The organism is Enterococcus massiliensis (assembly GCF_001050095.1).
Classification (GTDB): Bacteria; Bacillota; Bacilli; order Lactobacillales; family Enterococcaceae; genus Enterococcus_C; species Enterococcus_C songbeiensis.
This window is the reverse complement of sequence record NZ_CVRN01000003.1, coordinates 1-57,671: the sequence shown is the minus strand read 5'-3', so window position 1 is coordinate 57,671 and position 57,671 is coordinate 1. Positions and strand designations below refer to the sequence as shown.

The 57,671-nt window shown below is 40.2% G+C and carries 53 protein-coding genes, 1 rRNA gene and 1 pseudogene (1 of these 55 running past the window's edge); 40 read left to right on the top strand and 15 right to left on the bottom strand.

Translation table 11 applies throughout. From position 1 onward, the window contains the following. The 4 genes from BN1875_RS00790 to yihA form a co-directional block, all read left to right on the top strand. Positions 1 to 657, top strand: the 3' portion of a protein-coding gene (locus BN1875_RS00790) for a hypothetical protein (protein WP_048602976.1). 312 nt of this gene lie to the left of the window's left edge; 657 of the gene's 969 nt are visible here — the last part of the coding sequence; its start codon lies beyond the left edge, outside the window; its stop codon occupies positions 655 to 657. Between the two features lie 117 nt (positions 658 to 774). Then, positions 775 to 2,058 (top strand): trigger factor, encoded by a 1,284-nt coding sequence (gene tig, locus BN1875_RS00785; protein WP_048602975.1) that lies wholly within the window; start codon positions 775 to 777, stop codon positions 2,056 to 2,058. Positions 2,059 to 2,300: 242 nt separating this feature from the next. After that, positions 2,301 to 3,542, top strand: a complete 1,242-nt coding sequence (gene clpX, locus BN1875_RS00780; protein ID WP_048602974.1) for an ATP-dependent Clp protease ATP-binding subunit ClpX — start codon at positions 2,301 to 2,303, stop codon at positions 3,540 to 3,542. Between the two features lie 71 nt (positions 3,543 to 3,613). Beyond that, complete coding sequence (gene yihA / locus BN1875_RS00775; protein ID WP_048602973.1) at positions 3,614 to 4,213, top strand: ribosome biogenesis GTP-binding protein YihA/YsxC; 600 nt, start codon at positions 3,614 to 3,616, stop codon at positions 4,211 to 4,213. A gap of 77 nt (positions 4,214 to 4,290) precedes the next feature. On the opposite strand, the pseudogene BN1875_RS00770 reads toward yihA, so the two are convergent. Both BN1875_RS00770 and BN1875_RS13670 read right to left on the bottom strand, forming a co-directional pair. Continuing rightward, positions 4,291 to 5,606: pseudogene (locus BN1875_RS00770) on the bottom strand (ISL3 family transposase). A 125-nt stretch (positions 5,607 to 5,731) separates the two neighbouring features. After that, positions 5,732 to 5,896: an SPJ_0845 family protein gene (locus tag BN1875_RS13670; protein WP_171000818.1), complete on the bottom strand. Its 165-nt coding sequence runs from the start codon at positions 5,894 to 5,896 to the stop codon at positions 5,732 to 5,734. 143 nt (positions 5,897 to 6,039) lie between these two features. Here BN1875_RS13670 and BN1875_RS00765 point away from each other — a divergent pair, with 143 nt between their 5' ends. Together BN1875_RS00765 and BN1875_RS13590 are read left to right on the top strand one after the other, a co-directional pair. Continuing rightward, complete coding sequence (locus BN1875_RS00765) at positions 6,040 to 7,368, top strand: hypothetical protein (RefSeq protein WP_048602972.1); 1,329 nt, start codon at positions 6,040 to 6,042, stop codon at positions 7,366 to 7,368. Positions 7,369 to 7,372: 4 nt separating this feature from the next. Next, the gene (locus BN1875_RS13590) at positions 7,373 to 7,537 is read left to right on the top strand and encodes a hypothetical protein (protein ID WP_156171195.1); all 165 of its coding nucleotides are present in this window, start codon (positions 7,373 to 7,375) and stop codon (positions 7,535 to 7,537) included. A gap of 39 nt (positions 7,538 to 7,576) precedes the next feature. Here BN1875_RS13590 and BN1875_RS00760 read toward each other — a convergent pair whose 3' ends face one another. From BN1875_RS00760 to BN1875_RS00750, 3 genes are all read right to left on the bottom strand, one after another. Next, positions 7,577 to 9,481: a PTS fructose transporter subunit IIABC gene (locus tag BN1875_RS00760; protein WP_048602971.1), complete on the bottom strand. Its 1,905-nt coding sequence runs from the start codon at positions 9,479 to 9,481 to the stop codon at positions 7,577 to 7,579. A gap of 85 nt (positions 9,482 to 9,566) precedes the next feature. Beyond that, positions 9,567 to 10,481 carry a 1-phosphofructokinase gene (pfkB, locus tag BN1875_RS00755; RefSeq protein WP_048602970.1) on the bottom strand — a complete coding sequence of 305 codons (915 nt, stop codon included), beginning with the start codon at positions 10,479 to 10,481 and terminating at the stop codon, positions 9,567 to 9,569. Continuing rightward, positions 10,478 to 11,233, bottom strand: coding sequence for a DeoR/GlpR family DNA-binding transcription regulator (locus BN1875_RS00750; RefSeq protein ID WP_048602969.1), 756 nt, complete (start codon positions 11,231 to 11,233; stop codon positions 10,478 to 10,480). Before BN1875_RS00750 ends, pfkB begins: the two co-directional genes overlap by 4 nt. Positions 11,234 to 11,464: 231 nt before the next feature. Between BN1875_RS00750 and BN1875_RS00745 the strand changes: the two genes are divergently transcribed. Next, positions 11,465 to 12,934, top strand: coding sequence for an alpha-amylase (locus BN1875_RS00745; RefSeq protein ID WP_048602968.1), 1,470 nt, complete (start codon positions 11,465 to 11,467; stop codon positions 12,932 to 12,934). A 40-nt stretch (positions 12,935 to 12,974) separates the two neighbouring features. Here the strand turns inward: BN1875_RS00745 and BN1875_RS00740 are convergent, their stop codons facing one another. After that, positions 12,975 to 14,522: a ClC family H(+)/Cl(-) exchange transporter gene (locus BN1875_RS00740; RefSeq protein ID WP_187115908.1), complete on the bottom strand. Its 1,548-nt coding sequence runs from the start codon at positions 14,520 to 14,522 to the stop codon at positions 12,975 to 12,977. A 215-nt stretch (positions 14,523 to 14,737) separates the two neighbouring features. On the opposite strand from BN1875_RS00740, the gene pcrA reads away from it, so the two are divergent. The 9 genes from pcrA (at position 14,738) to BN1875_RS13865 (ending at position 26,289) form a co-directional block, all read left to right on the top strand. Continuing rightward, positions 14,738 to 16,972: a DNA helicase PcrA gene (gene pcrA / locus BN1875_RS00735; protein WP_048602966.1), complete on the top strand. Its 2,235-nt coding sequence runs from the start codon at positions 14,738 to 14,740 to the stop codon at positions 16,970 to 16,972. Between the two features lie 15 nt (positions 16,973 to 16,987). Further along, a complete protein-coding gene (gene ligA / locus BN1875_RS00730; protein ID WP_048602965.1) occupies positions 16,988 to 19,021 on the top strand; it encodes an NAD-dependent DNA ligase LigA in 2,034 nt (677 codons plus the stop codon). Then, positions 19,011 to 20,108 (top strand): CamS family sex pheromone protein, encoded by a 1,098-nt coding sequence (locus BN1875_RS00725; RefSeq protein ID WP_048602964.1) that lies wholly within the window; start codon positions 19,011 to 19,013, stop codon positions 20,106 to 20,108. Before ligA ends, BN1875_RS00725 begins: the two co-directional genes overlap by 11 nt. 89 nt (positions 20,109 to 20,197) lie before the next feature. Next, positions 20,198 to 20,503, top strand: coding sequence for an Asp-tRNA(Asn)/Glu-tRNA(Gln) amidotransferase subunit GatC (gene gatC / locus BN1875_RS00720; RefSeq protein WP_048602963.1), 306 nt, complete (start codon positions 20,198 to 20,200; stop codon positions 20,501 to 20,503). Continuing rightward, complete coding sequence (gatA, locus tag BN1875_RS00715) at positions 20,503 to 21,975, top strand: Asp-tRNA(Asn)/Glu-tRNA(Gln) amidotransferase subunit GatA (RefSeq protein ID WP_048602962.1); 1,473 nt, start codon at positions 20,503 to 20,505, stop codon at positions 21,973 to 21,975. Before gatC ends, gatA begins: the two co-directional genes overlap by 1 nt. Continuing rightward, entirely contained in the window at positions 21,972 to 23,402 is a 1,431-nt protein-coding gene (gatB, locus tag BN1875_RS00710; protein WP_048602961.1) for an Asp-tRNA(Asn)/Glu-tRNA(Gln) amidotransferase subunit GatB, read from the top strand. The genes gatA and gatB overlap by 4 nt, the downstream gene beginning before the upstream one ends. An 11-nt stretch (positions 23,403 to 23,413) precedes the next feature. Continuing rightward, positions 23,414 to 24,454 (top strand): diacylglycerol kinase, encoded by a 1,041-nt coding sequence (locus BN1875_RS00705; RefSeq protein ID WP_048602960.1) that lies wholly within the window; start codon positions 23,414 to 23,416, stop codon positions 24,452 to 24,454. Positions 24,455 to 24,539: 85 nt separating this feature from the next. Beyond that, complete coding sequence (gene rlmD, locus BN1875_RS00700) at positions 24,540 to 25,913, top strand: 23S rRNA (uracil(1939)-C(5))-methyltransferase RlmD (protein ID WP_048602959.1); 1,374 nt, start codon at positions 24,540 to 24,542, stop codon at positions 25,911 to 25,913. Between the two features lie 247 nt (positions 25,914 to 26,160). Further along, the gene (locus tag BN1875_RS13865; protein ID WP_048602958.1) at positions 26,161 to 26,289 is read left to right on the top strand and encodes a hypothetical protein; all 129 of its coding nucleotides are present in this window, start codon (positions 26,161 to 26,163) and stop codon (positions 26,287 to 26,289) included. Between the two features lie 54 nt (positions 26,290 to 26,343). Here the strand turns inward: BN1875_RS13865 and BN1875_RS00690 are convergent, their stop codons facing one another. Beyond that, positions 26,344 to 27,684: a metallophosphoesterase gene (locus BN1875_RS00690; RefSeq protein WP_048602957.1), complete on the bottom strand. Its 1,341-nt coding sequence runs from the start codon at positions 27,682 to 27,684 to the stop codon at positions 26,344 to 26,346. 124 nt (positions 27,685 to 27,808) lie between these two features. Here BN1875_RS00690 and BN1875_RS00685 point away from each other — a divergent pair, with 124 nt between their 5' ends. From BN1875_RS00685 to BN1875_RS00675, 3 genes are read left to right on the top strand one after another with little or no spacing between them, the layout of a single operon-like run. Beyond that, on the top strand, positions 27,809 to 28,492 hold the full coding sequence (locus tag BN1875_RS00685; protein WP_048602956.1) for a DUF1538 domain-containing protein: 684 nt from the start codon (positions 27,809 to 27,811) through the stop codon (positions 28,490 to 28,492). Beyond that, entirely contained in the window at positions 28,489 to 29,262 is a 774-nt protein-coding gene (locus BN1875_RS00680; RefSeq protein WP_048602955.1) for a DUF1538 domain-containing protein, read from the top strand. Before BN1875_RS00685 ends, BN1875_RS00680 begins: the two co-directional genes overlap by 4 nt. Continuing rightward, positions 29,259 to 29,639, top strand: a complete 381-nt coding sequence (locus BN1875_RS00675; RefSeq protein ID WP_048602954.1) for a P-II family nitrogen regulator — start codon at positions 29,259 to 29,261, stop codon at positions 29,637 to 29,639. Before BN1875_RS00680 ends, BN1875_RS00675 begins: the two co-directional genes overlap by 4 nt. 43 nt (positions 29,640 to 29,682) lie before the next feature. Here the strand turns inward: BN1875_RS00675 and BN1875_RS00670 are convergent, their stop codons facing one another. Further along, complete coding sequence (locus BN1875_RS00670; protein ID WP_048602953.1) at positions 29,683 to 31,041, bottom strand: MATE family efflux transporter; 1,359 nt, start codon at positions 31,039 to 31,041, stop codon at positions 29,683 to 29,685. A 202-nt stretch (positions 31,042 to 31,243) separates the two neighbouring features. On the opposite strand from BN1875_RS00670, the gene BN1875_RS00665 reads away from it, so the two are divergent. The 8 genes from BN1875_RS00665 (at position 31,244) to holA (ending at position 38,781) form a co-directional block, all read left to right on the top strand. Continuing rightward, the gene (locus tag BN1875_RS00665; protein WP_048602952.1) at positions 31,244 to 31,909 is read left to right on the top strand and encodes a 2,3-bisphosphoglycerate-dependent phosphoglycerate mutase; all 666 of its coding nucleotides are present in this window, start codon (positions 31,244 to 31,246) and stop codon (positions 31,907 to 31,909) included. A gap of 103 nt (positions 31,910 to 32,012) precedes the next feature. Then, on the top strand, positions 32,013 to 32,279 hold the full coding sequence (locus tag BN1875_RS00660) for an ACT domain-containing protein (protein WP_048602951.1): 267 nt from the start codon (positions 32,013 to 32,015) through the stop codon (positions 32,277 to 32,279). Positions 32,280 to 32,293: 14 nt separating this feature from the next. Beyond that, the gene (locus BN1875_RS00655) at positions 32,294 to 33,637 is read left to right on the top strand and encodes a PFL family protein (protein ID WP_048602950.1); all 1,344 of its coding nucleotides are present in this window, start codon (positions 32,294 to 32,296) and stop codon (positions 33,635 to 33,637) included. 9 nt (positions 33,638 to 33,646) lie between these two features. Further along, on the top strand, positions 33,647 to 34,261 hold the full coding sequence (locus BN1875_RS00650) for an HAD-IA family hydrolase (RefSeq protein WP_048602949.1): 615 nt from the start codon (positions 33,647 to 33,649) through the stop codon (positions 34,259 to 34,261). Between the two features lie 85 nt (positions 34,262 to 34,346). Continuing rightward, on the top strand, positions 34,347 to 34,967 hold the full coding sequence (locus tag BN1875_RS00645) for a helix-hairpin-helix domain-containing protein (RefSeq protein ID WP_048602948.1): 621 nt from the start codon (positions 34,347 to 34,349) through the stop codon (positions 34,965 to 34,967). Between the two features lie 27 nt (positions 34,968 to 34,994). After that, the gene (locus tag BN1875_RS00640; RefSeq protein WP_048602947.1) at positions 34,995 to 35,483 is read left to right on the top strand and encodes a ComE operon protein 2; all 489 of its coding nucleotides are present in this window, start codon (positions 34,995 to 34,997) and stop codon (positions 35,481 to 35,483) included. Beyond that, positions 35,464 to 37,704, top strand: coding sequence for a DNA internalization-related competence protein ComEC/Rec2 (locus BN1875_RS00635; RefSeq protein WP_048602946.1), 2,241 nt, complete (start codon positions 35,464 to 35,466; stop codon positions 37,702 to 37,704). The genes BN1875_RS00640 and BN1875_RS00635 overlap by 20 nt, the downstream gene beginning before the upstream one ends. 48 nt (positions 37,705 to 37,752) lie before the next feature. After that, entirely contained in the window at positions 37,753 to 38,781 is a 1,029-nt protein-coding gene (gene holA, locus BN1875_RS00630) for a DNA polymerase III subunit delta (RefSeq protein WP_048602945.1), read from the top strand. 64 nt (positions 38,782 to 38,845) lie between these two features. On the opposite strand, the gene rpsT is transcribed toward holA, so the two are convergent. Beyond that, positions 38,846 to 39,100 (bottom strand): 30S ribosomal protein S20, encoded by a 255-nt coding sequence (gene rpsT / locus BN1875_RS00625; protein ID WP_048602944.1) that lies wholly within the window; start codon positions 39,098 to 39,100, stop codon positions 38,846 to 38,848. Positions 39,101 to 39,430: 330 nt separating this feature from the next. Between rpsT and BN1875_RS00620 the strand changes: the two genes are divergently transcribed. Both BN1875_RS00620 and BN1875_RS00615 read left to right on the top strand, forming a co-directional pair. Next, positions 39,431 to 40,414: an inorganic phosphate transporter gene (locus BN1875_RS00620; RefSeq protein ID WP_082147214.1), complete on the top strand. Its 984-nt coding sequence runs from the start codon at positions 39,431 to 39,433 to the stop codon at positions 40,412 to 40,414. 12 nt (positions 40,415 to 40,426) lie between these two features. After that, positions 40,427 to 41,050: a DUF47 domain-containing protein gene (locus BN1875_RS00615; protein ID WP_048602942.1), complete on the top strand. Its 624-nt coding sequence runs from the start codon at positions 40,427 to 40,429 to the stop codon at positions 41,048 to 41,050. 41 nt (positions 41,051 to 41,091) lie between these two features. On the opposite strand, the gene BN1875_RS00610 is transcribed toward BN1875_RS00615, so the two are convergent. From BN1875_RS00610 to BN1875_RS00595, 4 genes are all read right to left on the bottom strand, one after another. Beyond that, positions 41,092 to 43,017 carry a heavy metal translocating P-type ATPase gene (locus tag BN1875_RS00610; protein WP_069959611.1) on the bottom strand — a complete coding sequence of 642 codons (1,926 nt, stop codon included), beginning with the start codon at positions 43,015 to 43,017 and terminating at the stop codon, positions 41,092 to 41,094. Between the two features lie 134 nt (positions 43,018 to 43,151). After that, entirely contained in the window at positions 43,152 to 43,985 is an 834-nt protein-coding gene (locus tag BN1875_RS00605; protein ID WP_048602941.1) for an undecaprenyl-diphosphate phosphatase, read from the bottom strand. 118 nt (positions 43,986 to 44,103) lie between these two features. After that, entirely contained in the window at positions 44,104 to 44,808 is a 705-nt protein-coding gene (locus BN1875_RS00600; protein WP_048602940.1) for a histidine phosphatase family protein, read from the bottom strand. Positions 44,809 to 44,879: 71 nt separating this feature from the next. Continuing rightward, the gene (locus BN1875_RS00595) at positions 44,880 to 45,503 is read right to left on the bottom strand and encodes an MBL fold metallo-hydrolase (RefSeq protein WP_048602939.1); all 624 of its coding nucleotides are present in this window, start codon (positions 45,501 to 45,503) and stop codon (positions 44,880 to 44,882) included. A 206-nt stretch (positions 45,504 to 45,709) separates the two neighbouring features. Between BN1875_RS00595 and BN1875_RS00590 the strand changes: the two genes are divergently transcribed. The 6 genes from BN1875_RS00590 to BN1875_RS00565 all read left to right on the top strand — a co-directional run bounded on the left by BN1875_RS00590 (position 45,710) and on the right by BN1875_RS00565 (position 51,019). Next, complete coding sequence (locus tag BN1875_RS00590) at positions 45,710 to 46,246, top strand: hypothetical protein (protein WP_048602938.1); 537 nt, start codon at positions 45,710 to 45,712, stop codon at positions 46,244 to 46,246. A gap of 212 nt (positions 46,247 to 46,458) precedes the next feature. Beyond that, a complete protein-coding gene (locus BN1875_RS13585) occupies positions 46,459 to 46,830 on the top strand; it encodes a phage holin family protein (RefSeq protein WP_048602937.1) in 372 nt (123 codons plus the stop codon). Between the two features lie 102 nt (positions 46,831 to 46,932). Further along, positions 46,933 to 49,275 (top strand): ATP-dependent DNA helicase, encoded by a 2,343-nt coding sequence (locus BN1875_RS00580; protein WP_048602936.1) that lies wholly within the window; start codon positions 46,933 to 46,935, stop codon positions 49,273 to 49,275. A 70-nt stretch (positions 49,276 to 49,345) separates the two neighbouring features. Next, positions 49,346 to 49,528, top strand: a complete 183-nt coding sequence (locus tag BN1875_RS00575; RefSeq protein ID WP_048602935.1) for a hypothetical protein — start codon at positions 49,346 to 49,348, stop codon at positions 49,526 to 49,528. Between the two features lie 171 nt (positions 49,529 to 49,699). After that, positions 49,700 to 50,596: a YitT family protein gene (locus BN1875_RS00570; RefSeq protein ID WP_390622574.1), complete on the top strand. Its 897-nt coding sequence runs from the start codon at positions 49,700 to 49,702 to the stop codon at positions 50,594 to 50,596. 87 nt (positions 50,597 to 50,683) lie between these two features. Then, a complete protein-coding gene (locus BN1875_RS00565) occupies positions 50,684 to 51,019 on the top strand; it encodes a metal-sulfur cluster assembly factor (RefSeq protein ID WP_048602933.1) in 336 nt (111 codons plus the stop codon). Positions 51,020 to 51,230: 211 nt separating this feature from the next. Here the strand turns inward: BN1875_RS00565 and BN1875_RS00560 are convergent, their stop codons facing one another. After that, positions 51,231 to 52,037 (bottom strand): hypothetical protein, encoded by an 807-nt coding sequence (locus BN1875_RS00560; protein WP_048602932.1) that lies wholly within the window; start codon positions 52,035 to 52,037, stop codon positions 51,231 to 51,233. Beyond that, on the bottom strand, positions 52,027 to 52,566 hold the full coding sequence (locus BN1875_RS00555) for a sigma-70 family RNA polymerase sigma factor (RefSeq protein ID WP_048602931.1): 540 nt from the start codon (positions 52,564 to 52,566) through the stop codon (positions 52,027 to 52,029). The genes BN1875_RS00560 and BN1875_RS00555 overlap by 11 nt, the downstream gene beginning before the upstream one ends. A 213-nt stretch (positions 52,567 to 52,779) precedes the next feature. Between BN1875_RS00555 and BN1875_RS00550 the strand changes: the two genes are divergently transcribed. From BN1875_RS00550 to BN1875_RS00530, 5 genes are all read left to right on the top strand, one after another. Next, positions 52,780 to 53,724: a dihydroorotate oxidase gene (locus BN1875_RS00550; protein WP_048602930.1), complete on the top strand. Its 945-nt coding sequence runs from the start codon at positions 52,780 to 52,782 to the stop codon at positions 53,722 to 53,724. 31 nt (positions 53,725 to 53,755) lie between these two features. Continuing rightward, a complete protein-coding gene (locus tag BN1875_RS00545; protein WP_048602929.1) occupies positions 53,756 to 54,265 on the top strand; it encodes a GNAT family N-acetyltransferase in 510 nt (169 codons plus the stop codon). Between the two features lie 160 nt (positions 54,266 to 54,425). Then, entirely contained in the window at positions 54,426 to 55,304 is an 879-nt protein-coding gene (locus BN1875_RS00540) for a hypothetical protein (RefSeq protein WP_048602928.1), read from the top strand. 57 nt (positions 55,305 to 55,361) lie between these two features. Next, a complete protein-coding gene (locus BN1875_RS00535; protein ID WP_048602927.1) occupies positions 55,362 to 55,547 on the top strand; it encodes a hypothetical protein in 186 nt (61 codons plus the stop codon). Positions 55,548 to 56,082: 535 nt separating this feature from the next. Continuing rightward, positions 56,083 to 57,642: ribosomal RNA gene (locus BN1875_RS00530) — 16S ribosomal RNA — on the top strand. Positions 57,643 to 57,671 lie beyond the last annotated feature (29 nt).

Sequence of the window (57,671 nt, the reverse complement as noted above, 5' to 3'; positions counted from 1 at the left end):
AAAAAAGCGAAAAAAATAGACAACATGCTGATAGAGGAGCTTTTTCAGCAATTGCAGCAGTTAGAAAATATCCAACAACTGGTGGACCCTGAATCTGTTCCACAAAAACGCAGATTGCTACGGGAATTCGATCAAGCAATCGGTCCGATTTCAAAGAATGACTGGGATGTGTTTACTCAAAACGTGACCTATTTATCATTTCTTTCGCTGATAAAGGAATTTTTACCAATCGCAACGAATCCTTTTGTGCGGCCTCGCTTAGCTGAGGAGTTGGTGAAGCTGGAGTGTAATAAGATTTTTGTTGTCAAAAGCTTGGAAGGCACCTTGCAGGAATTTCAACCCAATTTGCTGACGCTGCCGGAAAAGGCAGAAAGCTTGCAACAAATGATTCGACATGTGGAAGAAACAACGGGACAAGATGATCCTGCCCTATCAGCAGCGATAGTAGCAGAGATTCAGGCGCATTTTGCGCTGGCTTTCCCTTTTCCTCCCCAGGAGCTTCAACCAGAAGCATGGGCGGAAAGTTATGTTTTGGAATACGCAGCCATGTTTGGAAATGAGGACGCCAATCGCGAATTAATGCGTTATCAGGAAATCCAGCAGGAAAAAACCCGATTTCGGGAATTTTTTCAACAATTAATCGAGAAAAATCGCTAGAAAACAAGAAAGTTTCAACCCTAAATATTTACATTTCAAAAGGGTTAGTGTACTATTGAAAAGTATGCATGAAGTTATTTCATATGTAAAATTATTAAAACATTCGGAGGGAAATACATGACTGCAAAATGGGAAAAAACAGGCACCAATGATGGTGTATTGACATTTTCGATTGCACAAGAAGAAATTCAAAAAGGGCTGACTCAAGCTTTCAATAAAGTGAAGGGTAACTTAAATGTCCCTGGATTCCGTAAAGGAAAAGTATCGCGCCAAGTATTTAATCGTATCTATGGCGAAGAAGCATTGTTTGAAGATGCATTGAACGCTGTTTTACCAGAAGCGTATGAAGCTGCTGTTGCAGAAGCTGGTATTGATCCTGTTTCACAACCAAAAATCGATGTTGAAAGCATGAACAAAGGGGAAGACTGGACAATCAAAGCAGAAGTTACAGTTAAACCTGAGGTAAAACTAGGCGAATACAAAAATCTGACGGTTGAAAAACAAGACCGTGAAGTTTCTGAAGACGATGTTGACGCACGCATCAAACGGGAACAAGAACAACAAGCAGATTTAGTAATTAAAGAAGACGAAGCAGCTGAAAACGGCGACACAGTTGTTATTGACTTTGAAGGTTTTGTGAATGATGAAGCCTTTGAAGGCGGAAAAGGTGAAAACCATTCCTTAGAACTTGGATCAGGTTCATTTATTCCTGGGTTTGAAGAACAATTAGTCGGACACAAAGCTGGCGATAATTTAGATGTAACTGTGACTTTCCCAGAAGATTACCAAGCAGAAGATTTAGCTGGTAAAGAAGCAGTCTTTAAAGTGACTGTTCATGAAGTCAAAGCAAAAGAACTTCCTGAATTAGACGATGACTTTGCCAAAGACATCGATGAAGAAGTTAACTCACTTGATGAATTGAAAGAAAAATACCGCAAAGAACTAGCTGAAACAAAAGAAAAAGCAGCAGAAGATGCAAAAGATGAAGCTGCAATTCGTCAAGCAGTTGAAAACGCAGAAATTCTTGACTTACCACATGTAATGGTTCATGACGAAGTTCACCGTTCAATGGACGAATTCCTAAACAACATGCAACGTCAAGGAATCTCAGCAGAAATGTATTACCAATTAACTGGTTCAACAGAAGAAGATTTGCACAAACAATTCGAAGGCGAAGCAGAAATGCGCGTTAAAACAAATCTAGTTATCGAAGCAATCGCTAAAGAAGAAAATCTAGAAGCGTCTGCCGAAGATGTAGCAAAAGAAATCAAAGAACTTTCTGAAGCATACAACATCCCAGAGGACCAAATCAAAAATGTTTTAACAGAAGATATGTTGAAACATGATATCACGATGAAACAAGCAGTTGAACTTGTAACGGGAACAGCTGTAGAAAAATAATCTTCCATCTTTCTTAGGAAGAGTTTGATTGAAAGAAAGTATCGATAGCCTCGATGCTTTCTTTTTCTTCCTTAAAAAAGAGTAAAAAGTTCTAAGAAAATGCAAAATCCCCCATCTATCGATGGATCCAATCGAAAGAACTTTTTCTTTTTTTTAAATTATGTTATGATTATAAAAGACTGAAAAAGTCTGTATCTTATTCCACTCGTTAACGAGCTTGGAAAATTCAAGAGGTGAAAACCATGTACGACAATTCTAACGGTAGTGAAACAGTACGCTGTTCTTTTTGCGGTAAAACACAAGAAGAAGTCAAAAAGATCGTAGCTGGTCCCGGCGTCTACATTTGTAACGAGTGTATTGATTTGTGCAAGGAGATCATTGATGAGGAATTATATGAAGAAGCGGTCCGTGAATTTACGGAAGTGCCGAAACCTCAAGAGATCTTAAGTATTTTAAATGATTATGTTATCGGACAAGACCGTGCGAAAAGAGCATTGGCGGTGGCGGTTTATAACCATTACAAACGCGTAAATGCAGAAGTAACGTCAGAAGACGAAGTAGAATTGCAAAAGAGCAATATTTGTCTAATTGGCCCAACTGGTTCTGGAAAGACCTTTTTAGCGCAAACCTTAGCAAAAACCTTGAACGTGCCTTTTGCGATCGCTGATGCGACAAGTTTGACTGAAGCAGGCTACGTTGGGGAAGACGTTGAAAATATCTTGCTAAAACTATTACAGGCAGCCGATTACAATGTTGATCGCGCAGAAAAAGGCATCATCTATATTGATGAAATTGATAAAATTGCCCGTAAAAGTGAAAATGTATCGATCACTCGGGATGTTTCCGGTGAAGGCGTACAGCAAGCGTTACTGAAAATTTTAGAAGGTACCGAAGCGAGTGTGCCTCCGCAAGGCGGACGCAAACATCCCCATCAAGAAATGATCCAAATCGATACGACAAATATTTTGTTTATCGTAGGTGGCGCCTTTGATGGCATCGAAACCATTGTAAAAAATCGAATGGGTGAAAAAACAATCGGTTTTGGTACCAACAATCGGAAAATCGGTGAAAATGAAAGTGTGATGCAACACATCATTCCGGAAGATTTACTGAAATTTGGGTTGATTCCTGAATTTATCGGACGTTTGCCGGTAATGGCAGCATTGGATAAATTAACCAATGAAGATTTGGTTCGTATTTTGACCGAACCTAAAAATGCTTTGGTTAAGCAATATAAAAAATTGCTGGCACTAGATGAAACGAAGTTAGAATTTGAACCGACAGCGCTAAAAGCGATTGCTGACAAAGCCATCGAACGAAATACAGGCGCTCGAGGCTTGCGTTCGATCATTGAAGATATCATGATGGATGTGATGTTTGATATTCCATCTGAAACAGGGATTGAAAAGGTGATTATCACTGAACTGGCAGCCAAAGGACAGGGCCAACCAGAAATCGTCTACACAGAGAAAAAAGCAGGATAACAAAAGAAAGCCGGTCGACGAAATTCTCGTCCCGGCTCTCTGTTTGTCATTCGTTTGAAAGGAGTAAAAACATGAAAGTTCACTCAGCCGAAATCGTGATCAGTGCAGTTGCACCGAAACAATATCCCGAAAGCCAACTGCCGGAAATTGCCTTGGCAGGTCGCTCCAATGTGGGGAAATCTTCTTTCATCAATACGTTGATTGATCGGCGGAATTTGGCACGAACCTCGTCCAAACCCGGAAAAACCCAGACGTTGAATTTTTATTTAATTGAAGAAAGTTTGTATTTTGTCGATGTCCCAGGATATGGTTATGCAAAAGTTTCAAAAACCGAAAGGGCAAAGTGGGGAAAAATGATTGAAACATATATCACGCAGCGGGAGCAACTAAAAGCGGTCGTCTCCTTAGTTGATATGCGTCATGCCCCCAGTCAAGAAGATATTCAGATGTATCAATTTTTGAGCTATTATCATATACCGATCATCGTTGTCGCCACCAAAGCAGACAAAATTCCCCGGGGAAAATGGAACAAACATGAATCAATGATCAAAAAGGCATTGAATTTTAATCCAAGAGATCAGTTTATTATTTTCTCTTCTGTGACAAAAGAAGGAAAAGAAACTGCTTGGCAGGCTATTGAAGAAGCAATCAAAAACGACCAACACGTTTAATCGGCTCTTTGTCAAATAGTGTTGTTTTGAATTAAATCTGGAAAAGAGAGCATTTCGGTGTTCTCTTTTTTTGTTATTTAAATGATTATACAGAGATTCTGCTGAATAAGAATTCTTATTCGCAGGTGGCGGAAAGTACGAAAACCAAAAGCAATCCGTTTGATCACTTTGATTAAATTATTTTTCCCTTCAAGCTTGCCATTGGAATAAGGGTATTTTAAGGCATTGCAAATCGCTATTCTGTGTTTGTTTAGGTAAAGAATTGCCTTTTTAAACTCCTGATTTAAATACACTGGAAGGGTATCTATTAAGTTGAAAAAGGTCGTGTGGTCCTTATTTTCGAAGGATTCTAAAAGATCTTGGTAAACGTCATAACTTTCTCTTAACTCTGGATTGATTGATAATAGATGGTCTAAAACTTCAGATTCTGTGACATATTTTCTTTGAAACAATGGAAACTGCTTTAAAGAGCTGTAATTGATTCTTTTACTTTTCTTCAAAACAGTCCGCCAGTATTTTTTTAGTTTGCGGTAATCTTTTTGTGCAGTAGAATTATTTTTCTTTAGATGATTCATGGTTTTAATCCGTTGCTTATTGAAGGCACGGGTAATCTGTTGCACGATATGAAAGCGGTCGATTGAAACCTTCGCATTAGGAAACAATTCCTTCGTAATAGTGTTGTATGAAGCGTTCATGTCCATGACGATGTGGGTTACTTTTCTACGTGCCTTTAAGGAGAATCGTTGAAAATAAACGCGTAACTTAAAGTTTCTGCGATCATTTAAAATTTCAAAGATTTTTCCAGTATCTGCATCACTAACAATAAAACACATGGCACCTTCGCAATCGATTGTCCCTTTGAATTCATCAATCAGAAGATGACGGGGTAAGTAATTTGAATTGAATATAGGCTCATCGTAGAAAGAATCTAAGACCCTTTCAACAGTCTTTGACGATACAAAGTATCGTTGAGCTATATCTTTCATCGAAATTTTTTCTTTAAATCAACGGCAACTGAAAATTTTAATGCTTGAGAGATATAACAATTTCCAGCTACATAGTAAGTTTTGGCTGAAAAAGTGTGGTGACATTGTTTACAATAAAAGCGTTGCTTAAATAAGTGTAAATAAGTTGGTACTTCCTGATAGGGAATTAATTGAATCCAACTATCTTTATAGGAATGGCGATTCACTGTTTCAAATCCGCAATATTCGCAGTGGTGTGGTTTGTATGTTAACAGTCCTGTAAATACATTGGCCATTCGGCCATTGACTTTTTTCTTCGTTAAACTATCTTTTGAAAAAGAGATGTTTGGATCTTTAATATTTAAAATTTGTTTGATTAACTTGTCTGTATTTTCATCCTTAAATTTGATATTCTTAGGTATGGGCATTTGGATTCTCCTTCTATAGTTGGTTCAGCGACTTAATTATAGAGGAACCAAATGCTTTTTGTTATAAAAAAATATTTAGTGTCCTTACTCGTTTTGAGTAACAACACTAAATATTATAGAACCGTTTAATCGTCTTGGTCGTTTTTTTTGTCTTTTGTCTTTTTTTCTGGTTTTAGAAAACGTTCAATTGCTTTATTTTCTTCCACTACTTTTTCTTTTTGATCGGGTAAAATGGCGAATTCTTCAAACATTTTATCCAATGAATCTTCACGTTGAAATTTTAAGCCCATGATTGCCACCTCCGCTAGGTCTAGTTTAGCACGAAATGCTTCTTTTTTCATTGCTTTTGCTAGAACCTATTTCTTTTTTTTCTTTTGCGTTTTCGTTATAATTAGATTAGCAAATGATTAAAAAACGAAAGGAGAGGGGAAAAATGCAAAAAACCGAACGTGTGATGACGACGATTCAATATCGTTCTTTATCCAAAAAAATGATTCAGCGGCACACGCAGGATTGGTTTGTTCTGATTCGTTTATTGTATGAACCAATCTATATGAAAATCGCAGAGGAATCCTATACCCAATTTTCCCTGATTCGTTGCCGAGAAACTATTCAGCAATTAGGCACTCATGAAGATTTTTCGATCATTGTTGGAAATGGGACGAATGAGTCCACCTTTTATTTGTTTGAAGGAGAGTTATTAGAAAAGCACATTATTCAAAGGAAGATTTTTGAAGAAAAACGAGAATTATTTCTCAATTACGTAGAAACGCAGGCTCACCAAAAGGGATTGTTTGCGTCGATTCGCTCCTATGATGAATATCTCTATCACAATACAGAAAAGATTGAACAGCGATTACTTTTTGAGACACAAGAAGAAGTAGATGAGTTGCCAAAAAGGAAAAACTTTCGTGGAGAAGTGATTGTAGACTGCAATCAGTTTTCTGGGTACGATGTGAATTATCGTGGATTCTGGCTGACTTCGTGTTGGCGGCTCTATTTTCATACTAGCTACCACCAAATCATTCCTCTGCCTTTATTTGCCGATATTCAGCAGGTGGAACGGGTACAGCAAATCGATGAGCTGGTAATTATTGAATTATACAAAGATCCTTTTCGTTGGGATGAGTCGGCAAATGCGGACTATCAACGGTTGTTTCGTGATCAAATTGGGATCGATCAATTGGCATGGGACAATGGCGTGGGAATTTTTCGGGAACCATTTGTAGAATACGCATTTAATGGCAACATGATTCAAACTGTGCAATACCAAAATGATCGCTTGCAGCCAATCGAAAAGAAAAAAGCTTCCCATTTTGTTACACGGACGTATGATATCGTTCGCCGTCATTATCAGGAAAAGCGAGTGAAGGGCGAACTAAATGCACGAGCTTATTTTCCATGGGTAGATGAACAAGGAATGAAGATGATGAATTACCTTGTGTTAAATCCTGAATATGCCATTGATGAAGGATTTTCGGCGTACATGTATTATATTCGCAACTATTTGGAAATCAATGTTTGTGATGAAAATTATCCTGAATTCAAGGCGATTTTGACGATTTATATTCCGGACGACTATTTAAAAAAAATCCCCTTCAAAAAATTGAAGGAAACCATGACGGATATTCGCTTTAGTCGTTTAAGACAGCGAAAAGGAAAATCCTTCTTTGATTTAAAGAAAGGGAAAAACCATTTACGTGTTGTTTTCATGAATTATTCGACCTTTGAACAACTGGAAACAAGAGGACTAGGAGGCTGATTGAATGGATGATAAATTATTTTTAAAAGTGATGCTGCCGATTGCAGTACTCGCATTTTTCTTATTTTTACTGCCTGACTTTGCTTTGAAAATTCCGATTGGCCTTGTTTCTTTTGTCGATGGTTTGGCACTTTGTTATTATCTTGAAAGAGAAGTGAAAAAAGAATGAGTAACGCCCCGTATCGCTGGAGGATACGGGGCGTTAAAGTTAATTAATTTTTTTCTTCAAAAGTCCAAAGATCACACCGGAAATAAGTGATCCAATCAGAATAAATAAAAGATAAAGCAGCGGATTGCTTAGTAAGAATACCACGAAAATTCCACCGTGAGGAGCTAATAATTTAATTCCTAAAGCACCTACTAATGCTCCTGTTACCGCTGAACCGGCAACAAAACTTGGAATTGCCCGCAATGGGTCAGATGCTGCAAAAGGAATTGAACCTTCTGTTACAAAGGAGAGGCCCATCACGATATTGGTTAAGCCAGCATCCAGTTGGTCTTGGGTAAACTTATTTTTAAAAAGACGAGTAGCCACAAAAATTGCTAATGGAGGTACCATTCCGCCAGCCATGACCGCTGCCATGACAACACTTCCGCCGTCGGCTACGGTACTGGCCAAGGTAGCTGTACCGAAAACATAAGCGGCTTTATTGATCGGTCCGCCAAGGTCGGTCGCCATCATTCCGGCCAGCAAAGCACCTAACAATGCTGCATTGGTTCCACTCATGCCCGTTAAGAAGCTGTTCAAGCCATCATTAATGATTTTCATAGGAATATTGATGACCAACATCATCAGACCAGTGATGATCAAGCCAAACACCGGATAGAAAAGGATTGTTTTGATTCCATCTAACGATTTTGGTAATCCTTTGAAAATCTTTCGTAAAAATAAGACAACGTAGCCGGCCAAAAAGCCGCCAACAAGTGCACCTAAAAATCCGGCACCTCCGGTATTTGCCAGCGCACCGGCTGCAAAACCAACGACTAATCCTGGTCGATCAGCAATACTGGAAGCGATAAATCCAGCAAGAACCGGTAACATGAAACCAAAAGCGGCACTGCCGATTTGATTGAACCAACTGGCAACTTCATTGTAATTTCCTAAATCAGCTAAATTGGCTTGTGGCACACCTAAGGATTGATCAATCAGGAAGGAGAGGGCGATTGCAATCCCACCACCGATTACGAAAGGTAACATATGCGAAACACCATTCATCAAATCTTTATAGATTCGTTGCCCAACAGTTCCATCTGCTTGGTGAGAATCGGCGGCTGCTTGCCCATCTCCATGAAATAAAGGTGCCTTTCCACTGAGGGCTTCATTGATTAATTCTTCTGGTTTACGGATGCCGTCACTTACAGGGCGATTGACTAAAGGTTTGCCATCAAACCGATTCATCTCCACTTTTTTATCGGCGGCAACAATGACTCCTTTGGCACGAGCAATATCTTCATCAGTTAGTCGATGCTTGATTCCTTCCGATCCGTTTGTTTCAACTTTGATAGCCACGCCCATTTCTTTGGCTTTTTTCTTTAAAGCATCCTCTGCCATATAGGTGTGGGCGATGCCGGTTGGACAAGCAGTGACTGCCACGATATAGGGTTGATCTTCTTTTTCAGTTGTTTCTGCTGTTTCGGCTTTTTCTTCGGCTTCTTTATCCGCCTCCGCCTCTTGAAAAAGTTTTTGGACATCATCAGGTGTTTCGGCTTTCTTTAAACGGTCGACAAATTCTGGATCCACCAACAGTCGTGCTAATTGTGCTAAGGCTTGCAGGTGAGTATCATTTGCGCCTTCTGGAGCAGCGATCATAAAGAAAAGATAGGTTGGTTGTCCGTCCAACGCTTCGTAATCCAATCCTTTGTTACTTTTTGCAAAAAGAACAGTTGCTTCTTTTACAGCCGCATTTTTTGCATGGGGCATAGCGATTCCGTCACCTAAACCTGTTGAAGTTTGGGCTTCACGTGCCAAAATGCCTTCTTTGTAGGTAGCAATATCTGAAATACGACCAGTATCAAACATTTTTTGAACCATTTCATCAATGGCACCTTGTTTGTCAGTTGCTTGCAAATCCATGATCATTGCATCTTTAATCAATAAATCCTTGATGTTCATTTTTCTCCTCCTCTTTTTAATACAAAACGGCATCGTTCGTCATTGGGTATTTCTCTTTGTTAAAAATAATCAATTGCTCTTACTCTTAGTCAATAGGTGTAATCTTGACTTCGGGTAATAAACTGTCAATGAATTCTTTTGTTGCCAAATCATCGGAAAAAGCAGTGGCACTGCCACAAGCAACTCCCCATTTGAAAGCGGAAAGGGCATCTTGTGTTTTGGCATATTCACCGATAAAACCAGCAATCATCGAATCACCGGCACCTACTGAATTTTTTACTGGACGTTTTAATACGTTGGACTGATAGATTCCATCTTGTGTAAACAGCAAGGCGCCGTCACCAGCCATTGAAATAATGGCATGTTGCGCTCCGTCATCTAAAAGTTTTTTTCCAAAAGGCAAGATGTCTGCGATTGTTGTGAAGCTGGTTTGGTAAAGTTCCGCTAGCTCGTGGTTATTTGGTTTCACTAATAGTGGGTGCTGCTCCAAAGACTGTAAAAGGTCTTTGCCAGTCGTATCAATGATAAAGTCAGCCCCGTTGCGTTTAACAAGGGTAACCAACTCGTTGTAGAAACCTTCAGGAAGATTTGCTGGTTTGCTGCCGGAAAGAATGACGATATCTCCTTTACCAGCTTTTTCTAAGTTTTTTTTCAACTGCTCGATTTCTTGTGAAGAAATGTCTGGTCCTAACCCGTTGATTTCCGTTTCAGTATCTGATTTGAGTTTGATATTGATTCGGGTATCGTTTTTGACTGAAGTAAATTGTTGAGTGATACCTTCTTCAGTCAGCCAGTCATGAATAAAGCGGCCGGTAAATCCCCCTAAAAAGCCGGTAGCGACTGAATCTTGGCCTAAGCGTTTTAAAATTCGGGAGACATTCAGTCCTTTTCCACCGGGAAGCTTGAGATCTTTTGTCATGCGATTCAGAGCGTCCGCTTGAAAATGGTCGACGTGAACGATAAAGTCGATGGATGGATTAAGAGTAACGGTGTAAATCATTGTTTGACCTCCATAATAGTAGTTTCGGGATAAAGGGAACGATAGCCATCAGGAACGTGATCGGTAATCAGCGTGATGCTGCTGTCTAAAGGTGCTACCTGTGTAAAAGTGATTTGCTGAAATTTTGAATGATCAATCAAAACAAACGTTTGTTCACTATTCTCAATTGCTAATCGTTTCAAAGCAGCTTCTTCTGGATCAGGGGTAGTAAGTCCACAGTGATCTTCCACACCGTTCATCCCTAAAAACGTTTTGTTAAAACGGTATTGTTTTAACTGCTGTGCGCTGGTAGACCCCATCGCAGCATTTGTTGAAAGTTTTATCGTTCCACCGATAATAATCGTTGCTATTTGTCGATCAATCAGTAGAGCAGCATGTTTGACAGAATTAGTCACAACTTTAAGATCAAAATGAGTCGGCAATAGTGGGATCATTTCGTAGGTGGTGGATCCGGCATCTAAATAGATGACTTCATTTTTATGAAGCTGATTCACTGCTTGTTGTGCGATTGCTTTTTTTTCTGTTGCGTTTTTCTGGGTTTTTTCCAGCATCGTTGGCTCAACACCGAGACGCTGAATCTTTTTAGCACCGCCGTGGATGCGGGTCAAGAGTTGTTGATCTTCTAATTCTTGAAGATCACGGCGAATCGTCGACTCGGAGGCCCCAAGAGCATTAGTCAGTTCATGAAGTTTGACGATGTTTTTTTCTTCTAATAGGGAGAGAATTTTTTGTTGGCGTTCCTCTGTAAGCATTTGCATTCACCTCTTCGTTTTTTATCCTAGCATATTCTTTTTACTTATTCAATCAAAAACAATCAAATTATTTCAAAAACAGTCACCTTGATCCCTACGAATCCGCCATAAACGAGCAGAGAAGCAATCATACGGATTTCTTTTGACTTTTTTTCTGCTTCTTGGCTTAATGGAAGAAGGAGCATTTACTAAAAAAGTGCAATAATAGTCACGGGATTAGGAGGATAGATGATGAACAATCAATTAATCTTACAAGCGTTTCAATGGGAATTGCCTGCTGACGGCACTCATTGGCAAACGATAAAAGAGAAAGCCGCAGCGTTGCAACAGTTAGGGATCACCGCCGTTTGGCTGCCGCCAGCTTCTAAAGGTGCTGCCGGATCAGAAGATGTGGGATACGGCACGTATGATCTGTATGATTTAGGGGAGTTTGATCAAAAAGGAAGAGTTGCTACGAAGTATGGAACGAAAGCAGAATATTTAGCAGCGATTCAAGCCTTGCAAAACCAAGGAATCGCGGTATATGGGGATATAGTGTTCAATCATTTTATGGGAGCAGACGAGATAGAGCGAGTCTCGGCGGTAGAATACAATTGGGATAATCGTAACCAAGCAATCAGCGGAGAAGAAGAAATTGAAGCTTGGACCAAATTCACTTTTCCCGGTCGCCAAGGAAAATACAATACGTATTCTTGGACTTGGAAAAACTTTTCTGGAGTAGACTATGATGCTCGACGATCTAATCATGCGATTTTTAATTTTGCTGATAAAGGTTGGGACGAAGAGGTCGATAGGGAAAAAGGGAATTTTGACTATTTGATGGGCTGTGATCTGGATATGGAGAATCCTGAAACGGCAGAGCAATTAAATAAATGGGGAAAATGGTATTTGGAAGAAACAAATGTCAATGGTTTCCGTTTAGATGCAGTCAAACATATCCAATTTGATTTTTTTGTGGATTGGTTGTTGCAGCGGCGAAAAGAAAAAAAAGATTCCTTGTTTGTTGTCGGGGAATATTGGGCGGATGAAGTAACTAAATTGGAGGAGTATATTGATTCTTCCGGTAATTTGATTGCACTTTTTGACGTTCCTTTGCATTTTAATTTTTATCGTGCCAGTTCGTCGATGGGAAGTTTTGACATGCGGGAAATTTTTGCGAATACCCTGATTGCTTCTCGTCCAGATTATGCGGTGACTTTTGTTGATAACCATGATACGCAAAAGGGGCAGAGTTTGGAGTCGTGGATTGATGGCTGGTTCAAGGTACATGCTTATGCCTTGATTTTATTGCGCAAGGCAGGAATTCCAACCGTTTTTTGGGGAGATCTTTATGGAATTCCAACACAAAAAATTAATCCTGTCGGTCAAGATCTTGAGACCTTGATGGCAATCCGACAACAATTAGCGTTTGGTAATCAAGTGGATTATTTTGATGACCCCGATCGGATTGGTTGGGTGATGACAGGAGATTTTGAGCATGAGCATTCAGGATTTGCCGTACTCATGACGAATGGGTCTGGTGGTGAAAAAGAAATGACCATCAGCGGTATCCATGCAGGAAAAACTTTCGTGGACGTGTTGAACAATCAGCAAGAAAAGGTTGTCCTTGATGAAAACGGTAAAGGGGTTTTTCCTGTGAAGGATGGCTCCATTTCTGTTTATTTAAACGAAGAAATTGCTGCTGATTTTGGCTATAATTAAAAAGAACCTTCCCGATTTAGTTGCCGGGAAGGTTCTTTTTTTAGATCAATGTCTTTGCTGAACGTTGTTGAATCGTTTGCCGAACTTCGGCAACATTGGTATCGTCAGTCAGAATCCGCAATGTATCTCCTAACTTCATAATGGTATCCCCGTGAGTCAGTAGTTCGTGATCTCCCCGTCGAATCGAAATCAGCAGCATATTTGCCGGCCAATTAAAGTCACGAATCATCAGTCCATCCAAAGAGCTTTCAACGGTAATCGGCCATTCAAGTACAAGTTTTTTTCCTTGAATATCAGAAGGTTTAGTTTGCACCAATCGTTCTAATAGTGATTCATAGATTGGATTGCCGCCTAATAAATCCACCACGACATACGCAACCAGCGCAACAACTCCCAACGGCATCAAGTGAACTAACGAGCCGACCATTTCTGTCACTAAGACGATTGCTGTTAGTGGTGCCTTGCCGATTGCTGCAAAGTAGCCGGCCATTGCCACGATGATAAAATTCTTAACAAAAATCGGATCAATGTGAAACCAAAGAACTGCTGCCGTGCCGAACAAACTACCTAAAACAGCACCTAATGTCAAAATAGGCAAAAAGATTCCTCCCGGTAAAGATGAGCCGTAGGAAATCATTGAGAAAACAAAACGTAGCAAGAAAAGTCCCAGCATAATTAGTAATGTCGGCGAAGTTTGTCCTAACTGAATCACGATTTGATTTCCACCGCCCAAACTATCAGGAAAGAACCAACCAATCGGGATCACCAGCAAAAAAGGAATCAAGCCATGAAGGTACTCTGGAAGTGGTAATTTATGAAACCATTTTGACAATGATAATAATACAAGCTGATAGAAGCGCCCTAAGAGTCCTAAAAAAATACCTAGAAGAATTAACAACCAATAATACCGCAAGGGCAAGGATTCGATTGCGCCTAAATGAAGAACCGGCTGCAAACCAAAAATTGTTAATGAAACAAAATTTGCAGTAATGGCTGAGGCGAAAGAAGTCAACCAAACAAGAGGCGAAAAATTATGATGTACTTCTTCTACGACAAAAAGCAATCCAGCAATCGGTGCGTTGAAGGCGGCGGCAAGTCCTGCGCTGGCACCACTGGAAATCAGAACTTTTGTCTCGGAATTTTCTGCCTGCCATTTTTTGGCAAAACCTTGTCCGACACTGGCACCAAGTTGGATTGATGGTCCTTCACGCCCTAAAAACAATCCCATGCCAACAGAAAGCACACCACCGATAAATTTTTTCCATAAAGCGGGGAACCAGGGAACGTGGATTTCATCCCGTAGCTGACCCTCGACTTGGGGAATCCCGCTACCTTTGATGTCCGGTTCACTTTTTACCAGTAGACCGACAAAAACAGCAATGATAGATGAAAGTAGTATCCAAGGAATCAGCCACAACGGTTTCTCATGAAAAAAAAGGTACGCATCAGTCACCCAAGTGCTCAAGGTTGCAATAAACAACCGAAAGAGACTAACAATGAAGCCGGCACAAGCACCCACTAAAACCCCTTTTCCAATATATTTTATTCGTGTTTCATCTAAATAGTTTATTTTACTCATTTTTTTCACTCATTTCCTTATTTAATGTAGCTTGTTTTTATTGTGCTGACAAGGGTAATTCGAAGAAAAAAAGAGATTCAGAAAAAATAAAAATGATTTTCATTGTTTCTTAGAAAAATAGTTGGGGTTTTATTGAAATTTAAAAAAGTTTTCCTATTAGCCGTTTTATGACAAGAGGGAAAATGCTATAATTGGGAGGATTGAAATGGAAAGGATGTTTCGTTATGTCATCCAGGAAAAACTTGCTACAAGGGATGAATCCCAAACAAAAAGAAGCCGTGCAGCAAACAGAAGGACCATTATTATTGATGGCCGGAGCCGGTAGCGGAAAAACCCGCGTATTGACCCATCGAATTGCTTATTTAATTGAAGAAAAGGAAGTTAATCCTTGGAATATTTTAGCAATCACCTTTACAAATAAAGCAGCAAAAGAAATGAAGGAACGCGTTGGAAATCTGCTGGGTGCAGAAGGAGCAGATGTCTGGGTTTCGACTTTCCACTCCATGTGTGTGCGTATTTTGCGCCGGGATGTCGATTTCATCGGTTACTCGCGAAATTTTACAATCATCGATTCATCAGAACAATTGACATTGATGAAACGAGTGCTAAAAGAATTGAATATTGATCCAAAGAAATACGATGCCCGATCAATTTTAGGCGCAATCTCCAATGCAAAAAATGCTTTGCAGACGCCTGACGATGTAGAAGCATTACAAGGCAGCTTTTTTGAACAAATCGTTGCTCGTTGTTATCACCTGTATCAAAAAGAATTGCGAACCAATCAGTGTATGGATTTTGATGATCTGATTATGAATACGATTCGTCTCTTCAATGAGCATCCAGATTCTTTGACCTATTACCAGTCTAAATTTCATTATATCCACGTCGATGAATACCAAGACACGAACCATGCGCAGTATACATTGGTCAATATGCTTGCGGCTCGTTTCCGCAATTTGTGTGTTGTTGGTGATGCAGATCAAAGTATCTATGGTTGGCGGGGAGCCGATATGCAGAATATTTTGGATTTTGAAAAAGATTATCCAGATGCATCTGTTATTTTATTAGAACAAAATTATCGTTCCACCAAAACGATTTTGGCTGCGGCAAACCAAGTGATTCAAAATAATCGCAACCGGAAAGAAAAGCAACTGTGGACGGAAAACAACGACGGAGAAAAAATCACCTATTATCGTGGAGACAATGAACGGGACGAGGGACAATTTATCGTTTCAGAGATTTTGCGTCAGATTAGTGACAATCAACGAAAATACGGCGATTTCGCAGTGCTTTATCGAACCAATGCGCAATCACGTGTCGTGGAAGAAACTTTCTTAAAAGCCAATATTCCTTATAAAATGGTCGGCGGGCACAAATTCTACGACCGCAAAGAAATTAGAGATATTTTGGCTTATTTGCAAGTGATTGCCAATCCCAAAGACTCAATCAGTTTTGAACGAATCGTCAATGTACCCAAACGTGGTGTCGGACCGGGCTCTATTGAAAAATTACGGGATTTTGCTGCACTTCATGAATTTTCATTACTAGAGGCTACTGAAAATGTCCAGTTAGCTAATATTTCTGGAAAAGCTGGTCGGGAATTAGGCGATTTCGGGGAAATGATCGCAGATTTTTCGAAGATGGTTCCTTTTCTGTCAGTGACAGAATTAACCGCCGAAGTTTTGACTAAATCCGGCTATGAAGATGAATTGAAACGACAAAATACGTTAGAGGCACAAACCCGTTTAGAAAACTTAGAAGAGTTTCTTTCAGTGACGCAGGAATTTGATAAACGTTTTGAACGAGAAGAAATGGAAGCTGAAGATAAATTAACAATCTTCCTTAATGATTTGGCGCTGTTATCGGATGTTGATAGCTACGAAGAAGAAGCAAGCCAAGTCACTTTGATGACCCTGCATGCAGCAAAAGGCTTGGAGTTTTCAGTTGTCTTTTTAGTAGGAATGGAAGAAGGTGTCTTTCCTCTTTCCCGTGCCTTGCTGGAAGAAGCAGAATTAGAAGAAGAACGACGATTGGCTTATGTCGGGATCACTCGAGCCGAAGAAGAATTATATTTGACAAATGCTTTTTCTCGAACTTTATATGGGCGAACGCAGTATAATCGTCCGTCTCGTTTTATCGAAGAGATTGAAGGAGAATTACTGGCTAATAAGGGAAGCCGAACGGGCAGTATTCATCAAAAACCTGTGGGAACTTTTGACCCTAAAGTCTTCAAACCCGCTTATGTACAGCCAACACAGCGGGTTGTATCCAGCCGTCAAGAAACTGGTGGGGATTCCGCTGATTGGAAAGCCGGCGATAAAGTGAAACATAAGAAATGGGGAATCGGCACGGTGGTTCGTACAAACGGTACAGCCAAAGATGTAGAGTTAGATGTTGCTTTTCCTGAACAAGGTGTTAAAAAATTATTGGCGGCTTTTGCCCCAATCGAGAAATTATAAGAAAGGACAGCTGATATGAGCCAACCAGAAATAAATAAGATTTCCGAAAAGGCAGAAAAAATCAGAGAGCAGTTGAATCGCTACGCCTATGAGTATTATGTTCAAGATCAACCGACAGTAGAAGATTATATCTATGATCGGCTGTACCATGAATTGGCGGCGATTGAAGCGCAATATCCACAGCTCGTTACTGCTGACTCGCCCACACAGCGAGTCGGTGGACAAGTGCTTCAAGGCTTTGAAAAAGCAGTCCATGATCGTCCTCTTTACAGTTTGAGTGATGTATTCAGCAAAGAAGAGATTATTGCTTTTGACGAACGGGTAAAGAAGACGCTGGGAGAACAAGTCTCTTACGTGTGTGAATTGAAAATCGATGGACTTTCTATTTCGTTGCGTTACGAAGAAGGAATCTTCGTTCGAGGAGCGACTCGCGGAGACGGCACCGTAGGAGAAAATATCACGGAGAACCTGAAAACCGTCAAATCGATTCCTTTGCGTTTACAAGAACCAATATCTGTTGAGGTTCGCGGCGAATGCTATATGCCGAAAAAATCTTTTGTTTCGCTAAATGAACAAAGGGAAGAAGCTGGGTTGGATGTTTTTGCGAATCCGAGAAATGCCGCTGCCGGAAGTTTACGGCAGCTAGATACTAAAATTACGGCAAAACGTAACCTTAACACTTTTTTGTATACGGTAGCTGATTTTGGTCCATTGGAAGCACAAACCCAATTTGATGCGCTAAATGAATTAGCGCGGATCGGTTTTCGTACCAATCCGGAAAAACGTCTATGCAAAAATGTAGAAGAAATCTGGGCATACATTGAAGAATACCATGAAAAACGATTAGACCTGCCTTATGAAATTGATGGCGTTGTTATCAAGGTCAACGATTTCAATCAGCAGGATCAACTTGGCTTTACTGTAAAAGCGCCTCGTTGGGCAACGGCTTATAAATTTCCTCCTGAAGAAGCTCAAACAACAATTGAAACGATCGAATGGACGGTCGGCCGTACCGGTGTTGTAACGCCAACTGCGGTAATGACCCCAGTTCGTGTGGCTGGAACAACAGTTAGTCGTGCCTCGTTGCACAATGTTGATTACATCAAGATGAAGGATATCCGTTTACAGGATAGAGTAGTGATTTATAAAGCTGGGGATATTATTCCTGAAGTGGCACAAGTTTTGATCGACGAGCGTCCAGCTGATAGCCAGCCCTATCAGATTCCGACCCATTGCCCAATTTGCAACAGTGAATTGGTTCATTTGGACGAAGAAGTTGCCCTGCGGTGTATTAATCCAAAATGTCCTGCGCAAATCAAAGAAGGCTTGAGTCATTTTGTTTCGCGAAATGCTATGAACATTGATGGGTTAGGTCCAAGGGTTTTAGCTCAAATGTACGATCGTGGACTGGTTAAAGATGTCGCTGATTTGTATTCGTTAACGGAGGAACAACTGCTCACCTTAGATAAGATAAAAGAAAAATCAGCCAATAATTTATTGACCGCTATCGCACAGAGTAAAGAAAATTCAGTGGAACGTTTACTGTTTGGTTTGGGAATCCGCCATGTCGGTAGCAAAGCTGCGAAAATTCTAGCTGAATATTTTGGTAATCTATGGCAGGTTGCTGAGGCGAAAAAAGAAGAAATCATTCAGCTCGATGCAATCGGAGAGATCATCGCAGATAGTTTGGTGACTTATTTTGCTAATGAGGAGGTCCATGAACTTCTTCGTGAATTGGCCGAAGCTGGTGTCAATTTTGCCTATAAGGGAAAAACTATTAGGGAGCTTGAAAAAATAGAGTCTCCTTTTAAGGATAAAACAGTTGTTTTAACCGGAAAATTAACGCATTTTACGCGAGAAGAAGCAAAAGAGCGAATCGAAAACCTAGGGGGGAAAGTCACTGGTAGTGTTTCGAAGAAAACCGATATTGTCGTTGCCGGTGAAGAGGCAGGAAGTAAATTAGTCAAGGCGCAAACTCTTGGCGTCACTGTTTGGAATGAAGCAGAAATGGTCGCAGCAATCGAAGGGAGTCATGAAGATGAAAACTAAAAAAATACTTCTGTTGGGTGCGACCATATTTTTCTTAAGTGCCTGTGGAAATTTAGAAAATGGGATTTCCAATGTAAATGAAGGCGAGAAGACCAGTGGGGGAAGTATCACTACTGGTCGGGTGGATAATTCCGCTTACCAGGCATTGATGAAAGACGGACAATACCAAACCAGTGCTGCCCGCAAGTTAAATGCAGAGAAAATGACGGGCGGCTACAACCAGCAGAATTTTGAAGATGGGTTGTTACGGCTTTCTCATGAAACCTTCCCGGTGGATACGTATTATTTCCAAGAAGGACAAAAAATTGATGAGGAGACTCTTCGTTCTTGGTTGGATCGGGCAAGTGATGATAATCCGGATGGGCTTAATCCCAAAGATGAAAAAAAGCCGATTATCTTTCAGCAGTTGATGGAACAAGATTTCATTAAGGAAGACGGCAAAACCTTGGGAGGAATCAGTTTAGGCTTTGCATTTAATTCGGTGGATTATTCGGGAGATGAAGCAGTTGAAATCTCTCGGGATGAAATCATGGCAAATGCTCGTAAAACTGTCAATGCTGTACTGACCCGTGTGCGGAAAATTTCAGGTCTGGAAAAAGTGCCGATTATGGTTGGACTGTTTGAACAAGCAGCTAGAGAAGACATTCGAGGCGGAAATTATATTTATTCTGCTGTGAGCAAGGATGGCGGGACGACCATTGATCAGTTTGATAGGGTCACTGAAGCGCACGTCACTTTACCAGTGGCTTCTGGAGAGAAAAACAATGCGACACAAGACGGTTTGAATACGAAATTTACCAGCTTTCGTGATGCCATACAAGGTTTCTTCCCAGAATTAGCGGGAGTAACCGGTAGTGCTTATTATGTCGAAGATCAGGTGCAAGCAGTAACAATGAGCATCTATTCAAAATATTATAGTAAAACTGAGATTACCAGTTTTACCCAATTTATTGGAAAACAAATCGAATCAATTTTTGAGGGGACTTCCGGGACAATCGAGGTTCAAATCAATTCCATCGACGGTCCGCAAGCCTTTATAGCAAAAAAAGCAGGGGAAAAAGAAGTAATTTCCTATGTTTTTAATTAGTTACTTGCAAAATTGCGTGAAGTATTTCATTATAAGTAAGGAAAATCAAAAAAAGAGTTGTACGAAGATTTTTAGAAAGAAGGGGTACAATGGCGATTAGTGAAGAACAAGTCAAACATGTAGCAAAATTAGCAAAGTTATCTTTTTCAGATGCTGAGCGACATGAATTCACAACGCAATTAGGAAAAATCATCGATATGGTGGAATTACTCGATGAGGTAGACACACAAGGAGTGCCGTTCACTTCAAATGTTGTTGAAACAGTGAATGTTATGCGACCAGATCGCGCGCAAGCCGGTTGGAATCGTGATGAATTATTAAAAAATGTTCCAGAATCAGAAGATGGCTTTATTAAAGTACCGGCAATCATCGAAAATGGGGAGGCTGGTGCATAATGGAAAAACTATATGACAAAACTTTAGAGGAATTACACGCATTGCTTGTTTCAAAAGAAATCACTTCAGTGGATTTGACTAAAGCAATTTTTGACCGGATCAAAGAAACAGAACCGGAAATCGATGCGTTCATCACCACAGTAGAAGAAAAAGCTTTGGCCCAAGCAAAAGCGATTGATGAAAAAGGAATTTCAGAAGACAACGTATTGGCAGGAATTCCTATTGGGATCAAAGATAATATTGTTACAAAAGATATTCTGACGACAGCAGCTTCAAAAATCCTGTCAAATTTTGAACCAATCTATGATGCAACTGTCATGGATAAATTGTATCAAGCAGATATGATTCCAGTTGGTAAATTGAATATGGATGAATTTGCGATGGGGGGCAGTACTGAGACCTCTTATTTCAAGAAAACAAAAAATGCATGGGATCATTCTAAAGTTCCTGGCGGTTCTTCAGGTGGTTCGGCTGCAGCTGTTGCGGCCGGTCAAATTCCAGTTTCATTAGGGAGTGACACAGGTGGTTCGATTCGTCAGCCAGCTTCATTCAATGGAATCGTGGGCATGAAGCCGACTTATGGCCGTGTGTCTCGTTTTGGCTTGATTGCTTTTGCTTCCTCATTGGATCAAATCGGACCAATGACCCGTACCGTCAAAGACAATGCCTTGGCACTAAATGCCATCAGTGGTTTTGATGAAAAGGACGGTACATCTTCCGGTATTTCTGTTCCTGATTTTACTGAAGGATTGACGGGAGAAATCAAAGGAATGAAAATTGCTTTGCCAAAAGAATATTTAGGCGAAGGGGTTCAACCCGGCGTGAAGGAAGCAATTTTGAAAGCTGCAGAAACCTTTAAAGAATTAGGGGCAACAGTGGAAGAGGTCAGCTTGCCTCATTCAAAATATGGCGTAGCTGTCTACTACATTATTGCTTCATCAGAAGCAAGTTCAAATCTGCAACGTTTTGATGGAATCCGTTATGGCTTCCGATCTGAAAATGTCAAAAATTTGGAAGATGTTTATGTAAATTCTCGTAGTGAAGGGTTTGGTACCGAAGTAAAACGTCGGATTATGTTGGGGACTTTCTCATTAAGTGCTGGCTATTATGATGCCTACTTCAAAAAAGCCGGTCAAGTTCGGACAATGATCAAACAGGACTTTGAAAAAGTTTTTGCAGATTACGACTTGATTATTGGTCCAGCATCACCGACTGTAGCTTTTGGAATCGGTGAAAACATCAACGATCCAATCACTATGTATATGAGTGATATTTTGACGATTCCTGTAAACTTAGCAGGACTTCCTGGAATGTCAGTTCCAGCAGGTTTCTCGGAGGGCTTACCTGTAGGATTACAAATCATCGGCAAGCACTTTGATGAAGCAACGATGTACAAAGCAGCCTATGCCTTTGAACAAGCAACAGAATTTCACAAGAAAAAACCAGCGATTTTAGGGGGAAATGCGGAATGAATTTTGAAACAGTCATTGGATTAGAAGTCCACGTAGAATTAAAAACCAACTCTAAAATCTTTTCACCGGCACCCGCTCATTTTGGAGCAGAACCAAACAGCAATACCAATGTAATCGACTGGGGATATCCAGGTGTGCTACCGGTTATGAACAAAGCCGCAGTAGAATTTGGAATGAAAGCTGCCCTTGCGTTAAACTGCGAAATTTCAAGAGACACGCATTTTGACCGGAAGAATTATTTTTACCCTGACAATCCCAAAGCATATCAAATTTCACAATTCGATCAACCTATTGGGCATGATGGATGGATTGAAATTGAGGTTGAAGGCAAGAAGAAAAAAATTCGAATTGAACGAGTCCATTTAGAAGAAGATGCCGGAAAAAATATGCATGGTATCGGCGGTTATTCTTATGTTGATTTGAACCGTCAGGGAACACCGTTGATCGAAATCGTTTCTGAAGCAGATATGCGTTCACCAGAAGAAGCTTATGCCTATTTGGAAGCCTTACGTTCCATCATCCAGTTTACGGAAGTTTCCGATGTGAAGATGGAAGAAGGCTCCATGCGCTGTGATGCGAATATTTCTTTACGTCCTTATGGGCAAGAAGAGTTTGGAACAAAAACTGAATTAAAAAATCTGAACTCCATGAGCTTTGTAAAAAAAGGATTAGCATTTGAAGAAGTACGGCAGGCAAAGGTTCTGTTATCTGGTGGAGAAATTCAGCAAGAAACCCGCCGTTTTGACGAAACTACCAATAAAACACTTTTGATGCGTGTGAAAGAAGGGTCAAGTGATTATCGTTACTTCCCAGAACCTGATATTCCGCGATTCGTTATTGATGATGAGTGGATTGCTCGAGTAAAGGCAACCCTGCCTGAATTACCAGCTGCTCGCAGAGTACGTTATGTCAATGAACTTGGCTTGCCAGAATACGATGCAAAAGTGCTGACTCTATCAAAAGAAATGTCGGATTTCTTTGAAGAAACATTGAAAGATGGCGCAGATGCCAAGCAAGCCTCCAACTGGTTGATGGGTGAAGTTTCTGCTTATCTAAATAGTGAAAAGCTTGAGTTGGCTGAAACGAAATTGACACCAAGCAATTTGGCGGGGATGATCCAGTTGATTGCAGACGGTACCATCAGTTCAAAAATTGCGAAAAAAGTTTTCCGTGAATTAATTACTAACGGTGGCAGTGCCAAAGAAGTGGTGGAAGCAAAAGGATTGATCCAATTGTCAGATCCTGCACAGCTTTTACCAATCATCAATGAAATTTTAGATAAAAACCAACAATCAATTGAAGACTTCAAAAACGGGAAAGATCGTGCCGTTGGTTTCTTAGTAGGGCAGCTTATGAAAGCCACGAAAGGAAAGGCAAATCCGGCAGTTGTAAATAAACTGTTGCAAGAAGAATTAGCAAAACGGTAAGAGGGGCAATCATGAAAAAAGCTAGAGTAATCTATAATCCAACTTCAGGAAAAGAAACCCTTAAAAGAAATCTTGCAGACATTTTAGATGTATTGGAACGTGCTGGCTATGAAGCCAGCGCGTTTGCCACTACACCGGAACCAAATTCCGCAATGTTTGAAGCAAAACGTTCGGGAGAGGCTGGCTTTGATCTTGTGGTGGCAGCTGGAGGAGACGGCACGATCAATGAGGTCGTAAATGGTATCGCACCTTTGGCGAATCGTCCAAAAATGGCAATTATCCCAGCTGGAACAACGAATGATTATGCTCGAGCATTGAAAATTCCAAGAGATAATATTCGTGATGCCGCCGAAGTGATTTTGAAAAATCAGACAATCAAAATGGACATCGGAAAAACGACAGATAATTATTTCATTAACATCGCTGCGGGGGGACATCTGACAGAATTGACCTATGATGTACCTTCTGAATTGAAGAGTACCTTTGGTTATTTGGCTTATCTTGTTAAGGGAGCAGAGTTGCTGCCGCGAGTTAAACCAATCAAGATGCATCTCAAATATGACGATGGAGAATATGATGGAAACGCCTCAATGTTTTTCTTAGGATTAACCAATTCAGTTGGCGGCTTCGAGCAAATCGTTCCTGATGCTACCTTAGATGACGGAAAATTCTCTTTGATTATTGTGAAAACTGCCAATATTTTTGAAATCGTTCATTTAGTGGCACTAATGTTAAATGGTGGCAAGCATGTCAATGACAAACGGTTGATCTATACGAAAACGTCGAAGCTGGTAGTTGAAGCACCAACTTCAGAAGGACGGTTAATGATCAATTTAGACGGGGAATACGGCGGTGATGCACCGATGACCTTCGAAAATCTCCATCAGCATATTGAAATGTTTGCCAATATTGATGAAATACCAGATGATGCGCTAGTTGGTACTGAGGAAGAGGATTACGAAGAAGTCAGCAAAGGATTTATCAAAGAGGTAGAACGGCTGACGGATGAGGATATTGATGGCGACGGCAAAGTTGCTGAAGAAAAAAAGTAAATTAAAGCACTTTACTTTGCACGAAAAGCGTAGTAAAGTGTTTTTCTATTGCATGGTCACAAAAGTCAAAAATTAGGAGTAAATAATGAAAGACTACCCAATCAAAAAAAATGAACAGCATACGGTGGAGATCATCGATTTGACCCATGAAGGTATGGGAATTGCTAAATTTGATCACTATCCTGTATTTATTGAAAATGCATTACCTGGCGAAAAAGTCCGCATCAAAATTTTAAAAGTTGGACCTAAATTTGGCTTTGGAAAAATCAGCGAATGGCTTGAAAAAAGTCCAGATCGTCAAGAAGTTGTCAATGAAGAATTACTTCGTACTGGAATTGCACCTTTAAGCCATCTAAGCTATGAACAACAGCTTTTATTCAAGCAAAAACAAGTGAAAAATCTTTTGCAACGGGTGGCAAAATTGCCGGATGTTCCTGTTTTGGATACGATTGGTATGGCGGTACCTTCCCATTATCGGAACAAAGCACAAATTCCTGTCAAAAAAATTGACGGCAAGCTACAAACAGGTTTTTACCGAAAAAATAGTCATGATCTTGTGCCAATTGAGGATTTCTATATTCAGGATCCAGCAATTGATGCTGCTATCATCACTGTTCGTGAGATTTTGCAACGCTTCAACGTAAAAGCCTATAATGAAGAAGCACATGAAGGTTTCTTACGGCACATCGTTATTCGTCGCGGACATTACTCCCATCAAATGATGGTGGTTTTGGTGACCAAAAAAGAGAAATTCTTTAAAGGAAAAGAAATTGCATCCGTAATCCATGATGAAATTCCTGATGTAGTTTCTGTGATCCAAAATATCAATGAAGAAAAAACCAATGTCATTATGGGAGAAAAGGAAGTTGTTTTGTATGGTCAAGCCTACATTGAAGATCAACTTTTAGGCAACACGTACCGAATTTCAGCGAAATCCTTCTACCAAGTCAATACCCAGCAAACAGAATTGCTGTATCAAACAGCTATTGATTTTGCTGATCTGCAAAAGGATGATATTGTAGTCGATGCTTATTCAGGTATCGGAACTATCGGATTGTCGGTAGCCAAACGAGTAGCCCATGTTTACGGAATGGAAACCATTGAAAGTGCTGTTGCCGATGCAAAATATAATGCTGAAAAAAATGGAATCGACAATGCAACCTATTTAGTCGGAAAAGCAGAAAAAGTTATGCAGCAGTGGGCACGAGAAGATGTGAATCCTACTGTGATTTTCGTTGATCCCCCCCGCAAAGGACTGGAACCAAAATTCATTGAAGCTGCCAGTGATGTAGCTCCGGAAAAAATTATTTATATTTCTTGCAACCCGGCAACTCTTGCTCGTGATTTGGCACTTTTTGCTGAAAAAGGCTATGAGACTAAAAAGATTCAGCCAATTGATTTGTTCCCACAAACATATCATGTGGAGTCAGTAAGTTTGCTTACTCGAGTGGAGAAGTAATTGAATTGATAGCTTTTCGAGAATTTGGATCTTAATCTGAATTCTCGATTTCTTTACTTAGGAGTGCTAACTTCAAGAAGATTTTGAGTTTACGCAACGAGGCTCTCTATCTAAAAGTCATTATTGCCAAGTGTTTTATATTCTGCTATCATGAGATTTTGTGATGTGGATAATGGAACTACTCCATTGATAGAAAATGAAAAGAGAAGCGTCGGTTGAGTAATAAGCCGTGAAGGTGGTGGAACAAATGAATTCAAAAGAAAAAATGTTAGAATTAATCAAGAAGAAACAGGGTGGCGGCAGATCCAAACAGATGGATACCCCGAAAAATGATCGCAAGCATATGCGAAAAGGTCCTAAAATTTTCAATAAATAAAGGTATAAAAACGGCGTACATTTTGTGCGCTATTTTTATACCCTCATCAAAAAATTACTTCTCAGAAAGCGAGATTTCCAAGTGATCATCTGGTAAATTTGTATCTTGTAGTATCGTATCAAGATAGTTTTTTAAAAAACTAGAATGTTCAGCAATCAACTGATAGCCTTCCTGTTGTTTTTCTTGCGCAACTTCGGTGTCGGAAAGAAAATCGTTTCCCGTAAAATAGAGATAATTCTTCTCTCCGACAAATGTGGCGCTAGGCTCTAGAACGGTTTTATCAAAAATATCCTGCCCTAGTAATTGCTCATAGGCCATCCGTTCCCCATCAAGAAGAAATAAATCTTTCAAATATTTCTGATGATGAAGCAGATTTTCTGCTGTTTCATGCTGTTCTTTTGCCCAAGTATCGACATCCAACGTTTTTCGATTATAGGTGATTTTTTGTGGTTGGATTGAAAGAATACCGTAGCCGTGGTCGGCAATGGCAAACGAACCGGTGACAATTTCTTTTGTGTCTAACTGTTGATCGGGATCGGCCATAATATCTTGAACATGAATGTGACCAGAAAAAACAACCGGAACCTTATAGTCTTTTAAAAGTTTCTTTAAGTCGTTGGTATTTTTTAAAACATAGCCTTGATGAACCAGCGCATTATGCTGATAAAGATTGTGGTGCATGAAAACCAAAGAAGTTTGTTTTGCTTTTTTTGCCTGCGTCAGTTGTTGTTTTAGCCACGACAAAGTTTCTTTTGATAGTTCTCCACCGGTTGGAGGGGCAGAGGAGCTGACATCCAACGTATAGATGTTTGAATCCAGAAAGATAAATTGGTAATGAGAATTGACCGAAATGCTATAACTCAAACTATCTGGATCAGTACTGTTTGCTAATTCATAGCCATCCGGAAAAATCTTTTTAAAATCTTCAGGACTGATTTGAGGAATTTTTTCTTGCTCTTCGCCGTGATAGGACCTTGCCCAACCATCGTGGATGTCGTGATTTCCGGGAATACATAAAAGTTTAATACCCTTTTTTTCAAGGGGACGAAACAAGTCTGCCATTTTTTCCGCACTTGCTTTTTCGCCGTTTAACGTGAGGTCACCGGTAATGATGATTCCCTCTGGTTTTTCTTGCCGGGCTTTTTCAATAAAGGCCTGCAAACTTTCTTCTTGGTAGTATAAATCTTTGCCAGCCGCTGTTTTTGTGATGTAAGTAAATTCAGGTCCGTCATCGTGCAACTCTGGCGCAATAAAGTGAACATCTGAAAGCACCCAAAAATCAGGAGCCTCTTTTTTCAACCATGAGGTTTTTTTTTCTCCGTGACTTGAAAGAAAGGTTCCAAATGCTACAAGAAGGAGTAGAAACCCGATTGTTGGTACTATCCATTTTTTCATTTTGTCATCTCTTCCCTATAAAATTTCCTATAAACCTAAAAAAAATGAAGTAAATTGAAAATAAATTGGTATGAACGTTATTTTTAGGTTACACTATAAGTATAACAAATATAGGAGGAGAGCGATGCGAAAAACATTTCAAGAAGTAATTGTTTCAATTTTGCCGATGACGGTCTTGATCACGATCTTGACATTTATTTTTGCACCTTTAGCAAAGGATGATTTAATTACTTTTCTAGTAGGTGCAGGAATCATGATGGTGGGAATGGCGTTCTTTTTATTTGGTGCAGAATATTCGATGTTGCGAGTGGGGGAATTAGTCGGCGAGTATATGATCAAACGACGTAATTTAGCAATTATGCTTAGTCTCGGCTTTGCAATCGGGATCGGAATCACTATTGCAGAACCATCTGTTCAGGTTCTTGCCCAGCAAGTGACGGATATTTCTGAAGGCGCAATCACAAAATTTTTATTAATCGGCGTTGTTAGTATCGGAACGGGGGTCTTTCTAGCTTTTGCCTTGTTGCGAGTAGTATTTAAAATTTCCTATTACAAGTTGATGCTGGTAGGATACATAGCGGTTTTGGCGGCTTCCTTTTTTACACCGCCAGAATTTATGCCGATTGCCTTCGATGCTGGAGGCGTAACGACAGGACCAGTTACTGTACCGTTTATTTTAGCTTTAGCTAGTGGATTGACTAGTATGATCCAACAAGGTAAGGGCGAGGATGACAGCTTTGGTATGGTTGGGATCTCATCACTGGGACCTATTTTAGCAGTAATGTTGTTGGGAGTGATTTTTCAGTGAGTTTACTTCAACAGATTTTTACCGGATTTGACGACATCATTAAGGATGTTTTGATGGCGATTTTTCCAATTATTTTGATTTTTGTATTGATGAATGCGTTTAGCTTCAAACTAAAAAAACAAAAATTTTGGAATATTATGAAAGGCTTTTTACTGACTACATTTGGCTTGATTCTATTTTTACATGGGGTTGAGATTGCTTATGTACCGGTGGGGCAACATTTAGGTTCTGCACTTGCATCTATGGAGAACAACTACATTCTGATTCCAATCGGATTAGTGATGGGCTTTCTAGTTGGTTTTGCCGAACCGGCGATCCATGTCATGGTTAAGCAAGTGGAAGAAGAAAGTGAGGGAACGATTCAAGGGAAAGTTTTACTAGCAGTCGTTTCTATCGGAATTGGTATTGCAGTTGCTCTTTCTATGTGGCGCTTGTTGGCAGGTTTTAGTCTGTACTATTTCCTGATTCCCGGCTATTTACTGGTTTTTATTTTAGGAAGAAAAGTGGATAAAATGTTTTTAGCAATGGCCTTTGATAACGGGGGCGTTGCCACCGGACCAATGTGTTCTACCTTTATTTTATCGATGGCAGTAGCTATTGCCGCGCAAATCGAAGGGCGCAGTCCGATGATTGATGGATTCGGCGTGGTTGCGATGATCGCCTTGACGCCAATCTTATCGACCTTAGCATTAGGCTATATTTATAAACGCAAACAAGAACGTGTTCTAAAACAGCGACAAGCATTACAAGAATCGGAGGAAAGAAGATGAATAGACCCGTTGCATTAAATTTGGAAATGATCGTGACCATCGTTGATAAGGGCGTTGGTTCTGAAGTGATCGGTTACTCAAAGGAGGCTGGCGCAAATGGCGGAACAGTCATCCATGCGAAAGGCTCCGGCGCTCATGACAGCGCCCGCTTTTTCGGAATTGAAATCGAACCGGAAAAGGATATCGTTTTGACACTTGTTCCTGATACATTAACGAATGAAGTGATGCAGGCGATTGGTAGTGGTATACAGATCAGCAAACCAGGAAACGGGATTTGTTTTAGTATCGACATTGATAAAGTGATTGGAATTACAGAAATCAATTCTTATCGTAAAGTTGTCGATATGGAACGATTATTGGACGAGGGAAAACAATAAAAAGAGGACAGAAACAGCTTGATTTCGCTGTTTCTGTCCTTTTTCATTTTGCTTCAACTAATTGCTGTTGCGCATCCAATCGTTTCAGCTCTTTGATCGCTTTGAAATAAGAATAGAGAAGTACAATGACGGAGCCAATCCAAGCAAGAGGAGAAGCTGCTGCAGCACCGGGATATTGGAAATAATGAGTCAGTACGATTGCTGCGAAGGAACGCATAATCAATTCCATCACACCGGCAATCGTTGGGATTTTTGTTTGTCCCAGACCTTGTAAGGTGTAGCGTAAAATAAACAAGATAGCTAAAATCCAGTACATACTGGAAGCAATATTAAAATAAATCTGAGCTAAGTGAAAAACCTCAACTTCGCTGGTATTTACAAATAAACGAACAAATTGCTTTCCGAAGAGGACCACAATGGCACCGGCAACAATACTGAAGCTGCAACTCATAATCAGACACTGTTTTACTCCTGTTAATATACGACCGTATTTTTTCGCCCCGAAGTTTTGTGCGGTGAAGGTTGCCATCGTTACGCCAAATGACATCATTGGCTGGGTAGCAAATTGGTCGATTCGTCCAGCCGCGGCTTGAGCGGCAACCACGTCTGTTCCTAGACTGTTTAAAGCGGATTGAAGGATAACAGCTCCAATAGCGATAATCGACGACTGGAAGGCCATTGGCAGCCCTGCATTCAAATGGACACGAATATTTTTCTTATCGAATTGAAAATCACTTTTTGTTAATTGGAGTAAGGGGATTTTTTTCTTGATATAAATAAAACACATGACACTGGCGGCAATTTGAGCAATAACGGTAGCATAGCCAGCACCAGCAACCCCCATTTTAAAATTAATAATAAAAACTAAATCCAAAACAACATTAATAATCACTGCGAAGATCAGAAAGAAAAGAGGGGTGCGACTGTCTCCCAATGCACGAACCATGTTTGAAAGCAAATTAAAGGCCATGGAAGCAAACATGCCTCCTAAAATAACGGAAATAAATTCCTGTGCTTGCTCCAAAATTTCTGGAGGAGTCTGCATCACCAAGAGTAATGGGCGCAGAAAAGCCAAACTTAAAATTGTTAGAAGTGTTGTAACGACTAGGCTGATTACGATGCTGACTGCAAAACTTCTTTTGACCCCGCGATAATCCTGCGCGCCAAAACGTTGAGCCGTAATAATTGACAGCCCGGCAGTTAAACCTTGAGCAAATCCGATAATCAAAAAAGTAATACTCCCAGTGGCCCCAACTGCTGCCAGGGCTTCTTTTCCGATGGTTTGTCCAACGATGATCATATCTACCATGTTATAGAATTGCTGAAAAATATTTCCGACGAGCAACGGAATAGTAAAAATAAAAATTAATTTTGCTGGGGTACCCGTGGTCAAGTCTCTCATACTTTATAACCCTCACTTTTTCATTTTCGCAAGTTACATACTATCACAGTTGAATGGAAACACAAGAGTAGAAATCAACAAAAATTCAATCAAAAATTAGGCATTTTGTTAGGGCTTGCAATCGTAAAATGTTCAGATAATAAATAGGGAATGACTTTTTTCAGTGAAACTGGGATAATCAATTCAAGAGAGGTGTAGCGAGATGGATGTCGTATTAATTCGTCATGGAGAAAGTGAAGCAAATTTTGAAAATTATTGGACGGGATGGTTAGACGTTCCGTTAACAGAAAAAGGGAAGGTGCAGGCGCAAGAAGCGGGAGAAAAGATTAAGGCTGCTCACATTGAATTTGATGCTGCTTACACTTCGGTTCTAAAGCGGGCACTGTTGACCTGTCACATCGTTTTGGAAGCAAGTAATCAACTCTGGGTTCCTACCTATAAGACTTGGCGGTTGAATGAACGCCATTATGGTGCATTAGTAGGTGAAAACAAGGATGAAATGGCTGAGCGTTTTGGAAAAGAACAGGTTCAGCGTTGGCGTCGGGATTTTTACGAAATGCCGCCCTTAGCTTCAGAAAATCATTTTGATCGACGGTATAATCATTTAGCCGCTAGAGATATTTCTCATGGGGAAAATCTGCAAATGACGGTTCAGCGGATCATTCCTTTATGGCAAGAAATAGCCCCCCTTCTTCGTTCTGGAAAAAATGTATTGATTGCCGGTCATGGGAATAGTTTGCGGGCACTGGTAAAATATTTGGAGAATATTCCAGAGAATCAAATGGATACGATCGACATTCCTAATGCCCAACCGATTTTGTATCGTTTAGATCCTCAGTTACGCATTATTGAGAAACAATTATTGTAAACTACGAACATTCATGAAAATTCAAAGACGCTTGTTCTGAAATTTTGTGAATAACTAGGCAAAGGTATGGTATACTATTGAAAAAAATTGGAGGATTCGCTGCATGAAAGCTATCTTAACAGTAATCGGCAAAGACAAGGTGGGAATTATCGCCGGTGTCAGCCAAAAATTAGCAGAACTTGAAATCAATATTTTAGATGTAACACAAACTATCATGGAGGAATATTTTACCATGATGATGATGCTGGAAATGGATGCGGCAGCCGATTTTGGGCAGATCAAACAGGAATTGGACCAAGTAGGGGCTGCTCTTGGTGTTAAAATTAGTATTCAAAACGAAGAAATTTTCAATGCAATGCACAAACTATAATTCGGAGGAAAACAATGGAAACAAAACAAGTTTTAGAAACGATCCGAATGGTAGAAGAAGAAAATCTGGACATTCGGACCATCACAATGGGAATTTCTTTACTGGATTGTATTGATGCAAGTACGGAAAAAACCTGTCAGAAAATTTATCAAAAAATTACTGAAAAAGCCAAAAACTTGGTGAAGGTTGGAGAAGATATTTCAACGGAATTCGGTATTCCAATTATTAACAAACGGATATCAGTAACACCAATTGCAATCATTGCTTCCGCAAGCGGCGGGCAGGATTGCGTTCAATTTGCAAAAACATTGGACAAAGCGGCAAAAGCAGTAGGCGTGAACTTTATCGGTGGCTACAGTGTGTTAGTCGAAAAAGGGTACCAAGGTGCAGATCTGCCGCTGATTCATTCCATTCCGGAAGCTTTGGCAGAAACAGAATTTGTTTGTTCTTCTGTCAATATCGGTTCTACACGTGCTGGTATCAACATGGATGCAGTGAAACTAATGGGTGAAACGATTAAAAAAACGGCGGCTGCTTCTGATATGGGCTGTGCAAAGCTGGTAGTTTTTGCCAATGCGGTTGAGGATAATCCTTTTATGGCAGGAGCTTTTCATGGAGTTGGGGAAGCAGATTGCGAGATCAATGTTGGTGTCAGCGGTCCGGGAGTAGTGAAGCGGGCGTTAGAAAAAGTCAAAGGAGAACCTTTTGATGTAGTGGCGGAAACCGTCAAAAAAACAGCTTTCAAAATTACTCGTATGGGACAATTGGTGGGCAGAGTTGCTTCCGAGCGTCTAAATGTTCCGTTTGGAATCGTTGATTTGTCATTGGCCCCAACACCAGCTGTTGGAGATAGCGTTGCGCTGATTTTGGAAGAAATGGGATTAGAGTCAGTTGGAACCCATGGAACGACAGCAGCATTGGCTTTACTGAATGATGCAGTGAAAAAAGGCGGCGTAATGGCTTGTAACCATGTTGGGGGATTATCCGGAGCTTTCATTCCGGTTTCCGAAGATGCGGGAATGATTAAAGCCGTGGAAAACGGGTATTTGAATCTTGAAAAATTAGAAGCGATGACGGCTATCTGTTCGGTTGGTCTGGATATGATTGCTATTCCGGGAGACACACCAGCAGAAACGATTGCTGCAATGATTGCTGATGAAGCAGCTATCGGTGTTATCAATCATAAAACTACCGCTGTTCGAATCATTCCGGCAAAGGATAAAAAAGTTGGTGACCTGGTTGAGTTCGGTGGTCTTTTAGGAACTGCACCGGTAATGAAGACCAATCAAGCAGCTTCTACCGATTTTATACAGCGCGGGGGCAGAATCCCAGCGCCAATTCATTCATTTAAGAATTAGGAGAAAAACATGTTTCATTCATATATTTGGGATTTTGACGGGACGTTATTTGACACGTACCCTATCATGTTAGACGGCTTTATTCAAGCGTTGGCTGATTATCAGATCAACGCAGAACCGAAAAAAATTTATCGTTTACTAAAAGAACACTCATCAAAAGCAGTAGCAGAGACCTACCAGTTGGATTTTGCGGAATTTACTGAACGGTTTCATCAAAAAGAAGCAATGGATCAACGGCAGCCGGTAGTATTTCCAGAAGTTTACGATACCTTGAAGGCGATAATTCAAGCGGGAGGAAAAAATTATATTTTGACCCATCGCACCGTTGCTTCAACAAAAGAACTTTTAGCAAATGCTGGAATGTTGGAATTTTTTGAAGAAATTGTTGGACCTGAATACCAATTTCCAAGAAAACCAGATCCAAGTGCCATCAACTATCTCGTTGAAAAATACCACTTGCCAAGAGAAAGTACGGTCATGGTAGGGGATCGTCCAATGGATATCGATGCAGGCAAAAGTGCCGGGATCAAAACGTGTTTTTACGATATTGACTATTTTTTGTCTGAGATTTCAGCCGACTTTACGATTCATCACATGAGTGAGATTCTCACTTTGAATAAGTAGAACGAAACAACTATCTTTTGGGTAGTTGTTTTTTTTCGCAGAAAACTATTTTTTTAGCGAACTTATTAATGAAGGAGGAAAAATAATGGAAAAACTAAAACTATGTTGGAAAAATTATCGACTTTTTGTATGTTTAGGAAGTATTACTTTGCTCATTCTTTGTGGTGTGGCATTTATCTACTTCCAACGGACCTTTACTGCCGAGACGAGTTGGGATCTAGCAGAAGAAAGTCAGGAAAGTTCAGTGTCGTCAGAAACGAGGACAACAGAAAAAACCGAGATTCTTATAGATATCAAAGGAGAGGTGAAAAAGCCAGGTGTCTACTCGTTAGAGCCAAATGCACGCATTCACGAGGCAGTTTTGTTAGCGGGAGGCTTGACAGAAGCAGCAGATGAAAAGGCATTAAATTTAGCCGCCATTTTGGTTGACCAACAAATGATCTATGTTCCAAATAAAGAAGAAACGGAAGTGATAATGCATCCACAAATTCAAGAAGTATCAGCTGCTGATTCGACACAAATCAATATCAATACAGCAACAATCAGTCAACTACAAGAATTATCTGGTATCGGTGAAAAGAAAGCCCAAGCGATCATTGACTATCGGGAAGAAAATGGTCCATTTGCTTCTGTCGAGGATTTGACAGAAGTTTCAGGTATTGGTGAAAAGACGGTTGAAAAATTGAAACCTTCCATTACAATATAAGTAATAACGATGATTAGGAGAGAACGTATGACTTTTGAACGAATCCCTTGGGACCAATATTTTATGGCGCAGGCAGCTTTGCTGTCCTTGCGTAGTACGTGCACACGACTGGAAGTAGGAGCTACTTTAGTGAAAGACCGTCGGATTATTGCAGGCGGATATAACGGGTCTGTTAGTGGAGATGTTCATTGCATTGATGATGGGTGTTCTGTCGTTGATGGTCATTGTATTCGAACGATCCACGCAGAAATGAATGCCATCCTTCAATGTGCAAAATTAGGCGTCTCGACAGAAGGTGCGGAGATTTATGTCACGCATTTTCCTTGTTTGCCTTGTACCAAAGCAATCCTACAAGCAGGCATTAAAACGATTCATTATATGAATGATTATCGAAACAATGAGTACGCTTTAGACTTGATTCAGCAGGTGGGGGCGTCTGTTCATCAAGTTGTTTTGGAACCTAAATATTTCACCAAACTTTCTTTCGGAGAGTTGAGTGAAAAAAACAACCCTTGATTGGACACTGCGCAATCAGCTTATTTTCCCGAGTTTGCTGGTTGCGACTTTTTGCAGTGGATGGCTATTTTCAGCCTATGGGTTCTGTCTTTTTGGCATCTATCTATTTATTTTTCTTTGCTGTAAAAGAAAAATTGCTTTATTACTTTTGGCACTGTTTTGCGGGTTGATCGTTTTAGTTTTGGGAATCAGCAGCTTACCAAAAATGATATCACCCGGAAAAACAGAAATGATCCTTCAAGTAGAACCAGACACTATCCAATTGAAAGAAAATCTTGTAACTTTTGATGGAGAGGATCAACAGAAACGTCGCTTTCGCTGTTCTTATCAACTAAAAAAGCAAACAGACCATGAAATGTGGCAACAGCGAAAAAATTGGCAGGTTCGAATCCGTATCAAAGGAGAAATACAACTGGGACAATCGCAAAGAAATCAATACGGGTTTGATTATCAGCGGTATCTGAAGATTAACGGGTATTCCGGAATTTTAAAAATCCATCGTATCGAGAAAAAGCAGGCAATTTCGAAAGTATTTTCAATCAGAGGTTTGCGTGCGGGTTTGATTGATCATATCGAAAAAAGTTTTTCGACAAAGAGCAGTGTCTATGTATCGGCACTGTTGACAGGTTACAAAGACCAGCGCTTTGAGGAATTGACGGAGATTTTTGCGCCAGCTGGAGTGTTGCATCTGTTTAGTATCTCAGGCATGCATGTCTATTTTTTTCTGGGAGGAATCGAAAAGTTAGTTAGAAGACTTCGCTGGACACCACAGGAAACTTTTCCACTTTTTTGTCTGATTACAATAGTGTTGATTGGCTTGATGGGTGGTGCTCCCGGCGTTTGGCGGGCTAGCTTGTTGTTTCTTTTGAGATTGTTCACACAAATGGTTCCGGTAAGACTTTCGGCAATGGATTGTTTTGCTCTCGTGTTACTTGTTTTACTTATTTTGGACCCGGCAGTAGTGGTCAAAACTTCCGGACTGCTTTCTTTGATGATGTCTTGGCTGATTTTGTGTCAACCTAAAGCAAGCGGTTGGTTGAGGCTGCTTATACGTTCCCAATGGCTCTCGCTTTTAGCTGCGCCATTGATTCTCTACCTCTTTTTTGAGTGGCCGTTGATGGGCGGAATTTTGACATTTCTCTTGGCACCGATTTTTCAGTTTATATTATTGCCGACTGCACTTCTTTTGCTTAGCTGGTCCTTTATTGGAAAAATTCCAGCGGTGTTTCTGTCAGGTTTTGACCAGCTGCTTACTTTGGTGGAGACCCTATCCGGTTTATTTCCGTGGCTTTGGCGAAGCGGGCAGCCACCATTTATAATTATGTTGTTGGGACTATTTGCAGGGGGCTTTTTTTATCAAAGGAAGAAGTATTGCAAAGCGATTATTTTTTGTTTGCTTCTGCCGACGCTACCTAATTTACTTTCAGTAGAAACAGCAGTGACCTTCGTTGATGTGGGACAAGGAGATGCCATTTTGCTGACTGCACCATTTCAGCGGGAAGTTGTATTGATTGATACCGGTGGGAAGTTGCAGTTTTTTTCTCAGAAAGGACAAAAAAGGAATGCTGACTACACCTTGCTGCCTTTATTAAAAGGAAAAGGAATCCGGAAAATCGATAAACTGCTGTTGACTCATGGAGATACGGATCATATGGGAGATGTACTTGCTTTAGCAAAGCATATTTTTATTGACACGGTTTATTTGACTAATGGGAGTCAACAACACCCAAACATCAAAAAAATGCTGGCTCAATTAGCGCCAAAAACGAAAATAAAATATGTAAAGGCCGGGGATCGAGTGGGTTCTTTTTTTCGATTGGAGGTTTTGCATCCTTTCAAAGAAGGAAAAGGGGAGAATGAAGATTCTATAGTTGTGGCAACAAAAGTCAAAGGGCAACGTTTCTTACTTACCGGAGATTTGGGGAAAGAAGGAGAGAAGCAGGTGCTTCGTCACTATCCTTCCTTGGCAGTGGATGTACTAAAATTAGGACATCACGGCAGTCGCACCTCAACAGATGCTGACTTTTTGAAAAAGGTTGCTCCGAAGCAGGCTATTATTTCATGCGGATTTGATAATCGCTTTGGTCATCCGCACGAAGAAGTTGTGACACTTTTAAAGGAACAAAATATTGAGATTTTGCGAACGGATCAGCAGGGAATGATCAGCTATCGTTGGAAAATTTGGCAAACAAAACCAACAATCTCAAAAATAAAAGAATAGAATTTGAGCTATTGAAATGGTAGGATGATTCTTGAAGGTGGGGAAATAATGAATACTCAAACAGCCTTGCAGGCGATTCGTTCACAGGAACTTCAGCCGCTTTATTTAGTACTGGGAACAGAGAAATATTTGCAGGATCAGATCCGTGATGCTTTTTTGAAACGTTTGGCAGTAGAGGATGACGATTTGAATTTTGCACAGTTTGATATGGAGAGAGATCCACTTGATAGTGTTCTCGCTGAAGCAGAGTCGGCGCCATTTTTCGGAGATCAACGACTGATTTTTGTGGAACGTCCGTATTTCTTTACAGCAGAAAAGAAAGCCAACGCTCCTGAACATGATATGGATGCTTTTTTGACCTATTTGAAACAGCCGAATGAAACTTCAGTTGTCGTGTTTTTTGCAGATTATGAAAAATTGGATGAGCGAAAAAAAATAACGAAGCAACTGAAAAAAGCCAGTGAACTAATCGATGTTCACCCCTTAAAAGAACCCGAAGTTCGGCGTTACGTGCAACAGACGATGGAAAATGATGGTCTGAAAATGGATCGTCAAACGATTGATCTTTTTTTACAGCTTACGGATCTAGATTTGAGCAAAACGATGCAAGAGTTGGAGAAACTGAAAATTTTTGCTGGGGAGACTCATTTTGTATCTAAGCAGGAACTGCTGCAATTGATTCCAAAAACGTTGGAACATAATATCTTTGATTTGACCGGAAATGTTTTAAGCGGCAATGTTGAGGCGGCGCTGAGGATTTATCAAGATTTGCATTTACAAGGGGAAGAAACCATCAAGATCAATGCGATCCTGATTGGGCAATTACGTTTATTACTACAAACACGAATTTTGATGAAAGCCGGGTACCAACAGGCAAAAATCGCTGAAACTCTTAAGATTCATCCATATCGGGTGAAACTAGCTATGCAGCAAGTTCGCAACTATCAAGAAGAAAATTTAGTGCGTTTACTTGACGAGTTGGTGGAAAATGACTATTTGATCAAAACCGGAAAAGTGGAAAAAGAGTTCGCTTTTCAATTGTTCGTGTTACAGGCAAGTCAAGATACGGTGAAATAGAGCATAACAAAAAAGCCTGAGAAATCAGGCTTTTTTGTTAAACAGTGGAAAACCAACCGTTTGATTATTTTGCGATTTTTTTGCTTAAACGAGATTTGTCGCGATTTGCTTTGTTTTTGTGGATTAATCCTTTTGACTCAGCCATATCGATTGCTTTAACAGCATCTTTGTATAACGCATCTACGTTATCCGCACCAGCTTCAACTGCTTGGTCAAATTTTTTGACAGCAGAACGCATAGCGCTTGATTGAGATGAATTTTTCGCGTTGGCAACTTCGCTTGTACGTACGCGTTTGATTGCAGATTCAATGTTTGGCATGTATTTCACCTCCGAAAAAAAAGTTCTTATACGAAATTTCGTATAAATCAACACTAGTCATTATACCTAAACCTTGAGTTCATTGCAATAAAAGTTGTAAAGAAAATTTACTTAACAGAAGAAATTTATTTTTTTCAGGAAATGAAAAGAATCTTATTATCGGCAAATTACCCATGTTATCAAGAGATTTTACTTTGAATTGGTGTTTTAAACCTGTTTTTTCAAAAAAAACTAAGCAACAATTCTGGATATGTGCTATGATAACAACGGAAAAATTTTTTGGTGGTGTATTATTTGAGTATTGCATTAGTAATAACAGTCACACTCGTTATGGGTGTAATTTTTGTAAACGGTTGGACAGATGCGCCCAACGCAATCGCAACTGCCGTTTCTACGCGTGTTTTAAAACCAAACGTTGCAATTTGGATCGCCGTAGCCATGAATTTTTTGGGTGCGCTCGTGATGACAGCGTTTAACGCGCAGGTTGCAGAAACAATCAGTAATATCGTTTCTTTTGATGCCCAAGGCAATATCGGTGCATCGCAGGTCGCTTTGGCGGCGGCGCTTTTTTCTATCGTTGTATGGTCGGTAGCGGCTTGGTACTTCGGTATTCCAACCAGTGAATCTCATGCGCTGATTGCCGGATTAACCGGCTCGGCAATGGCTTTAGGTGGTTTGGATGCGGTCAACGGACAAGAATGGATAAAAGTTCTTATCGGGCTTGTCGTTTCTACTGTGATGGGTTTTGGCGGTGGGTACTTAATTGCCAAACTGATTGCAGTGATTTTCCGAGATGTTCAGCGTCGGGCAGCAAATAAATTTTTCACCATTGGGCAGGCAATTGCAGCTGCCGCAAATGCTTTTTTGCATGGTGCACAAGATGGTCAGAAATTTATGGGGGTTTTTATGCTGGGTCTTTATTATAATAACCTGGTTGAAAAAACCGGCAATGGCTTTGTTATTCCTTTGTGGGTGATGGCGTTGTGTTCCTTGACGATGGGCTTTGGTACTTCGGTCGGTGGAATGAAGATCATAAAATCTGTTGGTATGGATATGGTGAAGATTGAAAAATATCAAGGCTTTTCAGCGGATGTTAGTGCAGCAATCTGTCTTTTTCTTGCGTCAGTTTTTGGGATTCCGGTTTCTACAACCCATACAAAAACCACTGCAATCATGGGTGTTGGCGCTTCTCGTCGATTATCCAGTGTTGATTGGCGGATCGTAAAGGAAATGATATTTGCCTGGGTAATGACCTTCCCGGGATGTGGATTGATTGCCTACGTCATGGCAAAATTATTTGTAGCAATTTTTTAAGGAGAGAATTCGATGGCACGGAAAAAACAATTTGACTTTTTTGAGGCAATGGAACATTTGGCAGCCAATGCGCATAGCGCCGCAGAGATTCTGCTGAATCTAGTTGGTAACTATTCACCTGACAATTTAGTGTCAGAGTCGGAAAAAATCCATGAGTTGGAACGCGAAGGAGATCGAATCGTTACTGAACTGACCAATGAGCTGTATGATGCATTTATTACACCAATCGATCGCGAAGATATTTTAGTTATTTCTGAACGAATTGATGATATTTTAGATGGAATCAATGGAATGACTTATCTCTTCGAAAACCTAGTAATTACTGAAATGCGAAAAGATACAGATACCTTTGCTGAAATGGTAGCAAAAGCAGCTCAAGGGGTGCATACCGCTACGAAAGAATTTCACAAATTTAAAAATTCAAAAATATTGCGCAAGATGATTGATGAAGTAAATCATACGGAATCTGATGCAGACCGACTTTATTCTGATTTGAAAAAAGAACTGTTTACTGCAGAAATCAATGTGGTGGAAATCATCAAATGGAAAGACATCTACGATCGTTTTGAAGAAATCATCAATGCCAGTGAAGATGCTGTTGATATCATCGACGGAATGGTTATTAAAAATACGTAAACAAAAAAACGAAAAACCCGCAAAGGTTTTTCGTTTTTTTGTTAGGCAGCAGAATCACTCTTCTGCAAATTGTAAATTTCACACTCCAGACAGGCGGAATCTACGGAGGGGACTTTCGGCATTCTTAGTAGGCGCAAGCCATTTAGAATCACAAGAATCGTACTGCCTTCATGACCGATAACACCCAGTGGTAAATTTAAAATTTGGAAGAAGTTAGACAAAATCAATAACCCGATGACGCCAACTGAAAAGACGATGTTTTGTTTGATTACCCGTTGCAATTTTAAGGCGTGAAGATGCACTTGCTGTAATTTGATAAGCTCATTTTTCATCAATACCATCTCTGCGACATCTACGGCAAGATCCGTTCCTTCTCCCATAGCGATTCCCACTGAGGCGCTAGCAAGAGCAGGTGCGTCATTGATACCATCTCCCACCATAGCAATTTCTCCTTGCTGTTTAAGTGCGGTGATGATTTTTGATTTATCATCTGGCAGGCAATCCGCATGAAAGTCATCCAGCGCAATTTTTTTGGCAATGACTTCAGCGGTTCCCTGATGGTCACCGGTAAGCATTACAGTTTGAATGTTTTTCTTTTTAAAATAATTGATAACTTGATGGGCATCAGCCTTGGCGACATCCTGCAACGCAAAGAAAGCTAATAGCTCGTGGTCCCGTGCGTAGTAAATGATTGTTTTTCCGCTACTGGTGAAATTCTTGAGCATTGTGGTGTGTTCTTCACTCAAAGTTTGTTTGGGGTCATAAGCATGTTTTCCGACTTTCCAAGTTGCCCCTTGAAACTGAGTTTGTAATCCAAAACCCGTGATTTCTTCAATTTCTAGCGCAGCAAATTGAGGATCAATCGTCAGATCGAAGTAATTGATAATCGCATCGGCTAATGGATGAGTAGTTTTTGCTTCCATAGCGACAATTAATTGTCGAATTGTGGGAGAGTCCTGCAAAAAGACTGCATCCGTTACGATTGGTTTTCCTTCTGTCAGGGTACCGGTTTTATCAAAGGCAATTGTTTTTAATTGGGCAAAGCGTTCCAATGCTGCGCCGCCCTTTAGCAAAATGCCGTTTTTAGCACTGCTGGAAATGGCAGCTAAAGTCGCTGGTGTAGCAGAGGCGACTAAGGCACAGGGAGAAGCGACCACTAATAGAACCATTCCGCGGTAAAAGCTTTCTTCCCAACTCCAACCAATCAAATAATGGGGCAGGAGAATCATGAGCGGTACCGTCAGTAACACGATTTTTACATAGGTATTTTCAATTTTTTCAATAAAGGTGGCCGTTTTTGTCGGTTTTTGTTGCGCTTCTTCCACCAGTTTTACGATTTTTGCCATCAAAGTTTCATTGCTTGCTTTGGTAACGGTGACGATTAAAACATTTCCTAAATTCAATGTACCACCGTAGACGTCATCACCGCTTTTTTTCTCAACGGGAATGGATTCACCATTAACGGAGGCTTCATTGATGGCAGAATGTCCTTGCAAGATTTGTCCGTCAATCGGGATTGTTGCTCCCTTTGGTACTAAAACCTGATCATTGATGCTCAAGCTGGAAACAGGAATTTCTTCAGTAGACCCATCTGGCAGGTATTTTTGAGCAGTAGCAGGTTGAAGATTCATTAGGGAAGTGATCTCTTTTCGGCTTTTATTTGTTGTATATTCTTCAAGAAAACCACTTAAACAGAAAATAAAGGTCAGCATGGCTCCTTCAAACCAGTTGCCGATAATACAAGCACCAATTGCTGCTAAAGCCATTAACAGATCCACATTTACCCGTCGGTCATGGAACAACTCTTTCAAGCCTTCGGAGGTTTGTTTCCACCCGCCAAAAAAGATAGCTGTCAGAAATAATAAAGGGGCAATAATTGGAAGAAATAATCCGCTGATTGATCCGGCAATCATAAAAATCAAACAGAACACAGTGGAAAGAAATGCTTGTTTTTCAGTTTTACTCATAGGTTTTCCTCCTCTCAAATTCAGAATAGCATAGAGAAGTTCGTGAAGGATACAAAAAACCATCAATTGAGAACGATAGTAGTTATCACTTATCTTGTACATAAAAAAAACGGACACAGGGTCCGTTTTTTTTTTTACATAGCAATCAACCAATAACCAATCAGAATCACACCTAAGATAATTCGATACCACCCAAATACAGTAAAATCATTTCTCTTGATGTAGCTCAGTAAGAATTTGATGGCAAGAACAGAAACAATAAAGGAAACGATTGTTCCTGTGAGAAGAATAACTACCCCTTGGAACTCAAACACATTGCCATCTTTGATAAATTTAAAAATCTTCAAGGCGCTTGCACCAAACATAACCGGAATTCCCAAAAAGAAGGAAAATTCCGTAGCAACAAAGCGGGAAGCACCAATCAAGATGGCGCCTAAAATCGTTGCTCCTGAGCGAGAGGTACCAGGAATCAAGGATAAAACTTGGAAAAAACCGACAACTGCGGCGGCTTTATAAGTGAACTGGTTCAAATCTGTACATTTTGGTGTTACATTCTTGTTCCGTCGTTCAACAACAATGAAGGCAATCCCATAAACAATCAACATAATAGCTACGGGTAAAAATTTATGAAAGTGAGCATCCAACCAATCATCTGCTGGGATTCCAATAATTGCTGCCGGTACGCAGGCAACCAGAACCTTTGACCATAAAATCCAAGTGTTTTTCTTTTCTAAACTATTTTTGGTCGGAGAAAAAGGGTTAAGCTTATGAAAATAAAGATAAACTACCGCTAAAATGGCACCTAATTGAATTACGACATTGAACATCGACATAAACTCGGCAGTTTCATTTAATTTAATAAATTGATCGGCTAAAATCAAATGACCGGTACTGCTGATCGGCAACCATTCGGTGATTCCTTCAATAATTCCTAAAAGGATAGCTTTTATAAAATTTGTAAAAAACATTTTTTCATTCCTTTCCATTATGAATTCAGTCTTTAGTATACCTTTTCTATACTGGAAAACCAATCGTTTTTTTAGCAAAAAAAGACAGCTGTCTCTGAGAGAAAGCTGCCATTTAGTATTAAGCTAAAAGATCATGAGAAAGTTGTTTTCCTTTTTCAATGTAATCAATGCTGCCAATTTCTGCAATCGTAAATTTTCCATTCTCATACACCAGACGACTGACGCTGCCGTTTAACAGGTTGGCACGGACTGGTTGGGAAGCATCAATTAGATTTAATAAGAAAGCAATCGTCAGCCCGTGGGAGACAACAGCTACTTTTCCGCCGCCTTGCTTTTCGACGCGATGGGCAATGTCTTCAAAGCCGGAATACACTCGCGCTTGCAACTGCTCGTAGGTTTCTGCCCAATTTGCCGTGTCTGCTTCATACACAGCATTGGCGATTTCTTTAAAAGTAGTATGAGTCATAAAGGTTTCGTTATCCCCTTTGAAATCCAATACGCGAGGAATCACTCCCCACATTTCTGCATCATAACCGCCTTCCAATGAACCAAAACACCATTCACGAATTCGATTGTCAATGGAATAAGGAATTTTTGGTCCATTGATGTGTTCCCCTAAGATGATGCGCATCGTTTCAATCGCTCGACCGCTGTCGCTGGAAACGGCATCCACAAATTCGGTTTCTCGTAAACCTAAAGCCAGATAATGAATTCCTTCTCGTCCACTTTTAGTTAGCGGTGTATCACACCAGCCTTGAACCCGCTGGACGCTGTTGAACATTGTTTTACCATGTCGGATAATATAAAGTTCCGTTTTTGCCATGTTTTTTCCTCCTTGTACCTTAAAATTTTTACAGATGCTAGTTTTTGCTGAAAAAGCGTAACTACCTTGTTCTAATTAAAAAAGGGATTTGTAGTGATTTCACGCTCAATCGTAGTAGCATCTCCATGCCCAGGATAAACTGGAAATTGTTTCGGCAAGGTAAATAGTTGTGTTTTGATACTTGTCAGCAATTGGTCTAAATTCCCCGTTGCAAGATCCGTTCGTCCGATACTGCCCCGGAAAAGAGCATCCCCTGAAACCACAAAGTCATCAAAAATAAAGCTGACACTGCCAATCGAATGGCCGGGAGTTGCCACAACAGAAAAGCGCATATCTCCAAGCGTATAGTCTTTTAATTCAAATAAATACTCTGCTGGTCTAACGAGGACATCGGCAATGTCATCGTGCCGTCCTAATCCTGACAAATTCATTTGCGGATCTTGCAACCAATCCTGTTCTAACGGACTCACATAAACAGGAATTTGATAATAATCTCTTAATGGATCAACGGCACCGATATGATCATAATGGGTATGGGTCAATAAAATTGCCACAGGTTTTCGTTGTAGTTTTTCGATTTGTAGAATTATTTTCTCCGGTTCTGCACCGGGGTCCACAATCAGTAGATTTTCTTTGTTGTAAATAAGATAGCAGTTTTCTTGAATGGGACCAGTCACTAGTCGTAAGATTTCCATAAGACGCCTCCTCTTTTCTATAAGTATAGCGCAAAGAAACGTATCCAACAAAGAAAGAAATTTTTCTGCCTCTAAAAAAGAAAGACTAAGGAGACTATGATGGAAAAATGGTAGATTCAAAAGAAACAACTAAAAAAACATTTATTTAACGAAGGTTTAAAAACCGCTCTGCTATACTTAGGGTAACGTATATTGGGGGAGTTTATATGAAAAAAGGAATCATAACAATCAACCTACTCATCATTGCGTCATTTCTTTTAGTTTCCTGTGCATCGAAAAAAGAATCCTTTTCGACAAAAGAGAGTGTTTTGGAAAATGAACCTGCGCTGGAACCGGAAATAAAATTACAAAGCAAAGAGCTGCTTATCCTACAAACAAACAACAATGATTTCCCCCAAAGCCAAGGGGTATATGATATTCATAACGACACATTGACAATCGTCAAACAATATATTCCTGATGATGATCCATCCATTACTTCGGAGAAGCTATCAGATTTGTATCACGAAAAATTGACGATTATAAAAGAAGATTTTGCGTCCACCTTTACTGAACAAGAGCTTTCAACTGATTTATTTCAAGTTTATGAACGGGTGGTACCGGAAATCACTGTTTCACTAGAAGGTCGAGAACTGATTTTACATGGAGAAGAATTTCAAAAGTCTTTCTATTTTGTCTCCGGCAGTACAAAGATCGTTGTTGACGGCAACAATGTTGAGTATGAAGTGAAGTACGACCGTTAGAATAATCGAAATTGTCAGATAAATGAAATCTTTTTTTGCTGAATTCTTACAAGTCAGTCGTGATTATTTCATGCCCTTTTAATAATTTCTCGTTATATTATAGACATCCCAAAAATCTAAATTCTTATCCTGTATCCCTGAAAATTTTTCAGGGATTTCTTTTTACATTTTTCCTCTTTTTTTCGTTATAGAAGTGAAGGGAGGAAAATAGAATGAACTGGGAAGAATTATTTTTGGAATTGCAGCAACAAAAGATTCTTTATGTCTTAGGTTTACTGGCGGTGGCAATGACGCTGGATTTTTTCAGCGGTGTGTATGTTGCAAAAAAGCAGCAGTGCCTTTCGTCTAAAGTTGGGATCAATGGAATTTTGCGTAAGCTTGCCAGCATGGTTTTACTGGTTTTCTTTTTGCCAGTGGCGTTGTTGCTGCCCATTAAGACTGGCATTGCGATGCTTTACGTCTTCTATGTGGGCTATCTTTTGCTGGAAATTCAATCTATTTTGGAAAATTATCAAAAAATTGGCATCAACAGTCTGCCTTTTTCGGCATTTTTAGAATTGCTGAAAAAATATCGGCAGAAATAATTTGTTACGCTCCTGAAAAATTTCAGGAGTTTTTTTGTCTTTGACCTTTGCTTATTTTCTTCTATAATAAAGGGACTGCTGGAAAGAGGAGGTGCAAAACAAATGCATCGAGGAAAAATATCGGTCCGCAAAATCGTTGAATTTATTTTGCGCAGAGGAGATATTGATAGCCGGCGAGTGAGCAACCACACTGCTTTAGAAGGCGCAAAAATCCACCGACGACTGCAAAGCGCAGCAGGCGAGGCGTATCAAAAAGAAGTTACGCTGAAAATCGAAAGCCAGCTGGGTGAGGACCTGTTGATTGTTGAAGGTCGGGCAGACGGTATTTTTATGGGAGATTTCTGGACGATTGATGAAATTAAAACTTCCGAGGTTGCCTTTGAAGATTTGACGGAAGACCAGATCGAATTGTTTTTCTATCAGGCGATGGTTTATGCTTATATTTATGCAAAAGAAAATACCTTACTGGAAATTGATGTTCAATTAACATATTTTCAGACAACAGAAGAGCTGATCACGCGAAAGAACCGGCATTTTTTATTTTCTGAATTAGAAACTTTTTACTTGGACTTGATCCATGAATACCATAAATGGCTGCTGTTTCAAGAAGACTGGCGGAGAGTCCGTAATACCTCTTTGATGGCGTTGAAATTTCCCCATGAAACCTATCGAAAAGGACAACGAGAACTGGCTGTGGCAGCTTATAAGACATTAAAAGCCAAGCAAAAATTGTTTGCAGAGGCACCGACAGGTACAGGAAAAACAATTTCCACCCTTTTTCCGGCGCTCAAGGCAATGGGAGAAGATGAAGCAGATCGGATTTTTTATTTAACTGCGAAAACAATCACTCGGCAAGTGGCAGAAGATGCTATGAAAGCTTTGACAGATGTCGGCGGACAGGCAAAAGTAATCACGATTACGGCGAAAGACAAAATTTGTTTTCTTGAGGACCGTAATTGCACACCGGAAAACTGTCCCTATGCCAAAGGCTATTACAACCGAATCAATGAAGGGTTGTGGGATCTTTTGCATCATGAAAATTTGATTACCAGAGAAGTGATCGAAACTTATGCCCGCAAGCACATGCTTTGTCCTTTTGAATTTTCTCTTGATGCCAGTCTGTGGTGTGATGTCATCATTGGAGATTACAATTATTTGTTTGATCCAACGGTTTATTTGCGCCGTTTCTTTGAAGAAAATGACGAAAACTATTTCTTTCTAGTAGATGAAGCACATAATCTGGTCAATCGTTCACGAGAAATGTACTCGGCAGAAATTTCCTACGCAAAGGCAAAAGTACTTTGGGAGCAGTTGGGAAAAACCCACCAAAAATTGCGTAGAAGTTTAAATAAGGTGAATAAGGAATTTGAAAAAATTGATGAAATCGGCAAAGAAGACGGCTGGGAGTACCATCACCAACAAGCGCCGGCGGATCAATTGATCAAACAGCTGTTTCGTTTGCAAGAGAAGATGAAAGAATGGCTGGCTGCAAATCCGGATGACCGGGCTCAAGAGCAAGTACTTAGCTTCTATTTTGATGTGCTGCATTTCTTAAAAATCAGTGAATTTTATGATGATCATTATGAAACCACCGTTGAACGTTCACGAGTTGATATACGAATCAAGCTTTTTTGTATGGCACCTGCGCCATTCTTAACTGAGATGCTGAATAAAGGAAAAGCCAGTCTCTTGTTTTCTGCCAGCTTCAGTCCGCTTTCTTATTACCAAGAAGTACTGGGAGGAGAAAAGGAAGCTCTGCGCTATAAGCTGCCAAGTCCCTTTAAAGAAAAACAACAAAAAATCATCATCACCAACTATATTCAAACCACGTATCAAAGACGACAAGAAAGTCTGCCAGAAATCGTCGCCGCACTAAATACAATGATTCAAGCAAAAAAAGGCAATTATATGGTTTTCTTTCCATCTTATCGTTATTTGGATGATACGGCTGCACTGTTCAAAGAATTGTATCCAGAAGTCACTACCTTAATTCAAGACTCTAAAATGAATGAAGGCGAACGGGAACAGTTTTTAGCAAAATTTGAAGAGAATCCGCAAAATCCGGTATTGGCATTTTGTGTATTGGGAGGAATTTTTTCGGAAGGAATCGATTTGAAGGGAACTCGTTTGATTGGCACTGCGATCGTTGGTGTAGGGCTGCCTCAAATCAATCATGAACAAGAGTTGATTCGTGATTATTTTGACGAACAAAATCATCGAGGATTTGAGTATGCCTATCAATTACCTGGGATGAACAAAGTATTACAGGCGGCCGGGCGGGTGATTCGAGATGAAACAGATTATGGTGTGGTCCTGCTTTTGGACCAGCGCTTTCATTCTCCGCGTTATCGTCAATTATTTCCATTGCATTGGCATCCTGCTGTTGCCTATCGTCCCCAACAACTGGCAGATGAACTGGCTAATTTCTGGAAAACCATAAAATAAGGCGTGTTGCTTTACTTAATTTAAACTATAGGATACCCTTGGATAAATTTAAGGCGAAGGGTGTTTTTTTATGGATGGCAGCGGACTAAAAAAAGATCAAATTTATCTTGCGAAAGTAGTTGGATGTGAAACTTTGCAAAAAATCCGGATTATGAATGTGATGACTAATTGTGCCACGGTGGAACTAATCGAAGGCGGAAAAAACGGTGTCGTCAAATTGACGGATATTTTCCCAATGGAACAGAAAAGTTGATGCCAAGTATCAAATAATCAGTGATGAAGAGTTGCTTGCCGAGTGCTTTTATTTTCTCATGGAAAAATCAGTTTAATTTTCAGATGGAAACTGCTATTCTAAAGAAGATGAAAATTGAAGCAAGGAGAACTGATTGTGGGAAAAATTGGCGTTAGACATGAACAAACAGAGATGTTTAAAAAAATAGGGGTTGTGCTGATTTCAGGAATCACCGCAGCTATTTCATTAAATTATTTTCTGATTCCGGCAAAGGTACTTTCTGCTGGAATGAACGGAGTGGCACAAATTATCGTGTTTCTTGGCTGGCGTTATTTCGAGATTCATTTGAGTACTGGTCTGTTTATTTTGATTTTAAATATTCCAATTTTTATTTTAGGTTTTATGAAGTTGGGGAAAGCATCGACATTTTGGAGTTTTGTTAATGTTGTTGGCGTTTCATTGATAACGATGATTATGCCTCAGGGTGAAGTCACCAATAACATCCTAATGAATTCATTGGTCGGCGGCGTCTTGTTGGGCGTGGGTGCCGGGTTTTCCTTAAAAATGGGATTTACTACCGGTGGCATGGATATTTTATCATTGATTTTATCGAAAACAACGGGTAAAACGGTTGGAAAGTATATGTTTATTCTCAATGGAATCATCGTGATGGTGGCGGGTTTTATTTTTAGCTGGGAAAGTGCATTGTATACAATTATCTCGATTTATTGTATGAGTCACGTGGTGGATATGATCCACACAAGCCATCAGAAAGTCACCGCAATGATTATTACTACCAAACCCGATGAAGTTGGGAAAAATATTGCTGCTCGTGTTTTTCGGGGGATGACGTTGATGCCTTCTGTTGGAGGTTATTCCGGTGTGGAAGGCAAGACGATCATGATGGTGATTACCCGCTATGAACTTTATGATTTAGAACAAGCAGTCATTGAAGCCGATGAAAATGCCTTTGTCAATATCTTGCCTACACAATCCATTATTGGACGATTTGCCAGCGAAGACGATCAACGAACTTTTAAAGCAACCGGAAAATTTCCGGAAATGAAGATTCAAAAGAAAGGGCGCTGACCTTTTTAGATAGAAACAGAGGATATTTACAAAAGGGGAAAAACAAGGTATTATTTGGAAAGAAATGGTTAAAGGAGGCTTGTGCAAATGAGTCAACAATACTCTGAACAAGAAGTAGAAGAAATCAAAGATCGCGTGCTGACTGCGTTAGAAACAGTTATCGACCCAGAACTTGGCATCGACATCGTGAATCTTGGCTTGATATATGAAATCGAATTTGATGGAGAAACTGGCAATGCTGTCGTGAAAATGACACTGACTACGATGGGCTGTCCTCTAGCGGACATCTTAACTGATCAAATCCATCAAGCATTGGCAGAAGTAACAGAAGTGAAAAATGTTGAAGTGAAATTGGTTTGGTATCCAGCATGGACGACCGATAAAATGAGTCGCTATGCACGGATTGCGTTAGGAATTCGCTAGGCATTGCTACAAGAAATGCTGCACGGACATAATTGAAAAGATTGAATCTCTTATTTTTTACTATTTGTATAGTGAAGGATAGGAGATTTTTTTGCTTAAAAATTATTCCAAAAAAAGAGACAAAAAGGCAACCACAGTGAACCAAACCACATAGAGTTTGACCGAAAATTAGGTTTGTGAATTCACTAATGAGCCTCTTTGCCTCTCAAAGTTACGGTTGGATGATTTGGAAAAAAATCATTTCCATAAGTGGAGAGGCTTGACCCGAAATAAGGTCTTTGTAATACATTCCCCTCATTGGACCGATTCCCAACAAAACGCCAAAAACCAGCAGAATTGCGAGCAGAATGAGTAAGAAATTAAGAAAATAAAGGAGTCTTCCACTGAATTGGAGATTACTCATAATACGATCAAATGGACGTTGACGATAAATGCGTTTGGCCTGAGGTATTTTGTGAAAAGCTTCAATCTCTTGCCAATTTTTTCGAAAAAATTCTGCGTCCGTCTCTGTAAAAATTTCACTAAAAATATGATTTCCTGCTTGAAAATCAACGTAATACCAGACAATTTCCTTTTTTTTCATTCCCTTAGGATCACGATAAGATAATGGATGGGGTTCAAGATAAATCGAATGGATCTCTTTGTAAGGATAGCTAAAATAATTTTTATCCTCTAAATAATCAAGAATTATCAAATAGATTATTCGCTGATTCGTAAAAATAAACAAGCGATTGCCTCGTGTGTCACTGAAATTTTTGACATATTGTTTGGCTTTTTTAGTTCGTGCATAGCCCATGCCGCCAATTCCTTGATTGGTTGCGGCGGTATTTTCTGCTACTGTCATGGGGAGAAAGCCGCAAATTTCCTCACTAGAAGCCAATTCAACTTGGATATCTGCCAGAAGCTCTTGAAGAAGGATATAATATTTACTCCGTTCAAATAATTGATTTTTATCCATCTCAAATGAAGAATGGTGGTAACGATTGTTTTCTTGATAAATGACGTCTTTAAAGCCCATGATGACTCATCCTTTCTTGCAATGTTTTCTTAAGCTGAGTTTTCCCGCGAGACAGATGATTGTAAATAGCGCTTTTTTCCAAGCCGACTGAGTCAGCGATTTCTTGCGGCGAAAGCTGGTAAAAATAATAGAGAAGAAAAATTCTCTGATCGATTTCCTTTAAAGTATCAATAAGCAGAAGAAAATGTTCACGAGCTAGAGGAGAGTCAATCAAGGATTCGGAACATGCCTCCCAATCAGTTTGCTGTTTTTCTTTTTGAAGCTGTCTTTTTTTATCGAGACTGCGGCTGCGGGCGATCAAAAGGATCCAAGTTGTAAAACTGCTCTTAGATTCATCAAACTGAGCTATTTTTCGCCAAATATCATAAAAAATCTCATTTTCCACATCTGACCAATAATTTGGTTCGATTCCATGACTTAAAATGCTGTGTACTGTCCGCAATATGCATACACCATAATTCTCAATCAACAATTCCAATCCTGTGAAATTTTGTGCCTTCAATAAAAGAATGATTGCTTCCTCATTCAAACCCCCTCGCCTCCTTTCGTCTATTATACGTAATCGCTTCCTATTTTCTATCAAAAAAGAAAATTCTTTTGGAAAAAAATATACCGTACCTAAAATAAAGAAGAAGTTTGGAAATGGTTAACAAAATAATGAGTATGTCCGCGTAATGTTCGGTATATTGTTGATTTTTCTCTTCAAAAAAAGTATTCTATAAAAAAACGAAGGAGTAGGTATATGCTGAAAACAACTTTTTTAGAACATACATTTGAAAATCCCTTTATGAACGCATCTGGTGTTCATTGTCTGACAGTCGCTGATTTGACCGAACTGGCTGAGTCAAAGGCGGGCGCTTTTATCACAAAAAGTGCTACTTTAGCACCACGACAAGGAAACCCAGAACCGCGTTATTTTGATGTGCCACTTGGAAGTATCAACTCAATGGGGCTACCAAACAAAGGAATTGCCTATTATCTGGATTTTGCGATGGAGTATCAGAAAAAATCCTCAACCCCACTTTTCTTTTCTGTAGCGGGTATGAGTGTTGAGGAGAATATCGACATGCTGAAAATGATTCAGGAAAGTGAATTTTCCGGGGTGACAGAACTTAATCTTTCTTGTCCAAACGTTCCGGGAAAACCACAAGTTGCCTACGATTTTCCGTTGACCAAACGAATTTTATCCGAAGTTTTTCAATTTTTCACAAAACCACTGGGCGTAAAACTGCCACCGTATTTCGATTTGGCTCACTTTGATGAAATGGCAGGTATTTTAAATCAATTTCCCCTTACCTATGTTAATTCAATCAACAGTATCGGCAATGGGTTATATATTGATACGGAGGAAGAAGCTGTTGTAATAAAACCAAAGGATGGTTTTGGCGGAATCGGTGGTGAATATGTCAAACCGACAGCTTTAGCGAATGTTCGTGCATTCTATACTCGACTGAATCCTGAAATAAAAATAATCGGGACTGGTGGAATCCGCACTGGGCAGGATGCATTCGAGCATTTGCTTTGCGGAGCAACGATGCTTCAGATTGGGACGGAGCTTCATAAAGAAGGCCCAGAAATTTTTGAACGATTAACGACCGAATTAGCTGAAATTATGACGAGAAAAGGGTATAATTCGATTGACGATTTCTGCGGAAAATTGAAATCGTTGAACAAGAAGGAAAAATAAATTATCTCTTTTTAAAAATGGAAGTGTGACAATGGAAATAAGAAAAGCTCAGCAAGCAGATTTATCGTCGATTCTGTCGATTGTTGCTGATGGTGTTCTTTCTTTGAAGAAGCAGGGACTTCCTCAATGGCAAAATGGATTTAGTCCCCAGAAAGAACAAATTGAAACAGATATTCAACGAGAAGAAAGTTATGTTTTGATTAATGACGAAGCTGTTGTTGGTACAGCAGCATTGGTTAGCGGCATTGATCCCGTGTATGCTGCCATTCAAAATGGAAGTTGGGAAGGGTCGGACAATTATTTATCGATTCATCGTTTTGCGATCGCTTCTCATACGGTTGGTAAAGGTTATGGAAAAGCATTTTTGGAATTATTGGTCAATCAAGCCATTGCTCTAGGTGTAAAGGATATTCGAATCGATACCCACAATGGAAATATTGGAATGCAAAGAACGATTGAGAAGGCAGGATTCTCCTATCGAGGCATCGTAAAATTTCCTATTCCTGACGGTGAACGAAAAGCCTATCAATGGATAAAATAATTTTAGCGCAAAGTCCGTATTTAATGATAGCGATGACCTAATTGCAGAAATAAAGGAGAGAAATTTTGCCCTTTTTTTAAAATTGGAAAGGATATCGCTTAGAGAATGATGAGAGCTTGTGTTAAAATGAAGTAACAAGTGATGGTAAGAGGGGGATTTTATGAAAAAAAGGAATACATTAAGGTTAAGAAAAGCGTTAGCGCTTTTTAGTGTTGTGGTTATCACCTTCACTCATGGTATGCCAGCGTATGCTGGTGTGGCCGAGAGCGTGGCAACAGAAGAAACAAGTGAGCAAATTGAAGAAGTTCAGGAACCTGAGGTACAGCCAGATGCAACAGAAGAATCTGTCGCAGAGCCCCCTGCTCCTGTAGCTCCGGTAGAGCCCAGTCAACCAGAAGTCGTGGATACAACGCAGGTGAGTCAATTATTGACACAGGTCAATCAAATCATCGCAAATGAAAGCAGTTATACACCGACATCTTTTGCTGCTGCTAAACCACAACTGTTAGCAGCGCAGGCTTCTGCACAAGCACTTTTAGCTAATCCGCAAGCAACAACAGCGGAAGTCACACAAGTTGTGGAACAGCTTCAAGCTTCTTTTGCCGGATTGATTTTGAAATCGGATAAAACGGCATTGAACCAATTAATTCAAGCAAGCGGGAGCTATCAAGCGGCAACTTATACTGCGGTAACTTTTGCAGTCTTTCAAACAGCGCTGACGCAGGCAAAAACTGTTGCAGAAAATGAAAATGCGACAGAAGCAGAGGTGGCTCAAGCATTGACGGCCTTGCAACAAGCGATTGCTCAGCTTAAAAAAGCAGAACAAGCTAAGCCGACTCCAAAACCAGAACCAGAGAAACCGCAAAAACCAGTTACCACGCAGCCGGCAAAACCTGCGGAAACGAAACCGAAAGAAACAACGCCAGAGAAACAACCAGAAACAACACCTAATCAAGGTCCAGTTCAAGAAAGTTCAACCGGTGAAACTGTTTCTTTAGAAGATCGCTTAGTAACAGACAGTTTAACGGATTCTGAATAAAACTCTTGTTTCTTCTATAAAGTCTTGATAAGATGGCTTTGTGAAGGACGGTGTATTATGAACAAACGTTTGAAGAAAAAACAAGCATATAAAAATTATATCCACGCTATTTTCAACGGTTATGAAAAAATGATATTGGAATCTGAATTAAAAGAACTTAAATTTCAGTATCTGAATGAAGAAACAATTATTTACCGAGATGAAGAAAATCTAATACGCTTTTTGACCCGTGACAAAAAGTAAAAGGCAACACGGAGCATAACTAATATTTTTAGTTGTGCTTTTTTTATTGACGCATATCTAAAAAGGTGCTATAGTAAAGCACGTTGTTCCGTTATATTCGAAAATGAATACTTTTCAGAAAAAAGTTGAAAAAGAGAGTTGACGAAACAAGAAACAGATGTTACTATAACAAAGTCGTCAAACGACGAAAGAAAACAAACCGTGATACAGCGTGAAATTTTCTTTTAAAAAGTTGTTGACAAATAACAACTCGTTTGATAAACTAATCAAGTCGCTGTTAAGCAGCTGAAGAAAATTCGTTTTAAACACTTTGTTCAAACGAAAAAAACTTCAAGCTTTTAGTTGACAATCACTTGTCAATCTGATATGATTTAAAATTTGCTGAAACAACGCAGTAGACCTTTGAAAACTGAACAAAGCAAGCAAACGAACCAAAATGTGTAAGGTGCTTCTTTTAGTAGAAGCAACAGAAACATGCAAGCAATAAGCTAGCAAAACAAATGAGCTTAACGATCGCAAGATCGTGTTTAAACTTTATTATGAGAGTTTGATCCTGGCTCAGGACGAACGCTGGCGGCGTGCCTAATACATGCAAGTCGAACGCTTTTTCTTTCACCGAGATTTATCTCACCGAAAGAAAAAGAGTGGCGAACGGGTGAGTAACACGTGGGTAACCTGCCCATCAGCGGAGGATAACACTTGGAAACAGGTGCTAATACTGCATAATACGAAGGATCACATGGTCTTTCGTTGAAAGGCGCTTTTGCGTCACTGATGGATGGACCCGCGGTGCATTAGCTAGTTGGTGAGGTAACGGCTCACCAAGGCCACGATGCATAGCCGACCTGAGAGGGTGATCGGCCACACTGGGACTGAGACACGGCCCAGACTCCTACGGGAGGCAGCAGTAGGGAATCTTCGGCAATGGACGAAAGTCTGACCGAGCAACGCCGCGTGAGTGAAGAAGGTTTTCGGATCGTAAAACTCTGTTGTTAGAGAAGAACAAGGATGAGAAGAGAATGTTCATCCCTTGACGGTATCTAACCAGAAAGCCACGGCTAACTACGTGCCAGCAGCCGCGGTAATACGTAGGTGGCAAGCGTTGTCCGGATTTATTGGGCGTAAAGCGAGCGCAGGCGGTTTCTTAAGTCTGATGTGAAAGCCCCCGGCTTAACCGGGGAGGGTCATTGGAAACTGGGAGACTTGAGTGCAGAAGAGGAGAGTGGAATTCCATGTGTAGCGGTGAAATGCGTAGATATATGGAGGAACACCAGTGGCGAAGGCGGCTCTCTGGTCTGTAACTGACGCTGAGGCTCGAAAGCGTGGGGAGCAAACAGGATTAGATACCCTGGTAGTCCACGCCGTAAACGATGAGTGCTAAGTGTTGGAGGGTTTCCGCCCTTCAGTGCTGCAGCTAACGCATTAAGCACTCCGCCTGGGGAGTACGACCGCAAGGTTGAAACTCAAAGGAATTGACGGGGGCCCGCACAAGCGGTGGAGCATGTGGTTTAATTCGAAGCAACGCGAAGAACCTTACCAGGTCTTGACATCCTTTGACCACTCTAGAGATAGAGCTTTCCCTTCGGGGACAAAGTGACAGGTGGTGCATGGTTGTCGTCAGCTCGTGTCGTGAGATGTTGGGTTAAGTCCCGCAACGAGCGCAACCCTTATTGTTAGTTGCCATCATTTAGTTGGGCACTCTAGCGAGACTGCCGGTGACAAACCGGAGGAAGGTGGGGATGACGTCAAATCATCATGCCCCTTATGACCTGGGCTACACACGTGCTACAATGGGAAGTACAACGAGTTGCGAAGTCGCGAGGCTAAGCTAATCTCTTAAAGCTTCTCTCAGTTCGGATTGTAGGCTGCAACTCGCCTACATGAAGCCGGAATCGCTAGTAATCGCGGATCAGCACGCCGCGGTGAATACGTTCCCGGGCCTTGTACACACCGCCCGTCACACCACGAGAGTTTGTAACACCCGAAGTCGGTGAGGTAACCTTTTTGGAGCCAGCCGCCTAAGGTGGGATAGATGATTGGGGTGAAGTCGTAACAAGGTAGCCGTATCGGAAGGTGCGGCTGGATCACCTCCTTTCTAAGGAAAATATTCGGAAGACTTACACA

What these genes read in the sequence shown, in the direction of transcription:
- tig (WP_048602975.1), top strand. Translation starts at nt 775, where the DNA reads ATGACTGCAAAATGGGAAAAAACAGGCACCAATGATGGTGTATTGACA.
- clpX (WP_048602974.1), top strand. Translation starts at nt 2,301, where the DNA reads ATGTACGACAATTCTAACGGTAGTGAAACAGTACGCTGTTCTTTTTGC.
- yihA (WP_048602973.1), top strand. Translation starts at nt 3,614, where the DNA reads ATGAAAGTTCACTCAGCCGAAATCGTGATCAGTGCAGTTGCACCGAAA.
- BN1875_RS13670 (WP_171000818.1), bottom strand. Translation starts at nt 5,896, where the DNA reads ATGGGCTTAAAATTTCAACGTGAAGATTCATTGGATAAAATGTTTGAA.
- BN1875_RS00765 (WP_048602972.1), top strand. Translation starts at nt 6,040, where the DNA reads ATGCAAAAAACCGAACGTGTGATGACGACGATTCAATATCGTTCTTTA.
- BN1875_RS13590 (WP_156171195.1), top strand. Translation starts at nt 7,373, where the DNA reads ATGGATGATAAATTATTTTTAAAAGTGATGCTGCCGATTGCAGTACTC.
- BN1875_RS00760 (WP_048602971.1), bottom strand. Translation starts at nt 9,481, where the DNA reads ATGAACATCAAGGATTTATTGATTAAAGATGCAATGATCATGGATTTG.
- pfkB (WP_048602970.1), bottom strand. Translation starts at nt 10,481, where the DNA reads ATGATTTACACCGTTACTCTTAATCCATCCATCGACTTTATCGTTCAC.
- BN1875_RS00750 (WP_048602969.1), bottom strand. Translation starts at nt 11,233, where the DNA reads ATGCTTACAGAGGAACGCCAACAAAAAATTCTCTCCCTATTAGAAGAA.
- BN1875_RS00745 (WP_048602968.1), top strand. Translation starts at nt 11,465, where the DNA reads ATGAACAATCAATTAATCTTACAAGCGTTTCAATGGGAATTGCCTGCT.
- pcrA (WP_048602966.1), top strand. Translation starts at nt 14,738, where the DNA reads ATGTCATCCAGGAAAAACTTGCTACAAGGGATGAATCCCAAACAAAAA.
- ligA (WP_048602965.1), top strand. Translation starts at nt 16,988, where the DNA reads ATGAGCCAACCAGAAATAAATAAGATTTCCGAAAAGGCAGAAAAAATC.
- BN1875_RS00725 (WP_048602964.1), top strand. Translation starts at nt 19,011, where the DNA reads ATGAAAACTAAAAAAATACTTCTGTTGGGTGCGACCATATTTTTCTTA.
- gatC (WP_048602963.1), top strand. Translation starts at nt 20,198, where the DNA reads ATGGCGATTAGTGAAGAACAAGTCAAACATGTAGCAAAATTAGCAAAG.
- gatA (WP_048602962.1), top strand. Translation starts at nt 20,503, where the DNA reads ATGGAAAAACTATATGACAAAACTTTAGAGGAATTACACGCATTGCTT.
- gatB (WP_048602961.1), top strand. Translation starts at nt 21,972, where the DNA reads ATGAATTTTGAAACAGTCATTGGATTAGAAGTCCACGTAGAATTAAAA.
- BN1875_RS00705 (WP_048602960.1), top strand. Translation starts at nt 23,414, where the DNA reads ATGAAAAAAGCTAGAGTAATCTATAATCCAACTTCAGGAAAAGAAACC.
- rlmD (WP_048602959.1), top strand. Translation starts at nt 24,540, where the DNA reads ATGAAAGACTACCCAATCAAAAAAAATGAACAGCATACGGTGGAGATC.
- BN1875_RS13865 (WP_048602958.1), top strand. Translation starts at nt 26,161, where the DNA reads ATGAATTCAAAAGAAAAAATGTTAGAATTAATCAAGAAGAAACAGGGT.
- BN1875_RS00690 (WP_048602957.1), bottom strand. Translation starts at nt 27,684, where the DNA reads ATGAAAAAATGGATAGTACCAACAATCGGGTTTCTACTCCTTCTTGTA.
- BN1875_RS00685 (WP_048602956.1), top strand. Translation starts at nt 27,809, where the DNA reads ATGCGAAAAACATTTCAAGAAGTAATTGTTTCAATTTTGCCGATGACG.
- BN1875_RS00675 (WP_048602954.1), top strand. Translation starts at nt 29,259, where the DNA reads ATGAATAGACCCGTTGCATTAAATTTGGAAATGATCGTGACCATCGTT.
- BN1875_RS00670 (WP_048602953.1), bottom strand. Translation starts at nt 31,041, where the DNA reads ATGAGAGACTTGACCACGGGTACCCCAGCAAAATTAATTTTTATTTTT.
- BN1875_RS00665 (WP_048602952.1), top strand. Translation starts at nt 31,244, where the DNA reads ATGGATGTCGTATTAATTCGTCATGGAGAAAGTGAAGCAAATTTTGAA.
- BN1875_RS00660 (WP_048602951.1), top strand. Translation starts at nt 32,013, where the DNA reads ATGAAAGCTATCTTAACAGTAATCGGCAAAGACAAGGTGGGAATTATC.
- BN1875_RS00655 (WP_048602950.1), top strand. Translation starts at nt 32,294, where the DNA reads ATGGAAACAAAACAAGTTTTAGAAACGATCCGAATGGTAGAAGAAGAA.
- BN1875_RS00650 (WP_048602949.1), top strand. Translation starts at nt 33,647, where the DNA reads ATGTTTCATTCATATATTTGGGATTTTGACGGGACGTTATTTGACACG.
- BN1875_RS00645 (WP_048602948.1), top strand. Translation starts at nt 34,347, where the DNA reads ATGGAAAAACTAAAACTATGTTGGAAAAATTATCGACTTTTTGTATGT.
- BN1875_RS00640 (WP_048602947.1), top strand. Translation starts at nt 34,995, where the DNA reads ATGACTTTTGAACGAATCCCTTGGGACCAATATTTTATGGCGCAGGCA.
- holA (WP_048602945.1), top strand. Translation starts at nt 37,753, where the DNA reads ATGAATACTCAAACAGCCTTGCAGGCGATTCGTTCACAGGAACTTCAG.
- rpsT (WP_048602944.1), bottom strand. Translation starts at nt 39,100, where the DNA reads ATGCCAAACATTGAATCTGCAATCAAACGCGTACGTACAAGCGAAGTT.
- BN1875_RS00620 (WP_082147214.1), top strand. Translation starts at nt 39,431, where the DNA reads ATGGGTGTAATTTTTGTAAACGGTTGGACAGATGCGCCCAACGCAATC.
- BN1875_RS00615 (WP_048602942.1), top strand. Translation starts at nt 40,427, where the DNA reads ATGGCACGGAAAAAACAATTTGACTTTTTTGAGGCAATGGAACATTTG.
- BN1875_RS00610 (WP_069959611.1), bottom strand. Translation starts at nt 43,017, where the DNA reads ATGAGTAAAACTGAAAAACAAGCATTTCTTTCCACTGTGTTCTGTTTG.
- BN1875_RS00605 (WP_048602941.1), bottom strand. Translation starts at nt 43,985, where the DNA reads ATGTTTTTTACAAATTTTATAAAAGCTATCCTTTTAGGAATTATTGAA.
- BN1875_RS00600 (WP_048602940.1), bottom strand. Translation starts at nt 44,808, where the DNA reads ATGGCAAAAACGGAACTTTATATTATCCGACATGGTAAAACAATGTTC.
- BN1875_RS00595 (WP_048602939.1), bottom strand. Translation starts at nt 45,503, where the DNA reads ATGGAAATCTTACGACTAGTGACTGGTCCCATTCAAGAAAACTGCTAT.
- BN1875_RS00590 (WP_048602938.1), top strand. Translation starts at nt 45,710, where the DNA reads ATGAAAAAAGGAATCATAACAATCAACCTACTCATCATTGCGTCATTT.
- BN1875_RS13585 (WP_048602937.1), top strand. Translation starts at nt 46,459, where the DNA reads ATGAACTGGGAAGAATTATTTTTGGAATTGCAGCAACAAAAGATTCTT.
- BN1875_RS00580 (WP_048602936.1), top strand. Translation starts at nt 46,933, where the DNA reads ATGCATCGAGGAAAAATATCGGTCCGCAAAATCGTTGAATTTATTTTG.
- BN1875_RS00575 (WP_048602935.1), top strand. Translation starts at nt 49,346, where the DNA reads ATGGATGGCAGCGGACTAAAAAAAGATCAAATTTATCTTGCGAAAGTA.
- BN1875_RS00570 (WP_390622574.1), top strand. Translation starts at nt 49,700, where the DNA reads ATGTTTAAAAAAATAGGGGTTGTGCTGATTTCAGGAATCACCGCAGCT.
- BN1875_RS00565 (WP_048602933.1), top strand. Translation starts at nt 50,684, where the DNA reads ATGAGTCAACAATACTCTGAACAAGAAGTAGAAGAAATCAAAGATCGC.
- BN1875_RS00560 (WP_048602932.1), bottom strand. Translation starts at nt 52,037, where the DNA reads ATGGGCTTTAAAGACGTCATTTATCAAGAAAACAATCGTTACCACCAT.
- BN1875_RS00550 (WP_048602930.1), top strand. Translation starts at nt 52,780, where the DNA reads ATGCTGAAAACAACTTTTTTAGAACATACATTTGAAAATCCCTTTATG.
- BN1875_RS00545 (WP_048602929.1), top strand. Translation starts at nt 53,756, where the DNA reads ATGGAAATAAGAAAAGCTCAGCAAGCAGATTTATCGTCGATTCTGTCG.
- BN1875_RS00540 (WP_048602928.1), top strand. Translation starts at nt 54,426, where the DNA reads ATGAAAAAAAGGAATACATTAAGGTTAAGAAAAGCGTTAGCGCTTTTT.
- BN1875_RS00535 (WP_048602927.1), top strand. Translation starts at nt 55,362, where the DNA reads ATGAACAAACGTTTGAAGAAAAAACAAGCATATAAAAATTATATCCAC.